The organism is Duganella sp. CT11-25 (genome assembly GCF_047302815.1).
Taxonomy (GTDB): Bacteria; Pseudomonadota; Gammaproteobacteria; order Burkholderiales; family Burkholderiaceae_D; genus Rugamonas.
Genome location: NZ_JBKBFD010000001.1, coordinates 1 through 57,671, shown reverse-complemented (window position 1 = coordinate 57,671; position 57,671 = coordinate 1). Strand labels below are relative to the sequence as shown.

At 66.3% G+C, this 57,671-nt stretch carries 30 protein-coding genes; 11 read left to right on the top strand and 19 right to left on the bottom strand.

Going from position 1 to position 57,671, the window contains the following annotated elements:
* Positions 1-23 precede the first annotated feature (23 nt).
* Together ACEN9F_RS00150 and ACEN9F_RS00145 are read left to right on the top strand one after the other, a co-directional pair.
* Positions 24-623, top strand: a complete 600-nt coding sequence (locus tag ACEN9F_RS00150) for an SCO family protein (protein WP_413416604.1) — start codon at positions 24-26, stop codon at positions 621-623.
* A complete protein-coding gene (locus ACEN9F_RS00145) occupies positions 620-1,057 on the top strand; it encodes a copper chaperone PCu(A)C (protein ID WP_413416602.1) in 438 nt (145 codons plus the stop codon). Before ACEN9F_RS00150 ends, ACEN9F_RS00145 begins: the two co-directional genes overlap by 4 nt.
* On the opposite strand, the gene ACEN9F_RS00140 is transcribed toward ACEN9F_RS00145, so the two are convergent.
* Positions 1,032-1,592 (bottom strand): hypothetical protein, encoded by a 561-nt coding sequence (locus ACEN9F_RS00140; protein ID WP_413416600.1) that lies wholly within the window; start codon positions 1,590-1,592, stop codon positions 1,032-1,034. The genes ACEN9F_RS00145 and ACEN9F_RS00140 overlap by 26 nt on opposite strands.
* Here ACEN9F_RS00140 and ACEN9F_RS00135 point away from each other — a divergent pair.
* Positions 1,591-2,607 carry a PilZ domain-containing protein gene (locus ACEN9F_RS00135; RefSeq protein WP_413416598.1) on the top strand — a complete coding sequence of 339 codons (1,017 nt, stop codon included), beginning with the start codon at positions 1,591-1,593 and terminating at the stop codon, positions 2,605-2,607. The genes ACEN9F_RS00140 and ACEN9F_RS00135 overlap by 2 nt on opposite strands.
* Before the next feature lie 52 nt (positions 2,608-2,659).
* Here the strand turns inward: ACEN9F_RS00135 and ACEN9F_RS00130 are convergent, their stop codons facing one another.
* Positions 2,660-4,555 carry an alpha/beta hydrolase family protein gene (locus ACEN9F_RS00130; RefSeq protein ID WP_413416596.1) on the bottom strand — a complete coding sequence of 632 codons (1,896 nt, stop codon included), beginning with the start codon at positions 4,553-4,555 and terminating at the stop codon, positions 2,660-2,662.
* Between the two features lie 254 nt (positions 4,556-4,809).
* Between ACEN9F_RS00130 and ACEN9F_RS00125 the strand changes: the two genes are divergently transcribed.
* Entirely contained in the window at positions 4,810-6,180 is a 1,371-nt protein-coding gene (locus ACEN9F_RS00125; RefSeq protein ID WP_413416594.1) for an MFS transporter, read from the top strand.
* On the opposite strand, the gene ACEN9F_RS00120 is transcribed toward ACEN9F_RS00125, so the two are convergent.
* From ACEN9F_RS00120 to ACEN9F_RS00110, 3 genes are all read right to left on the bottom strand, one after another.
* Positions 6,177-7,094, bottom strand: coding sequence for a hypothetical protein (locus tag ACEN9F_RS00120; protein ID WP_413416592.1), 918 nt, complete (start codon positions 7,092-7,094; stop codon positions 6,177-6,179). The two genes, ACEN9F_RS00125 and ACEN9F_RS00120, sit on opposite strands and share 4 nt — an antisense overlap.
* Before the next feature lie 15 nt (positions 7,095-7,109).
* Positions 7,110-9,191, bottom strand: coding sequence for a carbohydrate-binding protein (locus ACEN9F_RS00115; RefSeq protein ID WP_413416590.1), 2,082 nt, complete (start codon positions 9,189-9,191; stop codon positions 7,110-7,112).
* A 146-nt stretch (positions 9,192-9,337) separates the two neighbouring features.
* Complete coding sequence (locus ACEN9F_RS00110; RefSeq protein WP_413416588.1) at positions 9,338-9,898, bottom strand: thymidine kinase; 561 nt, start codon at positions 9,896-9,898, stop codon at positions 9,338-9,340.
* A 159-nt stretch (positions 9,899-10,057) separates the two neighbouring features.
* On the opposite strand from ACEN9F_RS00110, the gene ACEN9F_RS00105 reads away from it, so the two are divergent.
* From ACEN9F_RS00105 to ACEN9F_RS00090, 4 genes are all read left to right on the top strand, one after another.
* Positions 10,058-10,369: a DUF4148 domain-containing protein gene (locus ACEN9F_RS00105; protein ID WP_413416586.1), complete on the top strand. Its 312-nt coding sequence runs from the start codon at positions 10,058-10,060 to the stop codon at positions 10,367-10,369.
* 62 nt (positions 10,370-10,431) lie between these two features.
* On the top strand, positions 10,432-11,799 hold the full coding sequence (locus ACEN9F_RS00100; RefSeq protein ID WP_413416584.1) for a pyridoxal-phosphate dependent enzyme: 1,368 nt from the start codon (positions 10,432-10,434) through the stop codon (positions 11,797-11,799).
* On the top strand, positions 11,796-12,977 hold the full coding sequence (locus ACEN9F_RS00095) for a trans-sulfuration enzyme family protein (RefSeq protein ID WP_413416582.1): 1,182 nt from the start codon (positions 11,796-11,798) through the stop codon (positions 12,975-12,977). The genes ACEN9F_RS00100 and ACEN9F_RS00095 overlap by 4 nt, the downstream gene beginning before the upstream one ends.
* Before the next feature lie 40 nt (positions 12,978-13,017).
* Positions 13,018-13,392, top strand: a complete 375-nt coding sequence (locus tag ACEN9F_RS00090; RefSeq protein ID WP_413416580.1) for a hypothetical protein — start codon at positions 13,018-13,020, stop codon at positions 13,390-13,392.
* A 15-nt stretch (positions 13,393-13,407) separates the two neighbouring features.
* Here the strand turns inward: ACEN9F_RS00090 and ACEN9F_RS00085 are convergent, their stop codons facing one another.
* The 3 genes from ACEN9F_RS00085 to ACEN9F_RS00075 are packed head-to-tail and all read right to left on the bottom strand — an operon-like array spanning position 13,408 to position 17,442.
* Positions 13,408-14,331: an alpha/beta hydrolase gene (locus tag ACEN9F_RS00085; protein WP_413416578.1), complete on the bottom strand. Its 924-nt coding sequence runs from the start codon at positions 14,329-14,331 to the stop codon at positions 13,408-13,410.
* A gap of 39 nt (positions 14,332-14,370) precedes the next feature.
* Positions 14,371-16,590, bottom strand: a complete 2,220-nt coding sequence (locus tag ACEN9F_RS00080) for an acylase (protein WP_413416576.1) — start codon at positions 16,588-16,590, stop codon at positions 14,371-14,373.
* Positions 16,591-16,617: 27 nt separating this feature from the next.
* Entirely contained in the window at positions 16,618-17,442 is an 825-nt protein-coding gene (locus tag ACEN9F_RS00075; protein ID WP_413416574.1) for a hypothetical protein, read from the bottom strand.
* 287 nt (positions 17,443-17,729) lie between these two features.
* On the opposite strand from ACEN9F_RS00075, the gene ACEN9F_RS00070 reads away from it, so the two are divergent.
* Entirely contained in the window at positions 17,730-18,020 is a 291-nt protein-coding gene (locus ACEN9F_RS00070) for a hypothetical protein (RefSeq protein ID WP_413416572.1), read from the top strand.
* A gap of 309 nt (positions 18,021-18,329) precedes the next feature.
* Complete coding sequence (locus tag ACEN9F_RS00065; RefSeq protein ID WP_413416570.1) at positions 18,330-18,821, top strand: FxDxF family PEP-CTERM protein; 492 nt, start codon at positions 18,330-18,332, stop codon at positions 18,819-18,821.
* Between the two features lie 279 nt (positions 18,822-19,100).
* Here ACEN9F_RS00065 and ACEN9F_RS00060 read toward each other — a convergent pair whose 3' ends face one another.
* On the bottom strand, positions 19,101-19,580 hold the full coding sequence (locus tag ACEN9F_RS00060; RefSeq protein ID WP_413416568.1) for a Dps family protein: 480 nt from the start codon (positions 19,578-19,580) through the stop codon (positions 19,101-19,103).
* Between the two features lie 470 nt (positions 19,581-20,050).
* Here ACEN9F_RS00060 and ACEN9F_RS00055 point away from each other — a divergent pair, with 470 nt between their 5' ends.
* A complete protein-coding gene (locus ACEN9F_RS00055; protein WP_413416566.1) occupies positions 20,051-21,457 on the top strand; it encodes a Dyp-type peroxidase in 1,407 nt (468 codons plus the stop codon).
* 23 nt (positions 21,458-21,480) lie between these two features.
* Here ACEN9F_RS00055 and ACEN9F_RS00050 read toward each other — a convergent pair whose 3' ends face one another.
* The 10 genes from ACEN9F_RS00050 to ACEN9F_RS00005 all read right to left on the bottom strand — a co-directional run.
* Positions 21,481-22,866: a dienelactone hydrolase family protein gene (locus ACEN9F_RS00050; RefSeq protein WP_413416564.1), complete on the bottom strand. Its 1,386-nt coding sequence runs from the start codon at positions 22,864-22,866 to the stop codon at positions 21,481-21,483.
* Between the two features lie 266 nt (positions 22,867-23,132).
* On the bottom strand, positions 23,133-23,927 hold the full coding sequence (locus tag ACEN9F_RS00045; RefSeq protein ID WP_413416562.1) for a hypothetical protein: 795 nt from the start codon (positions 23,925-23,927) through the stop codon (positions 23,133-23,135).
* A gap of 54 nt (positions 23,928-23,981) precedes the next feature.
* The gene (locus ACEN9F_RS00040) at positions 23,982-24,740 is read right to left on the bottom strand and encodes a class II aldolase/adducin family protein (RefSeq protein ID WP_413416560.1); all 759 of its coding nucleotides are present in this window, start codon (positions 24,738-24,740) and stop codon (positions 23,982-23,984) included.
* A gap of 63 nt (positions 24,741-24,803) precedes the next feature.
* A complete protein-coding gene (ectB, locus tag ACEN9F_RS00035) occupies positions 24,804-26,084 on the bottom strand; it encodes a diaminobutyrate--2-oxoglutarate transaminase (RefSeq protein ID WP_413416558.1) in 1,281 nt (426 codons plus the stop codon).
* 61 nt (positions 26,085-26,145) lie between these two features.
* On the bottom strand, positions 26,146-27,111 hold the full coding sequence (locus ACEN9F_RS00030; protein ID WP_413416556.1) for a TauD/TfdA family dioxygenase: 966 nt from the start codon (positions 27,109-27,111) through the stop codon (positions 26,146-26,148).
* A 30-nt stretch (positions 27,112-27,141) separates the two neighbouring features.
* Entirely contained in the window at positions 27,142-28,776 is a 1,635-nt protein-coding gene (locus ACEN9F_RS00025; RefSeq protein WP_413416554.1) for a cyclic peptide export ABC transporter, read from the bottom strand.
* A gap of 57 nt (positions 28,777-28,833) precedes the next feature.
* Positions 28,834-37,056 (bottom strand): amino acid adenylation domain-containing protein, encoded by an 8,223-nt coding sequence (locus ACEN9F_RS00020; protein WP_413416552.1) that lies wholly within the window; start codon positions 37,054-37,056, stop codon positions 28,834-28,836.
* On the bottom strand, positions 37,049-43,675 hold the full coding sequence (locus ACEN9F_RS00015) for an amino acid adenylation domain-containing protein (protein WP_413416550.1): 6,627 nt from the start codon (positions 43,673-43,675) through the stop codon (positions 37,049-37,051). The genes ACEN9F_RS00020 and ACEN9F_RS00015 overlap by 8 nt, the downstream gene beginning before the upstream one ends.
* A 20-nt stretch (positions 43,676-43,695) precedes the next feature.
* Positions 43,696-53,559, bottom strand: coding sequence for an amino acid adenylation domain-containing protein (locus ACEN9F_RS00010; RefSeq protein ID WP_413416548.1), 9,864 nt, complete (start codon positions 53,557-53,559; stop codon positions 43,696-43,698).
* Positions 53,552-57,671: amino acid adenylation domain-containing protein (locus ACEN9F_RS00005; RefSeq protein ID WP_413416546.1), on the bottom strand; the 4,120-nt coding region annotated here is incomplete at its 5' end. The genes ACEN9F_RS00010 and ACEN9F_RS00005, both read right to left, overlap by 8 nt.

The window sequence follows — 57,671 nt, the reverse complement described above, 5'->3', positions numbered from 1 at the left end:
CTCATCCGATAAGCAGGATATCCATGCAACGACGTTTATTCATCACATCGCTGGCCGCGCTGCCGCTGGCCGCGCAAGCCGCCTTCACCGGCATCGACATCACCGGCAGCAGCATCGGCCCGGACTACAAACTGTTCTACGGCGATGGCAAGCCCGCCTCGCTGCGCGACTTCAAGGGCAAGTATGTGCTGCTGTTCTTCGGCTTCACGCAATGCCCGGATGTCTGCCCGACCGCCTTGTCGCGCGCGGTGGAAATCAAGCGCCTGCTGGGCGCCGACGGCGACAAGATCCAGGTCGTGTTCGTCACCATCGACCCGGAGCGCGACACCGCGCCGCTGCTGGCCGAATACATGCGCGCCTTCGACCCGACCTTTGTCGCCGTACGGGGCAACGCCGAGCAGACCGCCAAGGCTGCGGCCGACTTCAAGATCTTCTACCGCAAGGTGCCGAGCGGCAGTTCGTACTCGATGGACCACACCGCCCTCACCTACGTGTTCGACGCCAGCGGCAAGATCCGCCTGGCGCTCAAGCATGAGCAAACCGCCCAGCAGTGCGTCGCCGACCTGCGCCAGCTGATGAACCCTAAAAAAGAAACCGGCTTCCTGAAAGGCCTCTTCCAATGAAAAAACTACTCTCCCTGCTGCTTCTCGCAGCCCTGCCCGCGCTGGCCCAAGTAACGGTCGGCGAACCATGGGTGCGCGCCACCGTCGCCCAGCAGAAAGCCACCGGCGCCTTCATGACGCTGACCTCGACGCAAGGCGCCAGCCTGGTCGGCGCCAGTTCGCCGGCCGCCGGCGTGGTCGAAGTGCACGAAATGAAGATGGTCGACGACGTCATGCGCATGCGCCAGATCGCCGTGCTGGAACTGCCGGCCGGCAAACCGGTCGCGCTCAGTCCGGGCGGCTATCACCTGATGCTGCTGGAGCTGAAGCAGCCGCTGAAGGATGGCGACAAAGTGCCGCTGACGCTGGAGATCGAAGACGCGCAGAAGGTGCGCAGCAAGATCGTGGTCGAGGCGCCGGTCAAGCCGCTCAATGCGGCAGCCATGCACCACTAGTCAATCCCGCGACGCCGGCCGCCCACCAGCCGGCGCCGCCGATCAGCAGATACGGCCAGGACCGCAGCGAGATTTTCCAGTCGACGGTGGATGGCCAGAAGGCCAGGAACTGCGGCGCCACGGCAAACGCCAGCGCCACGTCGATCCACTGGAATTGCAGACCGCTGCGGGTGCGCCACCACGCCACCGCGAACGGCAGCAGCACCACCACAAACGGCGCCAGCGCGGACGGCGCCGCGTTGTACCAGCGCACCCGCGTCAGGCGCACCGAGCCCAATTCCCAGCCCTGTCCTATCCGGCGCGGTATCACCGTGAACGCGGCGGGACGGGCGCCAGTCAGCAGGCCGGCGACGAAATGCGCCAGCTCGTGGCAGATGGTGCCGGCCAGCGTGAACAGAAAAAAGAAGGGATGCCGCGCAGACAAGGCGCGGATCAGCAGCGCCAGCAACAGGGACGGCGCCAGGTAGATCAAAAGGTCGCGATGGTGGCACAGCCACGCGGGCGCGAGCGCACTACATTCAAACAGGCTGCTCATGGCCGCATCGTCGCACGGCGGCCGAAGCGCGTCAATTTCTCCCGTTTCGGGAGACGGCGCTACGCCCTTTTCGCAGCATCGGCTTTGTTTTGTCAATCGTTCAGCAGCGAATGGCTCCGGCCCTTCCATTTTCAAATACTCAAAAGACATTGCCTTTCGGCAATTCATGACCTATGATGAATTTACAAACAGGCCCAAACCGCGCCTGTGGTTGCATTTACAACAGCCAAACAATATGCTGCTCACCGAACACACCGCCGCCCCGATCCCGATCCGTAAAGGACCGCCACGGCCCCAAGATGCAATAACGCCGATCCCGGCCGCCGCCACCTCCCATGAGATGACGAGCGAAGACGAAATCGGCGATACGCTGACCCTTTTGGCCGCGAACGGCGACGCGATCTCGATGTACGTGACCGGCAGCCGTGAGGCGGTGCTTGGACGCATTCTATCGGTCGACCCCGAGTTGCCGCATTTCGTGATGGAACTAAACGAAGGCGCAACCCTACCGCCCGGCAAGGTCACCTTTGTCGCCGTGCTGCGCACCGCGAAACTGCAATTTCACCTGTCCAACCCGGAATGGAGCTCGGTGCCCGGCAAGCCCCAGCTGATCCCGATGATATTCCCGGAAACCTGCGCGGTGCTGGACCGGCGTTCCTCGGAGCGCGTGGAAACGCCGCTGGGCGCCAACCTCATGGCCGCGATGGAGATCCTCGGCACCCCTCATGAGTGGTCGATATACGATGTCTCGCTGGGCGGGATCGGCCTGCGCTGCTCAAAAATCGAGGCGAAGGGCCTGCTCAAGGGCCGCAAACTGCCGGATGTGCGGCTGGAACTGGAGGAGGAAACCCTCCTCGTCACGGAACTGGAAGTCCGCTTCACGCGCGCCTTCCGTTCCTTCCTGCTGGGCGAGCAGATCCATATCGGCTGCAAGTTCAGCAATCTGACACCGGAGACCGAAAGCCAGATCCGGAGCCTGATGGATGAGATGAACAATGTCCCGCCGCAGCGGTGAAGATGGCCGAGTCGCTGACGGCTAACCTTCAACTAGTCAGCGGGGTTGAACTTTAATGCTTGTCGCTTTGGCTCGTTTTGCCCGCATCGCCTGGGCCGATATAGCGGTCAAGGAACGCCAGCAACTTACTGTAGTAGATAAGTTCATTACGGATGTAGAAGATACCGTGCCCTTCGTCTTCAAACGTCAACCACTCTACTTTCTTGCCCAGCTTCCCTAGAGACGCCTTCATCTTTTCGGCGTGTGAGATCGGGACGCGCCGATCCAGTTCCCCATGAATCAAGAGAACAGGCGCACGAATTTTGTCTGCGTGTTTCAGCGGAGACACGTCGTCAAATCTGCCGGGTTCTGAGCGAACGTCGCCGATACGGCTCAACATCCACTCTCTCGTCTCCTTGCTTTTGACTCTGTCTGAACCATCATGGAACATGTATTCGATATCGGACACGCCTGCGAAGCTGACGGCGCACTGGTACAACTCCGGGGTCTTGACCAAGCCCCACAAAGCCGCGTAGCCGCCGAAACTGGAGCCGACAATGCAGATACGTGCGGGATCGGCGATCCCTTGCGCGATCAGTTGCTGGACGCCGGCGGTGATGTCATCCTGCATGGCCCGGCCCCACTGGCCAAATCCAGCCTCTTCGAAACGGCGGCCAAAACCCGTCGAACCACGAAACTGCGGCTGAAACACCGCATAACCGTGGGCGGAGAGAATTTGCACTTCTTCATTCCAGCCCCAATAGTCACGTGCCTGGGGCCCACCATGAATCAGTACCACCAACGGCGTAGGTCCGGCTGCCTCAGCGGGCCGAGTCAGAAATGCGGGCACTTTGAAACCGTCCGGCGCGGTGTAGGTGTATGACTTCATCGGCCGCAGTTCGGCGGCGGCCACCGAGGGCTTGCTGCGAGCGACAAGTCGCATTGAACCGTCGACCATATCCACCAAATACCAGCTGCCAGGCTCACTGTCGCTACGCGTATAGACCAGCACTTTGCCTTTCGGATCACCGCTGATGCGGTTGATACTGTTGGGCAAAGCCTTGTCCACGGACTGTTGCACACTTCCCCATTGGGCATCGAACCAAATTTCTTGTGGCACCATGCCACCGGTGGTGACGCGATCGAACGCGCTTTGCTCCAAGCCGTCCACGCGCAGGATGTCCTGTGTGGGGTGGCCAGCCAGCATGTCCGTCATTGTTTTTTGTTTGGTGTCGTAGTTAAATATGGCGTAGGTATCGCGTTCAAGGCGGCTAACGACAACCAATTGATCGACTTCGTCCGGCACATACATCGGCGTCCAGTATTCGTCGGTGATCTTGAACTCGACCAGCTTTTCCCATTCGGCGTCCGCCGATTTTTTGTACCAATTCGAAATAATGGACACATCTTTCCAGAACGCCGAATTGACCATGGTCACCGCGCGCAGTTGGCCACGCCGGTCAAAGGCACGCCGTATGGCCTTACCCCGGGGAAGGTCGAATTTGGTCTTGGCGCCCGTACGGGCATTGATCAGCGCGATGTCGCCGTCCTCGACATCGGTGTACACCAAAAGATTGGGGGATAGCGGCATGCCGGGTTCAGCATGGCCAATGACCTCCTCCCCCAAGTCGCGTCCTTTCTTGCCATTGAGATCGATGGTTTCGGCTACCAGCCCATAATTCACAGCCAGCAAATCGTTGCCCGCCCATGTTACTTCGCGCGGCGCTTTGGTGTAGCTGTAAAAACCTTCCATCGCACGTGCGCCGGCCTTCAGCAGGCGCGGCGTCAATGTGTCGGTATCGTACAAGACCAATCCGTAGTTGGTGCCATTGAAAATGATGCTGACAATGTGCTTGCCATCGGGAGATATGCTCGCGTAGCGGGTTCCCCGCGAATCGACCGCCTGGTCAATCTCCAACTGTGCCGCATGTCCCAACGACAAATTCAGCAATGCCCATGCAGCTAGCATTAAAAGTCGCATCGTTCCTCACAAAAAATCTGGTTACTTTCACAGCATACCAGTTCAATTTGCGAAAAATATATCGAATTCTCTCCAGGCAATATTTTACCATTGTCATCATACAACCGTGATGCGCATACCCTTGAGCACATCTGTATAAAAATCAAACAGTTAAACGTTTACATACTCAAGTCACTGAGTTATTTAGTTGTATGATGTCTGATATCTGAGCTATGATCGTCGCATCAAAGCAAGGAGACCGTATGACTACGCAACAAGCTGCCCCCACCAAAGTCCGCTGGATGATCCTGGCGATCCTGTTCGCCGTCACCACCATCAACTACGCCGACCGCGCCACCATCGCGATCGCCGGCCCCGAGCTGAAAAAGCTGCTGGGCCTGTCCCCGGTCCAAATGGGCTTCGTGTTTTCCGCCTTCGCCTGGTCCTACGTGCTGGCGCAACTGCCGGGCGGCTGGCTGCTGGACCGCTTCGGCTCCAAGATCACGTATTTCTTCAGCATCTTCCTGTGGTCGCTGTTCACCATGCTGATGGGCACCGTCGGCTTCTTCACCGGTGCCGCCGCCGTCACCGCGCTGTTCACGCTGCGCCTGCTGATCGGCGCCGCCGAGGCGCCCTCCTTCCCCGGCAACAGCCGCATCGCCTCGTCGTGGTTCCCGACCGCCGAACGCGGCACGGCCGCCGCCATCTTCAACTCGGCGCAATACTTCGCCACCGTGCTGTTCGCGCCGCTGATGGGCTGGCTGGTGCACAGCTTCGGCTGGGAAAGCGTGTTCTTCGTCATGGGCGGCCTCGGCATCGTGATGGCCTTCATCTGGCTGAAGATGGTCTACGGCCCCAAGGACCATGCGCGCATCAACGCCGCCGAACTGGAATACATCGCCGCCGGCGGCGCGCTGGTCGACCTGGAAAGCAAGGACAAAGCCGCCGCGACCAGCAAGCTCGACACCTGGTCCTGCATCCGCCAGTTGCTGGGCAACCGCATGCTGCTGGGTGTCTACATCGGCCAGTACTGCATCAACACGCTGACCTATTTCTTCCTGACCTGGTTCCCGGTCTACCTGGTGACCGAACGCCACATGACCATCCTGAAGGCCGGCTTCATCGCCGCGCTGCCGGCCGTGGCGGGCTTCCTCGGCGGCGTGCTGGGCGGCGTGATCTCGGACCGCCTGATCAAGTCGGGCAAGTCGCTGTCGGTGGCGCGCAAGACCCCCATCGTGTGCGGCATGATGCTGTCGATGTCGATGATCATCTGCAATTACGTCGAGGCCGACTGGATCGTGATCCTGGTGATGTCGCTGGCCTTCTTCGGCAAGGGCATCGGCGCGCTGGGCTGGGCGGTGGTGGCCGACACCTCGCCGAAGGAAGCCGGCGGCATGAGCGGCGCGCTGTTCAACACCTTCGGCAACACGGCCGGCATCACCACCCCGATCGTGATCGGCTACATCCTGCAGCAGACCGGCTCGTTCGCCGGCGCGCTGGTGTTCGTCGGCGCCAACGCGCTGGTGACCGTGCTGTGCTACCTGCTGATGGTCGGCGAGATCAAGCGCTTCGAGTTCAAGACGCCGGTGATGCGCAAGATCGAGCCGGCGCCCGGCGCGACCCAGACGGTTTAAGGTTGAGCGCCCCCCCGGGCCACCGCGGCGGCGCTGCTTGCGTAGGAAAATCCATGCTGCTGGAGAATCGCAATCAACTCCTGCGGGTCGCCGCCCAGCTTGAGGTTTTCCGCCACCCAGCCCAGCCAGTCGGGCGTCACCTCCATCCCCTCCTCCTCCATCGCGATGCCGGCGATCAGCCGCGCCAGCAGCGCGTTGATGCGCTTGGTGTCGATCAGGTGCTGGACCACCGGGTGGCCCGAATACGGATAAGGATAGAGCGTGCAATTGCCCAGCGCGGCCAGCCGGTGCGCGTGCATCGCGTCCAGGTTGACCGACTCGGTGGCGTTGGGCTGATCCGGCTTGGTGCCGAAGAGGATGTGCAGCGCGGTCCGCCCGCGCGGCAGCCCGGCCAGGTCGTAGTAACCGGAGGCCGGCGGATTCTGCGCCAGGTCGCGCATCACGGCCAGCCAGCGGCGCTCGTGATACAGCAAGGCCTGCCGCACGTCGAGGAAGGACAACGGCCCGAAGGCGATCACGCTGTCCGCCCCGAGCAGCAGCCCGTACATGACGGCGGCATATGCGCCCATCGACTGGCCGATGGTGATGACCTTGCTCGGCGCGATCTCCGCGATCAGCGCGCGCAGCGTCGCCACCGTTTCGTCGGGATGCCCGCCGAGGCCGGCGATCTTGCGGTGATACCAGGCGTTGCCGGAGTCGCGCACCAGCACCTTGTTGATGTGGAGGCCGCTGGTCTGTTCCAGCTTTTTCAGGCGCCCGTAGAAATCGAAGTTCGGCCGCGCTTCCCATGAAACGAAGCCGAACGAGATCACCAGTATTTCCCCCGCCACCACGCGATCGACCAGCACGTCCTCCGTGCTGGTCTGGACGCGCCGGTTATCCAGCGCGGGAAGGTCGGTAATCGAAAATGCCATGCATACAAGCGTACCCTACTGCGCCGTCACCGTCCACCAGTTGATGTTCCAGCCGCCGGCCCGGGCGAAGATCGCCAGGTCCTGCTGCCCCGCCGTCAGGTAGACGGTGCCGGTGATGGTGGTCCAGTTCTGCCAGCCGCCAGTGTTGGGCACCGCCAGCGCGGCCAGGTCGGTGGCGTTCTTGCTCAGCACCAGCTGGCCGCCGTTATTCGGGCTGGCGACGCGGAACTGCAGGTTGTACCAGCCCGTCTTCGGCACGTTGATCGGATAGCTCATCCAATCGTTGGTGTCGACATTGCCGACGTTGAAGCCGCCGCCGGCGTCGGTGGTGGTTTCCATGCGCATGCCGCTGTGGTTGCTGAACATCTCGGCCTCGATGCGCTGCCCGGCCTCCGCCTTCCAGTTCATCCAGTAGGCGATGCTCTCGTTGCGCACCAGCGGCTGCGTGCCGAAGCCGCGGAAGTAGTTCTCGATGGCGGCGTTGGTGGCGCTGCCGACATCCAGCGCGCCGAAGCCGCCGCCGTTATTGCTGTTGGTGACCATGCCCCAGCCCCACGAATTGGTGTCGCCGTTGGAGCCACCGTAGCTGACGGTCTTGTAGGCCCAGTTGGTCGCGGCCCAGCCGTACATATTGTAGATGTCGTAGGTCTTGCGCGTGACCTGGCCGCCGTAGCTGCCGGTCAGCGTCCACGGCTGGAATTCGCCGATCAGGAACGGCGTGTTCAGCGCGGTCAGCTTGTTGTTCCAGTCGCAGCTCTCGCCGGTGCCGCTGGCGTTGCAGTGCAGCCAGGTCGCGTGCATATTGGCCTGCGCCTGCGCGCCCTGCACTTCGTTCCATCCCCACAGCCCCGGATAGAAGTGCATCCAGAACGCCACGTTGGTCAGGCCGCGCGTGTTCGGGTTGCCGTAGGCGTCGATGCCGCTGTTGTGGCCGGGCAGCAGGATCACGTGGCTCGGATCCTTGGCGCGCACCACGTTGAACAGCTCGTAGGCGAAGGTGGCCAGCGTGTTGGCGTCGGTGCCCCACGGCTCGTTGAGCAGGTCATAGGCCGCCACCGAGGTGCGGTTCTTGTAGCGGCTGGCGATCATGTCCCACAGCCACTTGGTGCGGTCGCGGTAGGTGGTGTTGGTCCACATCTGCGCCGCGCCGACGCAGCCGTCGTGCTGCTCGCTGGCGGCCGCCTGGCCGCCGACCGCGCCGTGCAGGTCGAGGATCACGTACATGCCGCGCTTCTCGGCCTCGTTGATCGCGAAGTCCAGGTATTTCCAGGCGTCGGCGCGCAGCGTGTACGGCGTGGCCTCGTTCTCGATCAGGCTGTACAGGAAAGGCACGCGCACCACGTTCATGCCCATGCCCTTCATCAGGTCGAAGTCGCGGCTGGTGATCCAGCTGTCGCGGAACACCGACATCAGGCGCTCCTTCTCGGCCGCGCCGAAGCGGCCGCTCAGCGCCGTCTCCAGCTGGCACTGGGCGCCGATGCCGGCGCCGTTGTTGGACAGGTTGGAGTTCATCATCCACATCTCCAGCGCCAGCCAGTTGCCCAGGTTGACGCCGCGCAGGTTGACGCGGTTGCCGCTGGCGTCCACCCAGTACTTGCCGTTCTGGCGTATCGCCGGCAGGCTGACGCCGGTGGTCTCGGGCGTGAAGTTGATCCAGTTCAGGTTGAAGCCGCCGGCCTTGGCCTGCACGGTCAGGTTCTGCAGCCCCGCCGCCAGGTAGACGTGCGAATTGACCGTGGTCCAGGCCTGCCAGCCGCCGGTGTTCGGCAGCGCGGTGGTCTCGCCGATGGTCTTGCCGTTCTGCGCCAGCACCACCTGGCCGCCGCCGCTGGCCGAGGCCACGCGGTATTGCACGGTGTACCAGCCGGCGCTGGACGGATTGACCGAATACGTCATCGTGTCGTTGGCATCGATCCAGCCGACGTCGTTGCCGCCGCCGGTGTCGGTGGTCGCTTCGAGCGCCACGCCGACCATGCTGGTGTAGCTTTCCGCCTCCAGTTTGCCCGGCAAGGCGGTTTGCGCGTAGCCCGCGCCGGCTGCCGCCAGCCCGGCAAGGGCCAGCATCCATTTGATGCGGTGCTGCAGTGTCGTCTTCATGTAGTCTCCAGTTTTTTTAGTGATGAAGAACCGCTGTACAAACTGTGGAAGCGCTTCCACAATAGAATGGAAACGTTACCAAATTTGTATGAAAACTATACCACGATTGTTCTGCGCGTCAATCGCGACGCGCAGCGCTGTGTTGTTTAGTGGGAGTCGGTGTAGAAGCAGCGGCCGCAGGCCTGGCGATAGTTCTCATTGCCGCCGATGCTGATCTGCTCGCCGTCCTTGAGACGCTTGCCGTTTTCGTCGACGCGGATATTCATGGTCGCCTTCTTGCCGCAGCTGCAGATGTTTTTCAGCTCTTCGATATCGTCGGCCAGCGCCAGCAGATAAGCCGAACCGGGGAACGGGTCGCCGCGGAAGTCCGTGCGCAGGCCATAGGTGATCACCGGGACGCCCCTCACCTGCGCCAGCTGGTGCAGCTGCTGCACTTGCGCCGTGGTCAGGAACTGCGCCTCGTCGATCAGCAGGCAGGCGATCTTCTGGTCGATCTTGTCCAGGAAGTTGGTGTCGGCGTCGAACACCTCGGTCTCGCGCTGCGGTCCCAGGCGCGACGTCACCTTGCCGACGCCGTAGCGGTTGTCGATCGCGGCCGTGAACAGCCGCACGCGCTGGCCCTGCTCTTCGTAGTTGTGCGCCACCTGCAGCATCGCCGTGGATTTGCCTGCGTTCATCGCAGAGTATCGGAAATAGAGTTTTGCCACTGCAGCCTTCAAAAAAGTGCCTTCTAAAGTGCGGAATTATAAACCGTCGCACTCTCCGATTGCGCCTGCCTATTGCCGCAATAGAAAACATTTGTTTGCTACTTAATCGGATCCGCTTTAATATCACACCATCGACTGACCACTTTAAGGAGCAACACCATGAAAACCATCACCATCGTCCTCGCCGCCGCCCTGTTCGCCTCCACCGCCGTTTCGAGCGCCGTCTCGGCCCAGGAAACGTCGACCGAGACCTATTCCGGCTATACCGGCTTCGTCTCGACCAAGACCCGCGACCAGGTCAAGGCCGAGTTGCGCCTGGCCCAGCAACGGGGCGAAGTCGTCTCCGGCGAACAGTATCCCGGCGCCCTGCTCGACGCCGCGCCACAGGGCAAGACCCGCGCCGAAGTCCGCGCCGAAGCATTGGCGCACGCCAAGACCAAGGGCGGCGCATCGGTGGAGAACAGCCTGTAATCGTCGGAGCAGCATCGGCCGAAAAAGCGCATACTTGCTTTTAATGCAGCAAGGAGACCGTTATGCGCACACCCGCGTTGTTCACCCTGATCGGCAAGACGCCGCTGGTCGAGATTACCCGTCTCGACACCGGTCCTTGCCGGCTGTTCCTCAAACTGGAATCGCAAAACCCCGGCGGCTCGATCAAGGACCGCATCGGCCTGGCGATGATCGCGGCGGCCGAGAGCGACGGCCGGCTCAAGCCCGGCGGCACCATCATCGAAGCCACGGCCGGCAACACGGGCCTGGGCCTGGCGCTGGTCGGACGGCTGAAAGGCTACCGCGTGCTGCTGGTCGTGCCGGACAAGATGTCGACCGAAAAAGTGCTGCACCTGAAGGCGCTTGGCGCCGAGGTCCGCACCACCCGCTCCGACGTCGGCAAGGGCCATCCCGAGTACTACCAGGACTACGCCGCGCGGCTGGCCGCCGAGACGCCGGGCGCCTGGTTCGCCGACCAGTTCAACAACCCCGCCAATCCGCTGGCGCATGAAACCACCACCGGCCCCGAGATCTGGGAGCAGATGGCGCACCAGGTCGACGCCATCGTGGTCGGCGTCGGCTCGTCCGGCACGCTGACCGGGCTGACGCGCTACTTCCGCAACGTCGCCCCGCACGTCGAATTCATCCTGGCCGATCCCAAGGGCTCGATCCTGGCCGAGTACGTCGCCACCGGCCACGTCTCGGAAACCAGCGGCTCCTGGGCGGTGGAAGGCATAGGCGAAGACTTCATCCCCGCCATCGCCGACATGAGCGCGGTGACCAAGGCCTACACCATCGCCGACCAGCAAAGCTTCGACACCGCGCGCCAGCTGCTGCGCGAGGAAGGCATACCGGGCGGCTCGTCCACCGGCACGCTGCTGGCGGCGGCGCTGCAGTACTGCCGCGAACAGACCACGCCCAAGCGCGTGGTCAGCTTCGTCTGCGACACCGGCACGCGCTACCTGTCCAAGGTCTACAACGACGGCTGGATGCGCGACCAGGGCCTGCTGCCGCGCAAGCCGCACCACGACCTGCGCGACCTGATCGGCCGCCGTTTCGACGCCGGCGAAGTCATCAGCGTCATGCCGGACGACACGCTGATGATCGCCTTCAACCGCATGCGCGCCGCCGACGTGGCTCAGCTGCCAGTGCTCTCAAGCGGCCGCCTGGTCGGCATCATCGACGAATCCGACCTGCTGATGACGGTCGAGAACCAGCCCGAGCGCTTCAACAGCCCGGTCGGCGCGACCATGACGCGGCGGCTGGAGATCCTGCCGCCGTCGGCCGACCTGCACGCGCTGCGCGCCACGCTGGAGCGCGGCCTGACCGCCGTGGTGGCCGAAGGCGACACCTTCTACGGACTGATTACCCGCTACGACCTGCTCAACCATCTGCGAAGGACGCTATCTTGAACCAAGCAGCCGCGAAAAAAGCCGCGCTCGCCACCCGCGTCATCCACGCCGGCCAGTCGCCCGACCCATCGACCGGCGCCATCATGCCGCCGATCTACGCCACCTCCACCTTTGTCCAGGAAAGCCCCGGCGTGCACAAGGGGCTGGACTACGGCCGCTCGCACAACCCGACCCGCTGGGCGCTGGAACGCTGCGTGGCCGACCTGGAAAGCGGCGCCCAAGGGTTCGCCTTCGCCTCCGGCCTGGCCGCGATTTCAACGGTACTGGAACTGGCCGACGCCGGCTCGCACATAGTCGCCGGCGACGACATGTATGGCGGCACCTACCGTTTGTTCGAGCGCGTGCGCCGCCGCAGCGCCGGCCACGACTTCACCTACGTCGACCTGACCAAACCGGAAAACCTGCTGGCCGCGATCAAGCCCGAAACCAGGATGGTGTGGGTCGAAACGCCGACCAATCCCATGCTCAAGCTGGCCGACCTGCAGGCCATCGCCCGGATCTGCCGCGAGCGCGGCATCATCGCCGTGGCCGACAACACCTTCGCCAGCCCGCTGGTGCAACGCCCACTGGAACACGGCTTCGACATCGTGGTGCACTCGACCACCAAGTATCTGAACGGCCACTCCGACATCATCGGCGGCATCGCGGTGGTCGGCGGCGAGCCGCACCAGCAGGCCTGGCGCGAGCAGCTGGCGTTCCTGCAGAACTCCGTCGGCGCCATCGCCGGCCCGTTCGACAGCTTCCTCGCGCTGCGCGGCGTCAAGACGCTGGCGATCCGCATGGAGCGCCACTGTCAAAGCGCGCTGGAACTGGCGGGCTGGATGGAATCGCAGCCGGAAATCCGCAAGGTTTACTACCCTGGCCTGGCCTCGCACCCGCAGCACGCGCTGGCCAAGCGGCAGATGGAAGGTTACGGCGGCATCATCTCGATCGACCTGAACACCGACCTGCCCGGCGCGCGCCGCTTCCTGGAACGCTGCGAAGTGTTCGCCCTGGCCGAAAGCCTGGGCGGGGTCGAAAGCCTGATCGAACATCCGGCGCTGATGACCCACGCCACCATCCCACCGGCGCAGCGCGCGGCGTTGGGAATTGGCGACGGCCTGATACGGCTGTCGGTCGGAATTGAAGATATAGAGGATTTAAGGGCCGATATTCGCAGCTCGCTTGACGCTATTTAGATGCTAAGATCGCGCCATTCAGTATCCGGCACGAGACAGCATGGAATATATCCTCATCATCATCGGCATCCTGGCGCTCGGCTTTGCCTACTCGGTCGTCGTGGCCAGCGCCAAGCCTATCCCGGGCAGCAATTTCTACAAGGTGTCGAAGGACGGCCGCGTGCTGGCCGCCGCCGGGCAAAAGGTCAAGGCCCTGCGGCCCAAGGCCTCGGCGGAGGGCTTGAAGGTCAAGCTGCTCGGCGGCGACCGCCTGGGCGAATTCTTCATCCACGACCTGGTGGCCGAAGCCCACCTGCCCAATCCACGCGGCCTGCCCAAGGTGCGCCACAAAGACGGCAACGTCCGCAACAACAAGGTCGAGAACCTCGCCTGGAGCAAGGCCGAGGAAACCCCGGCCGAGGAGGAAACGAAGTAATCATTGGATCCAGGCTTACAGGATCCCGATTTCCTTGAGCCAGCTTTCAACGAGCGATGGCCACGACGACACCGGATGTTCCTTATCCCTGAGGCCGAAAGCGTGTCCGCCCTTGGCAAACAGATGGACCTCCGCCGGCACGCCTGCGCGATCAAGCGCCCCCGCATAGAGTGTACTGTTGCAGATCGGATCGACGGGGTCGTCCCAAGCTTGCAGCAGAAATGTCGGCGGCGTTTTCCCGGTGACGCGAATGCCGGGATCGAGTTTGCCACCAGCGCGGCACAGGTGGCCCGGATACAGCGCAACGGCAAAATCGGGGCGGCTGCTGAGCTTGTCAACCGCGTCGACCGGCTTGTAGGTCAGCGTGAACATATTGCTGGTCTGCGCAACCAGATAGCCGCCCGCCGAGAAGCCGATCACCCCGATTTTATTGGGATCGAGGTTCAATTCCTTGGCCCTGGACCGGACCAGCTTGATGGTCCTTTGCGCGTCCTGCAGCGCGCGCGGAACCTTCGGCGTGATGTGGCATTGGCATTTTTCATCCCAATGATGGTTACCACTGGGAACACGGTACTTGAGCAGCACGCAGGTGATGCCGCGTGCCGTCAGCCAGTCGCAGATTTCCGTGCCCTCCAAATCCATGGCCAGGACCTTGAAACCGCCACCGGGAAATACCACCACCGCCGCCCCGGTGTTCCGGCCCTTGGGTGCATACACCGTCATGGTCGGCTGGCTGACATCACTGGCCCGGATCCAGCCGCCGTGTCCATCCTCGGGGCCGACGGACTCCGCCTTCGGGGCGGCTATCGCATCGGGTGCCGCGCCTGGCCAGATCGGAACCTGCACCTGTCCCGGCGATGGTTGCCAAGTCTCAGCTTGCGCCGGAAGATTGCCGAACAATAGAACCAACACTAACGAGAAGATGATGAATTTGCGCATGCAGGGGCTCCGAAGTACGCCAGTCTGGGTTAATACGGTTTATTCCCCCGGGTGGTAGCGCCGCTCCAGATGCTTCTCGACGTCGGCCTTGTAGAACAGCACATCCTTGAATTCGCCGCGCGCGTACATCTCGGCCTGGTCGTAGAAATGCGGCGAGGCCGGATTGCCGCTCTGCCCTCCCGCCAGGATGCTGCGCGCCTTGATGCGCGGCCCGAACTCCACCGCCGCCACGAAGCTGTTGCCGCGCTCGCCGTAGATCCGTTTGGTCTTGGTCTTGGACGTCATGCCGTAGGCCGCCAGCGATCCCCAGTTGGCCGACGCGAACGCCACCGGCAAACTCGGCTTGCTGTCGTCGAAAGGCTGCACCACGTCGCCGGTCAGGCGCTGGAAGCGGTTGATCTCGCCCCAGGGCGTTTGCCAGTTGCCGAAATCGGCGACCAGCTTGGCCGAGGCGCGCTCCAGCGCTTCCAAGCGCTGCTGCGGCGTGATCGCGGCCTGGATGTAGTCGAGCACCGGCACTTCGCGCGCCTTGGCCGCCGGCGTGTAGGCGGCGCTCAGGTCCTGCGCCCAGAAGATCGCCAGCGAGGTCGGCGTCGACGTCAGCGAATAGCGCATGTCCCAGCCGCGCAGCGCGGCGATCTGCGGCGCCAGGCGCGCCTTGAGGTCGTCGCCGGCCGGCAGCTCGTCCCAGGCCGCGAACAGCTGCGGCAGCAGCGACTCGAAGGCCGGCAGCTGCGTGTCGTAGGCCGCCGCGATCATGCTGTCGATCGTGAAGCCTGTTTTGTTTTCCAGCACGCGCACCGCGTGGATGCCGCGCGGGTTTTCCGGATTCATCGACATATAGGCCGGATAGTCCTTGGCCTTCGGGCTATACGGACCGGCCGCCGTGTAGGGCCAGTTGTTGGTGTTCTGGATCCAGCCGTTCTTCGGGTTGAACAGCGTGATGGTGTCCTTGACCTCGTGCAGGCCCTGCCACTCGGTGGCCGGATCGCTGCCGTCGACCGGATGCTTCCAATCGAATTTCGGATCGCGCTTCGGAATGAAGTTCCCATGGAAGTAAGCGATATTGCCGTCGGCATCCGCATACACGGTGTTGTTGGACGAGTTGGTGCGCAACTGCATCGCCTGGTAGAAGGCCTTGTAGTTGCGGGCCTTGGTGCGGATGTACGATTGCGTCAACGCCTTCAATGGCTCGTTCATCAGGCGCACGGCGATCCACTTGCCGTCCTTGGCGCGCACGATCGGGCCGTGGTGGCTGTAATAGACCTTGACCGTCTTGCCGGACATGCCGCTCGCGGTTTTATACGGCAGCTCGATGTCGACCGCCTTCAGCGGGCGCACCTCGTTGCCGTACTTGTAGAAGAACTGGCCGTCCTTTTCGCTGATGGTTTCCAGGTACTCGTCGATGACGTCGCCGCCGCCGGAGGTGTGCATCCAGCCTAGGCGGTCGTTGAAGCCCTGGTAGACGAAGAACTGGCCCCAGGTCACGGCGCCATAGGCGTTCAGGCCTTCTTCGCTGTGGACCTGCACTTCGGGACGGAAGTAGAACGAGGTATGCGGATTAATCAGCAGCAGCGCGCGCCCATTCCTGGTCAGCGACGGCGCGATGGCGAAGCCGTTGGAGCCGCCCGGCTCCTTGTCCGGATCGACGCCGTCGCCGGACGACATCAATACCGGCGGCATCAGCGGCAGCCTGGCGCCCTTGGCGTACAGCTCTTCCAGCTGCTTGATGTCCACCGTTTCGATATCGCCGCCGATGCTGCCCTCGCTGAAGCTGAGCGCCATCCACGGTTCGAAATGCGTGATCAGCGCCGGCTTCACGTCCGGGTGCGTGGCCAGGTAGTAGTTCAAGCCGTCGGCAAACGACACCATCAGCTTCTTCAGCCACGCCGGGCTGGCGGCGTACTGGCGCTTCAGCTCATCGGGATTGATGAACAGCTTCATGCGCAGGTCGCGATACAGCTCGGCCTCGCCCTGCACTTCGGCCAGGCGGCCCATCGCGTTGATGTAATTGAGTTCGACCCGCTGGAAGTCATCCTCGGCCTGCGCGTACATCAGGCCGAACACCGCGTCGGCGTCGGTCTTGCCGTAGACGTGGGGAATGCCCCATTTATCGCGCAGGATGGTGACGCGCTGCGCGGCCGCCTTCAGGCGCGCAGGCTCCGCCGCAGCCTTGTCGGCCACGGCAGGCGCAGCCACCGCCGCCGCACTCATTGAAACAAAACACATCAAGGCAAACGGGGTGTGCATACGCTGCATGGGCGAGGCTCCGGGTGGAAGGTTGAATCAGCTGGCGTCGACCAGTTCCGAAATGCGCAGTTGCAGCGCGGTGATTTCCGCCCGCAGCGCGGCGTTCTTTTCCTTGAGCGCGGCGTTTTCGGAACGCAGCTCCTCCACCTCGGTCAGCGGACGGCCGTATTCGCCCTCCTTCGGCTCCTTGGCCGGACGCGCGGCGGCGCGCAGTTCGCGCACTTCCTTGGCGGCCTTCTGCAGTTCCTTCTTGCCGCCGGCGACCGCCGCCACCTGGTCAGCTTCCGGCAGCGACGCCACCGTGGCCGCGGCGTTGATCGAAATCGTCCCGGCGCGCACCGCCTCCACCAGTTCCGGCGTCGCGGTCTTCTGGATCTTCTCGATCTGGCCGATGGTCGCGCTGCTCAGGCGCGCGGCGCGGGCGATGTCCTCGCGCGAGGCCAGCGGCATGGCGGCCGGCTTGGACTTGGCTTGCTCGCCTTCCGGCGGCGCGATGGCGGCATCCTCGGCGGCGGCCTGCGTGGCCAGCTCGACGGCGCGGGCAGCCATGATTTCCTTCTTGCGCAGCGCCAGCACGCCGCGCTGGAAGTCCGAAATGCTGCGGCGGCCCAGGTTGTTATCGATCATCCACAGCTTGACGTCGTCAAGGCTGCGGAAACTGGTGTTTTCCGTGACCTTGAACGGAATGCCGTGCTGCTGGCAGATTTGATAGCGGTTATGGCCATCCACCAGCACGTCTTCCCACAACACCAGGGCGTCGCGGCAGCCTTCCACCAGGATGCTGCGCTCCAATGCCTGATACTCGCTCTCGGTCAGCGGTTCGATGTAGGCGCGCAACACGTCGTTAATTTTGATTTGCATATCTATCCTTGAAATACCGGCGGGGCCCTGCCCGAACGCCGTCCAGCATGCTACACCATCCGGCGGCCGGACCAAAGCATCAACTTGAAAGTTAGTCACTAAGGCAATTTTAAGAAACCAGCATTATCATGGCAACCAGTCAAACGTGCTTTCTCCGCCAACTGACTTGAAGCCCCGACTGGTTTGCCGCCTGTTCGGGGCTTTGCTTTTGGCATTGCCCTATGAAAAAACGCGCTACGGCGCGTTTTTTTATGCCATGATGCGCTGTCTAATTTTGAGGGTTTGTCATGGTTAATTACATCATCCGCGTTTCCTACACCGAAGCCAAAAGCGACACCTACGATCGCTTGAACGTGGAGTTGGCGAAATACAATGTCGCCGGCGCCATCAAGGCCGATGACGACAAGGGCTATTACCTGCCGCTTGGCGAATACTGCTACAGCGGCAAGGAGCCGATCAACGAAGTGCGCGACGCCATCCACCGCCTGGTCTCCGCCGTGCAGCCGGATCCATCCGTGCTGGTGATGGAAGTCAACACCCTGGCGTGGAGCGGCTTCAAGCTGGTTGACGCCGAGTAAGCATTTTTGCCCCGCCCCCAGGCCCGCAGCAGCGGGCTTTTTTTACGTCTATCGGTTTCCACTATATGGATAGAAAAATTTAATGCCGCTGAGTCGAGCACAATATAATTAAGACAACTAAATTAGGATTATTACAATGCTATTCTGGCTTGTCTTCGGCTCAGCTCGTTTGACCGGCACCAGGGTAATGCCGGTGGGCCGAAGAGACCTGTGGACCATCGCCTTGCGGCCATCATAGCGAATAGCAAGGCATTAAAAATCATACCGGAGGTAATTGAAATGCTTAAACGACTTGCCGCAACAACCCTCATGCTATGCGCCGCTGGCGGCGCGCTGGCAGATGATCAAACCTGGGATATAGGCGCAGTCCCTGCGGCCCCCAATAGCTACTACGCGGTGGTCACCCACGCGTTCGGCAGCTTTATTGATACGATTACGTTCACCGTTCCCGACGGATCGCTGGGCGTGGCCGCCAATATCCTGCCGGTGCCGGATGCGACCGATGGCGTCGGCTTCTCCGGGCACATCTCCAGCCTGACCTACGCGATCTGGGACCTCAATAACGTCAGCCAGGGCAGCTATGCGGGTGGCCTGAGCGTGTCGCATACCACGCTGACGGCGGGCAGCTACACGCTGACCGTCTCGGGCGATGCGGACGGCAACTTCGGCGGAACCTACGGCCTGAACGTGGCGGTCACGCCGGTACCGGAACCTGCCACCTACGGCATGCTGCTGGTCGGCCTCGGCCTGCTGGGCTTTGCCACCAAACGCCGCGACGCCAGCAACGACAAGTTCATGTAGGCGGCTGGCCTTGCCACCGGCTGGGTTCTGTTGTGGACGGAATTCGGCCTTTTTCGTTGCAGCGTTATATCAGTGGCTGGCCAAGGTTTTAAGGAACACCACCACATAGCCCGCGACAGACAGCGCGACAGCGACGGCGGCGACAACGATAAAGACCTTGACTGCTTTTTGCGATGCCATGAACGAGCCCTGATGATGTATGAGGCGGCAATCATAGCATGCAGGTCCAGGGAGCCGAATGGCGATTCCCCGGGCCGTCACGGGACAACAATAAACGCCTTATTCCTCCAGCAGGCTGCGCAGCATCCACGCGGTTTTCTCGTGCACGTCGAGGCGCTGGGCCAGCAGGTCGGCGGTCGGCTGGTCGTCGGCGTCATCCACCAGCGGCAGCAATTTGCGCGCGGTACGGGCGGTCGCTTCCTGCGCGCTGACCAGATGGCGCACCATGTCCAGCGCCTTCGGCACGCCTTCGACTTCCTTGATGGTCGCCAGCTTCACGAACTCGGCATAGGTGCCCGGCGCCGGGTAGCCCAGCGCGCGGATGCGTTCGGCGATCAGGTCCAGCGCGGTCCATTGCTCGGTGTACTGGGTCATGAACATCAGGTGCAGGCTGTTGAACATCGGACCCTTGACGTTCCAGTGAAAATTGTGGGTCATCAAATACAGGGTGTAGCTATCGGCGAGCAGGCCGGACAGGCCGGCGGCGATGTTGGCGCGGCTTTCATCGGACAGGCCGATATCGATCTTGGGGGCGTCCATTGTTCTTCCACTCCTTCGGTAAAGACTTGGAGTTCAATTGTAGCCGCATACGCCCGGACTCGCCGGCACCGCTCGCGCGGCGCGCGCCTCACTGCCCGCGTGCCGCCAACGCCTTGAAATAGTTGCGATCGGGGGGCGCCTCATACAGGGTGAACGTGCGCTGGTATTCCGAAATGAGCGCGTGACCCGGCGGCCGGGGAAGCGCTTCCCGCAAACCGAAAGTTTGCAAAAGGAATTACTAATTCACACCGAAAAATTACCAAAATTTACACACATTGTCACATTCGCATTTTTACGTCAGCTTAGCGGTTGCAAGCCGCTGGCCCCTGAGAGTGACGGCCCGTGCCCGGTGACAATTGGCGACTTTCCCGCCCGATATTTATCCTAGACTGATTTTCGTTGCAAAAATAATATCGACGCTCGATCGATACCAACCAGGCTGTTACACCAATCACTCTAGGGGAAACATCATGACGTTGAATCTGGACCAGACACTTGCATGGACAAAATCGCTCGCCGCCCACACGCCCGACGCCGCCGCTGAATTGGCCATGCTCAATGATTTGCAGGGCAATATCCTGAAAGGACATGGGCGGGGGCACACCATCAACTTCTTCCTCGCCTTCGACAAAGCGCAGCACCCGGCCGCGCGCCGCTTCATCAGCGAGCTCGGGGCCGACGTCACGACGGCGCTCGACCAGTTGACCGGCGCCCAGGTCTTCAAGGCCACCGGCAAGTCCGCCTCGCCCTTCATGACCCTGCTGCTCACTGCGGACGGCTACCGGGCGCTCGGCATCGAAGACGTCATGCCGCCGGGCCAGGCATTCGCCGACGGCATGCAGAACCGGCAGCTCAACGACCCGCCGCAGGCGCAATGGGATCCCGGCCTGTCCGGCGACATCCACGCGCTGCTGATCATCGGCGCCTCGTCGGCGCAGGATCAGTCGGCGCTGCAAGCCGAGTTCACGCAGCGCTTCGCGGCCAGCGGCGGCGCCGTGCGGCTGCTGACCGTCGAATTGGGCAAGTCGCTCTGCAACCGCGACAAAAACGGCATCGAGCATTTCGGCTATGTCGATGGCCGCAGCCAGCCGTTGGCCCTGCAAGAGGATGTGGATCTCGAAGCGCGCAACGGCGGCATCGACCAGTGGGACCCGGCGATACCGCTCAGCCAGTTGCTGGTCAAATGCCCCGGGGGCCAGCTCGACGTCAGCTGCGGCAGCTACTTTGTCTTCCGCAAGCTGGAGCAAAATGTACAGGGCTTCAAGCGGCGCGAGATCGAGCTGGCGGAAATCCTGCCGGGCGCCGGCGAGCGGGCCGGCGCGTCGGTCGTCGGCCGCTTCGAGAACGGCACGCCGGTATCGGCAAGCGCCACCGAGATTCCCGTCGCCAAACCTGGGCCGGCGGGCGTGCCGAACAATTTCAACTTCAGCGATGACGCCGCCGGCCTCAAATGTCCGTTCGCGGGCCACGTCCGCAAAACCAATCCGCGCACGGATACCGGCGACTCCAAGGATCACCTGATGGCCAGGCGCGGCATCCCGTATGGCGACCGGACCGACGATCCGAATGACGGCATCCTCGCCAACAAGCCCACCGGCGGTGTCGGCCTGCTGTTCATGGCTTACCAGCGCGACCTGGAAAACCAGTTCGAATTCACCCAGCGCTTCTGGGTCGACAACAAGGATTTTCGCAATCCGGGCGCCGGTATCGACCCCATCCTCGGCCAGCCGCCAGGCGCGGGACCGCAACGCTATCCGAAGGTCTATGGCGTATCGCTCAGCGAGTCGTTTGATTTTTCGGGCTTCGTTACCATGCGCGGCGGCGCCTACTTCTTCGCGCCATCGGTATCGTTCTTCAAGCGGCTTGGAGCGCGCTGAGTCGGGCGTCGGCTCCCCCAGGCCTATTTCGAAGACGCCGGCGGGGGAGCCGCGGCAGGCTCGTTGACCGTTGCGTCGAGCGATTTCAGGCGCGCGACGGCATTGGCGCTCCCGGGATGGAGCGCCAGCGCGCGGCGGTAGCTTTGAATCGCCTCTTCGCGCCGGCCGCCCTTTGCCAGCGCCTCGCCTAAGCTGTCGAACAAGTTGGCGTCCGTGGGGAGTATCCGCGTCCCGAAACTGAAGATGCCGATCGCTTCGCTCACCATGCCGCTGCGCAGAAGTTCATACCCCCAGCTGTTGATGTCGTTCGAATCGAAGGCGAAGTTGGCCCCGTTCGCCTTCATTTCCTCGTAGATGGCGGCGGCCTGGTCGAAACCGCGCGCGGCCAGCGACCTGGCGAAGGCTTCGCGCGTCGGCGGCACGCCGCTGCCGCGCCGCATGTCCACCGCGACCATATGCGCGGGAACCCCGTTGCGCACCGGCTTGTTGGCGACAAAGTCGCGTGCCGCCGTATCATCCTTCAGGTAGGCGTCGAGAAAGCGATGAACGTACTGTGCCATCCAGCCGTAGGCGGTGGCGACCTCCGCCCTGGTGTACTCGTCGAAATCGCTATCGGGCGCCAACCTCAAGCCATCGGCGGCGAAATCGGTATGCGCCATCGGCTGCATGGTCACCACCAGCACATCGGCGTACGTCATCCTGTTCAACAGGCTGAAGCTGGTGCCGTTGCCCTTCCGGTTCAGCTCCTCGACGGAGGATGGACGGCGCGACACGTACAGCATCGGCACCGGCAGCTGCGCGGCGTTCACGTGGCGGGCGGCGTCCTTGCCGCCGTCGACCAGCTCGGGAAAATACCGCACCGAGCCATCCAGGCTGATCAAGGCCTTGATCCGGTCGTCCCTGGTGGCCGCGAACACGTTCGCCAATCCGCCCCAGCTGAATCCAGCCACGGCTATTTTATCCATGTCGGCTTGCGCCAGCGAGGCGGCGTAGGAGATCAGGTAGCCGATGTCCGCCGCCTGTGTCTCCAGGCCGTCCAGATCGATCGTCATCGCCCGGGTACGGGCGCCCTGCGAGGGACTGGCGATGACGAGATAGCCCTGGCTGGCCAGGTATTCGCACAGGTCGGGGTTCTCGGCCGCCGGCGCGCTGGCGCCGGGCGCATAGATCACCACCGGGTAGCGGCCTTGCCGCGCCGGCGCGTCCCTCACCGCCCACATCGGCTGGGCCACCACCCGCGCCGCCTGCGGCATCTGCTCGATCCGGTCCGCGATGAACTCGTCGGTGATACGCCGCACCTGTTCCGGCGTGCGCGTGAAGTCCGCCTCGCTGGCCGCCAGCGACAGGTAGTCGCGGAAGGTGACGGCCTCGCCGCTTTTTTGCGCCGGATACCAGACCAGTATCTGCAAGGGCCTCGCCCTTTCCCCGGCGGCCGGCTGGCCCGTGATGACCGAGACCCGGGTCTTGTAGACGCGCGCGCGATCGTACTGCTGGTGCACGCGCAGGCCGACCGCATATGGGCCTGGCGGGTTTGAAAATGTGAACGTATCCGCCGCGTGGGCGGCCGTGGCGCAGCAAAGAATCATGGCGGTGAGCAGGCGAAGCGTGCGGAAGCCCGGAAAACGGAAAACAGGAATATCAATCAAATGATGCGACACGGTCTCTCCAATGCTGGCTAGGTCCAGTACACGTACTCGCCTTCCGGCGTCAAGGTCAGAAAGCAATTCACCACCACCCGGCGCGACGGGCTCGGCGTGACCGCGTGCACGTAGCGCCCGTTGATCACGGCCAGGTCGCCGGTCTCCACCGCCAGCTCCACATAGGATTTGCCTTGCAATAAATCGAGCGGATAGGGATAGCCGCTGCCCTGCAGATTCAGCTCGTCCCGGGTGGCGGCATCGGGAACGTAGTCGTAGATGCGCAGGCAGCCGGCGCCGGCCGAGGAGCTGGCGTAGAAATTGATCGCCGTGATGTTGCGGGCATGGCGCAGCTCCCAGTGTTCGTTCCTGTCGCAGTTCACTTGCGAGTAGTCTTCATGCGGAAGCAAGAGGAAGTCGTCCGGCATCGACGTTTTGGGCAGCCACTCGACTATCCGCGCATGCAAGGCTTGCTGGTCGCCGAAGCGCGAGGGGCGCACCGGGCGCCGCGCCGCCTGTGCGATGGCCTCGTGCACCATGCGCATGGGATCGGGCGCGTCCTCGAAGAACTGCGCCACCGCGCCCCTCGAACTGCCGCATTGCCGGAAATAGTCGTCGGGAGACTTGCCGTAGTGCGTCGCCCCCAGGATATAACCGGGAACGCTGTCCGGCCGCTTGCGCCGGTCGCTGGAATTGAAAAAATGATGTTCGATCAAAGCGCAATCCTCGGCGGGCATGACCTGCTTGATCAACGCCACGTCCAGGTCGTTGTGGGAAATCATGGAGATCGCCTCGCCGATATGCTGCGCGCCTTCGTATTTTTTGAATTTCACTTGTATGCCTTCACGTCAATTGGATACTGCAACATCCGCCGGAAAAACGCGCCGTCAGGCGCTCTTCAGCATCGCCGGCGAGCCGCCCGGCCGGCCGCCGGCCCCATGGCGCTGCAGCATGCGGCCCAGCGCCGTCCACAAACGCGTTCCCTTGGGCAGCATGCCGGTGATTTCATACTGCTTCGCGGTGCGTTCGCAGACTTCCGGCGGCGGTATCGTCAACGGCCGGTTGCACGCCAGCGCCTGCAGCTGTATCTTGCACGCCTGTTCCAGGTAGTACAGGCGTTCAAACGCGGCCGGCACGCTGGCGCCGGTGACGATCACGCCATGGTTGCGCAATATCATGGCGTTGTTGTTGCCAAGATCGCGCGCCAGGCTTGCGCGTTCGGCCAGATCCACCGCCAATCCCTCGTATTCGTGATACGAAATGCGTCCGTAGAATTCCATGGCGGCCTGGCTCAACGGCAGCAAGCCGTCGGCCAGCGCGGACACGGCCACGCCCGCCGCCGAATGGGAATGGATCACGCAGGCGACATCCTTGCGCTGGCTGTAGATCGCCGAGTGAATCACGAAGCCGGCCGCGTTGGGGGGATGGGGGGAGGCGCGCAGCACGCGGCCATTGCTGTCCATGTTGAGCAGGTCGTCGGCGCCGATCTCGTCAAACAGCAAGCCGAAAGGCGTCATCAGAAACCCGTCTTCCGCGTCGCCCAGGCGAGCGCTGGCATGCGCGTAGATCGTGTCGCTCATGCCGAAATAATCCATCAGGCGGTGGCATTGCGCCAGGTCGCGCGAAATTTGTTCGTCTTTTATCATCGGTGATGTCCTCCGTCCGCCGCTAGCAGCGGCAGGCTATCCTCATGCTCGGTAAATGGTTGTTCACAGCACCGCCGATTCCAGGGCCGGCGCCGGCATCGCGCTGGCGTAGCGGCCGACCGCCGCGGCCAGGATCTCCAGGCCGCGCCGCAGGCTGTGGGAATCGATGGTCAGGGCCGGGAACACCTTGATGACCTGGTCCAGCGAACCGCAGCGCTCGATGATCAACTGGTGGGCAAAGCAGTCCTCGGCCACGGCGGCGGCCGCCTCCGGCTGGTGAAACTCGATGCCATAGAATAGTCCGCGTCCACGCACCTCCTTGATCAGCGCGCCGTGCTTGCTCTTCAAGGCGGACAGGATGTGCACGACCGATTGCTCCGCTTCCGCGATGTGCTGCAGCAGGCGCTGGTCGGCCCAGAATTCGCGCAGCGCGGCGGTGGCCGTCACGAAGGCCATCGTATTGCCGCGGAAGGTGCCGTTGTCTTCCGCCGGCAACCACTGGTCGCTGGCGGGCGCGATCAGCAGCAGCGACATCGGCAAGCCGTAGCCGCTCAGCGACTTCGACAGGCACACCATATCCGGCACGATGTCCGCAAACTCAAAGCTGAAGAACTGGCCGCTGCGTCCGCAGCCGGCCTGAATGTCGTCGACTATGAGCAAGACCTTGAATTCATCGGAAATCCTGCGCAAGCGCTGGAGCCATGCGCGCGAGGCAAGGTTGACGCCGCCCTCTCCCTGTATGGTCTCGACGATGATCGCGGCCGGCAAGTCGATGCCGGAGCTGGTGTCGGACAGCAGCTTCTCCAGCAGGTCCAGGCTGTCGATGCCGGCCCCCAGGTAACCGTCGTAGGGGATGCGCGTGACATGGGCGTCCTGCCCCCGCTGGCGATGATAGCGATTGCCCGTCAAGCCCAGCGCTGTCCCCGACATGCCGTGGAACGCATTCGTGAACGCGATCACGTTCTGGCGGCCGGTCAGCTTGCGCGCCAGCTTGACCGCGGACTCGACGGTACTGGTGCCGGTCGGGCTGGTGAATTGCAGGCGATAGTCCAACTGGCGCGGAGCCAGGATCAGCTCGCGAAATGCGCCGATGAAGTCCCGCTTGGCCCGGGTATGCAGGTCGAGCGCGGCCTGGATGCCGTCGGCCAGGATGTAGTCGCACAACGCGCGCTTCAGCTGCGGGTGGTTGTGCCCGTAGTTGACCGCGCCCGCGCACGACAGGAAATCGAGGTACGGGGTGTCATCCTCGTCGTAGATGACGCTGCCGACGGCACGCGAGAATACCTTGGGAAAACGCCGGCAGTAGGACCGCGCCGAGGATTCCAGTTCCGTAAATATGTTCATGCTGTTCCGCTCCATCGCTTGTCTTCCTTCTCATGTCTGGTTATCAGGGAAAAACATCGTCTTAGCTGGCGTCGCCCATGGCGACGATGATCTTGCGCGGCCCCTCGAACGGCATCCTGCCGTGGGCGCACAGGCGGTTGTCCAGCATCAGGAAATCACCGGCCTGCCACGAAAACAGCACCTTCTCGGCCGCATAGGCCGCCCGGATCAGCTCCAGCGCCTCGGCCGGCAGCGGCGCGCCGTCGCCAAAGAAGGCGTTCATCGGCAGGCCGGCCTGGCCCCGGCCGCCCATGGCCTTGGCCAGCGGCGAGTTGGTGTAGTGCCACAGATTGACCTGGTTGAACCAGACCGGCTCGCCGGTGACGGGATGGCGGCAGATCGCCGGCCGGATTTCGCGCGTGCGCAGCTGGTCCTTGCCGGTCCACTCGAACTGGATGTCGGCGGCGCGGCAATGCTGCTCCACCACCGCCGGGTCGTCCGTTTCGAAGGCCTTGGACCAGGGGTTGTACGGCGAGTCGCGGCCGAACAGATTGCGCTCATACATCACGCCGCGCCGCTCGAACTGCGCCACCAGCGCATCGGGCAGGCGCTCCAGCACGCGGCGGCAATCGGCGATCGGGGTCTGTCCGGCGCTGGCCGGCGCGACGACGCAGGCGAAGAAGATAAACTCGGGCGCCCGGTGGCTGTACGACATCTCGTTGTGCAGGGAGATCTCCAGTTGATGCGGGTACTCGGTGGAGGTATACACGCCATCCTCCAGCCGGGTTCGCGGCGAGGTGCCGCCGCGGTAGGCGGCCAGGCCGGGCACGATGTCCCCGGTCGCCCTGGCGAACGCCTCCGGGTTGTCGATGCCGAAACCGCGGAACAGCAGCGCGCCGCGCCGGCGCGCCTGGTCGATGATGGCGGCCGGCGCCAGCGGCAACGGCGCCCCGCCCGCCGCCGGCGGCGCCGCCGCTTGTATCAGTTCGGGAAGCGACCCCGTTCCGCGCTGCGCCGCGGACAGGAAAGGAGTGGCGAGATCAGACATAGTTTCCTCCGAGAATGAGTGATGCCCGCCTCATGCGGCGGCGTGCAGCGCGGACGCCGAAATGGTCACCAGCTTGCCGGCCTCCAGCTTGACCACCCGGTCCGCGCAGGAAAAGTAGGCGTCGTCGTGGGTGATGATGACCACCGTCTTGCCGCGCCGCTTCAGGTCCGGCAGCAGCACCGTATAGAACACGCGCTTGAAGACCGGGTCCTGGTCGGCCGCCCACTCGTCGAACACATAGATGGAGCGGTCCTCCAGGTAGGCCACGACCAGGGCCAGCCGCTTGCGCTGGCCGGTGGACAGCGCCGTGGTCGAGAACGCGCCATCGACGATCTCCACCTTGCCATCCATTTCCAGCAGGCGCAGATAATGCCGCGCGCGCTCCTCCTGGTCGGCGTCGATGGTCAGCAACTGCTCGAACAAATAGAAGTCGGCGAAGACGGCGGAGAACAGCGCGCGGTAGTCGGCCGCGTTGTGCGCACCAACCGGCACGCCATTCCAGCTGATCTGTCCCTGGTCCGGTTCGTACAGGCCGAGCAGCAGCATGGCCAGCGTGGTCTTGCCGCTGCCGTTGCCGCCGACGATGAACACGATCTCGCCGGCCTCGAGGCTGAGGTCCATCGGCCCGAGCTGGAAGCTGCGTTCCGATTCATTGAGGTAGCGGTGCTGCAGCTGCGACAGCGTGATCTGCCAGTTCGCCGGCGTCGGCGCCGGCACCAGGTTGACCGCCGGTGCCGTTTCCGGCGCCTGCAGGTCGGCGTCGAGCTGGCGGATGCGGCGCAGCGCAATATTGCCCTGGCGCGCGCTGGGCAGCAGCATCATGATGTCGCTGATGGGACGAATCAGGAACAGCAGCATCATCGTCACCTTGGTCAGCGTCTCGTTCGCCTCCCTGCTCCATAGCGGGACGACGAACAGCACCACGCCGATCACGGCGTAGAACAGGATGTTGCCGATGTTGAGCACCCAGACATAGCCGGACATGCTGCGCACATAGGTGTCGCGGAACTTGTCCGCGCCGGGCCGGATGACCTTGCCGATAAACATCTCGCCGCGCTGGCGGTTCATCTGCAGCTCCCGGCTGCCCTCGATGAGGTCGCGGAAATAGCCGTACATGGTGTCGATTTGCTCCCGCAGGCTTACCAGGTCGCGCAGCGGCTTGCGTTCGGCGGCGCTGAAGGCCAGCATGCCGATCACCAGCGTGACGACAAAGGTCAGGAACACCGTCCAGGAGAGCCAGGCGATGTAGGCCAGGCAGGTCAGCAGCACAATGGCGTTGCCGAACAAGATGGGCACGTTTTGCAGGGCCTGGATGAAATTATCGACGTCGCGCGTGGCGATCGCCAGCAGACCCGGCTTGCCCAACTCCTGCAAGCGCCGTTGCGGCGTGGCCAGCAGCTTCTCGCTGACCGTCACGCGCAGCCGGGCGATCGCCCGCTGCGCCAGCTTCAGCATCAGGATCTCCGACAGCGACTTGCTACTCACCTGTAGCAGGCAGGTCAGGAAAAACACGCCGGCCAGCAACGCCGTCTTGGGCTCGCCGCTGACGGTCCGGCTGATCAGCATGGCCAGGAAGGTGCCGCAGAGGCCGCAAATCAGGCCGACCGCGGTCGCGGAAAACAGCAGGCCGCGGGAATGCTGGTAAAGATACTTCATCATGTTCATGGCTGTCCTTCATCCAAAAAATGTCAATACGTCGGAGCGAATAGTGGCGTCGTCGTGCTATAGCAGTGGTTTAATCCAGTCGACCACGGCGTCGATGTGCGGCGAGGTCAGCAGCGTGTTGTGGTTGCCGCCGCCGGCACGATGGAACAGCGTGTCGGCCTGCGCGCGCCACCCTTCGATGGCCGCCGCGTCGTCGGCGACCGAGGCCGGGTCGCCGCTGTCGCATACCGTGGCCAGGTGCACCGCGCCGGGATACGGCGCCGTGGGCTGGTAGGCGCAATCGAGGTTGGCGGAAAACACGCGCAGGATCGCCTCCAGTACGCCGGGCGGCGTACGGGCGGGCAGCAACTGATGGGCGACCAGGCGTTCCAGCAGCAGCGTGACCTGGGCCGGCGCATCGCGCCGCTCGAAATCGGCGGCCTCGATCCCCAGGCCGCCTTGCGGCAGCGACAGCGCGAACAGGCCGACCAGCTTCATCAGCATCCCGACCCGCGTGTAGCGCTGGTGCGGCCGCTGCGCGGAATGCGGCGCTTCGGAATCGAGCAACAGCAGCAGTTCCACCTCGGCCCCGGCGGACCGCAGTTGCGAGGCCATCTCAAACGCCACCCAGCCGCCGAACGAATGTCCCGCCAGGCGGTAAGGCCCGGCCGGGTCGATCTTGCGCAACGCCGCGACATAGGCGCGCGCCGCGCTCGGCACGTCGGCGTGCGGCGCCATCGTGCCGCAATAGCCGCGCGGCTGGAAGCCGTACACCGGCATGTCCGGCAGCACCTGGGCCAGCGGCGCGAAGGCCGTCACGGCGGCGCCGGCGCCCGGGACGCAGAACACCGGCCTGCGCCCGCCGCGCCCCGCCTGGATCGTGATGCAGGGGTTGTAGCCCAGTTCGGGCTGCGCGGCCGCGCCGGCGTCCGCCTGGTCCAACAGGCGGCCCAGGGTCCGGCCGACCTGCTCCACATGCGGGCTGGACATCATCGACAGGTGATCGCCGTCCACCGGCCAAAGCCGCAGCCGCCGGCCCGCGAGGGCGTTCCAGCCGCGTGTGATGTCGCGTTCGCCATCGCCCCTGGCGGCGATCAGGTGCAGCGGCAGCGACAGGCCGGCCGGCACATAGGCGCGCAGCGCCTGCACCAGCCGGCGCGAGAAGCCCAGGTAGTTGCGCACCAGCGCCCCCTCCAGGAAGGCCGGCAACAGGCCATGCGCCTGGCAGCACGCCAGCACCTCGTCCAGCGTGCCGGTGCCGGCCAGGTCGCGCAGCTGTCGCAGCAAGTCGGGCGGCAGCTGCGCCTGTCCGGCCAGCAGCTCGACCACGTCGGCGGCCGCCACCTCCTCCTGCGTTTCCGCCAGGGCCGACGGCGCCGGGAACTGGCTCAGTCCCGCATACCCGGACAGGCTGTCCAGCACCGCCAGCAGTTCGACCCTTTCATCCACGCCCACCAACTGCTGCGCCATCTCGTAGGCGATGGTGCCGCCGGCCGAATAGCCCGCCAGCCGGTAAGGCCCGGTCGGCTGCACGCTACGCATCTGGCGCACGTAGCGCGCCGCCACGTCCTGGATGCTGTCGAAGGCGCCGGCCTCCGCCAGCGCCAGGCCGGCGGTGAAGCCATACACCGGACGCCCCTCCGGCAGCCACGGCAACAGTTGGCGGGCGTAGGCCAGCTCGCCGCTGCCGTCGTGGATGAAGAACAGCGGCGCCTGTTCGCCGTGGCCGCGCATGCACTCCAGGTTCGGGGTGGCGCGCGCCCGCTCCGGCTGCAGCAGGCCGGCGATGCCGGCCGGCGTAGGCGCGGCGATCACGTCCGACAAGGAAAGCTGGGCGTTCAGTTCCGCGTGCACGCGGGCGACGAATTGCACCGCCAGCAGCGAGTGGCCGCCCAGCTCGAAGAAGTTGTCGTCGCGGCCCACGCGCTCGACCGCCAGCAACCGCCGCCAGAGCGCCGCGATCGCCTCTTCCAGCGGTCCTTGCGGCGCCGCATAACTGCGCGTGACCATGGCCTCCAGGCCGGGCGCCGGCAAGGCGTTGCGGTCGACCTTGCCGTTCGGCGTCAGCGGGAACGAGGTCAGCGCCACAAAGGCGCTCGGCAGCATGTATTCAGCCAGCTGTTGCGCCAGCGCCGCGCGCACCGCGTCGGGCGCCGGACGCGCGTCCGCCTCGACCAGCAGATAGGCCACCAGGCGCCGCACGCCGTGTTCTTCGCGCACCATCACCACCGCGTCCCGCACGCCAGGGTAGGCGCTCAGACGGGCTTCGACTTCGCCCAGCTCGATGCGGAAGCCGCGCAACTTGACCTGGAAATCGTTGCGGCCCAAGAACTCCACCGTCCCATCCGGCAGCCAGCGCCCCAGGTCGCCGGTCCGGTACAGCCGCGCCTCGGGCGCGTCGCTGAACGGATCGGCCAGGTAGCGCTCGGCTGTCAGGTCGGGCCGGTTCCAGTAGCCGCTGCCGACCGCCTTGCCGCCGATATGGATTTCGCCGCGCACGCCCACCGGCACCGTGCCGCCGAAGCGGTCCAGGATATGGATTTGCGTGTTGGAGATCGGCCGGCCGAGCGGAACGCTGCGGCCCGCCCCGGCCGCCGCGTCCAGCTCGTGCGTCAGCACCACGAAGGTCGCTTCCGTCGGACCATAGACATTCAGCAGGTGCCGCGGCGCCTGGCCGCTGCCCAGCAGGCGCGCCGCCACGTTCGGATCGAGCTTGTCGCCGCCGACCAGCAGGTAGCGCATGCGCGCGAACGCCGGCCTGAGCGCCTCGGCGAACTCGGCGAACAGCCCGGTCGGCAAGGCGATGTGGCTGACCTCTTCCGCCAGCAGGGCCGCCAGCAGCGCGTCCGGCTTCAGCACCACCGACGGCGGCAGGACCAAGACCCGTCCGCCGTGCAGCAGCGGCCCGAAAATCTCCCATATGCAGGTATCGAATGCCGCGTTGGCGACATGCGCCACGCAATCCTCCTCGCCGATGGGGCAATAGGTGTTGTTCACCAGCAGATTGAGCACGTTGCCGTGCTCGACCATCGCGCCCTTCGGCTGGCCGGTCGAGCCCGAGGTGTACATCACATAGGCCGGCAGCTTGCCGGCGGCATCGCGCGCCGCCGGCGCCGGGTTATGCCCGGCCTCCTCCGCCAGTTCATCCGCCAGGGTCTCCAGCGTCAGCACCGGCAGCCCCGACGCGGCGCAGGCCGCATGCCGGCCGGCTTCGCTGACCACCAGGGCCGGCGTGCAGTCCGCCAGCATGTAGGCGATCCGCTCGTCCGGGCTGGCGGCGTCGATCGGCACGAAAGCCGCGCCGGCCTTGAGCACGCCCAGCACGGCGACGATCCGCTCCAGGTTGCGCCCGGAGCAGATGGCGACGCGGGCGCCGGCGCCGATGCCGAGCCGGTGCAGCCGGTGCGCCAGCTGGTTGGCGCGCCGGTTCAACTCGCCGTAGCTCATGCGCCGGCCGTCGAAGACCAGCGCCGTCGCCGCCGGCTTGCGCGCGCTCTGTTCCTCGAACAGCGCATGCACCAGGCCGTCGTCGCGCGTATCGCGCGCGGTCGCGTTGAAGCCGGCCTGGATCTGCGCGAATTCCGCCTGCGGCAGAATGTTCAGCGCCAGCGCGGACGGCGCCGATTCCGCGTCCGCCAGCGCGGCGGCCAGGCTGGCCAGGGCGGTGTCAAGGAAGCCGGCCGCGCGCCGCGCATCGAAGCCTCGGCTTTGCACGACGTAGGAGAACTGCGAACCCGCATCGTCGATCGACACTTCCAGCCGATACACCGGTGCCTGGCGCGTCTGCAACTGGCGGATCCCGCTCCACCCCTGCGCCTGCTGGCCGATACCGGTCGCGGCGGCGTCCTCCCGGTGCCGCACGTTCAGCAGCGTGGAGAACAAGTTGCTGCCCGGCGGCAGCGATGCGCACGCCTTGACGGCGCTGAGCGAGGTCTGCTCATGCACCAGCAGCGCCGCCAGCTGGGCCTGGGCCGCGTCCAGCAATTGGCGCGGCGTCATGCCGTCCAGGTTGACGCGCAGCGGCAAGGTATTGAGGAACATGCCGACCTTGCGGTCGGCCCCCGTCCCGGCGCGCGAACGACCGGACAGCACCGAACCGAACACCACGTCCGGCCCGTCGCTGCACTTGGCCAGCACCAGCGCCCATGCGGCATGGAACACCGCCGCCACGCTGACGCCGGCCATCCGCGCGGCCGCGCGGATGGCCGCGCCCAACTCCGGCGCCAGCTCGCGCACGCACACCAGTTGCGCGGCCGGCGCCGCCGGCTCGGCGCCGAACAGGTCGCTCGGCACGTCCAGGTCCCGCAGCAACTGCCGGAAATAGTCGATGCTGGCGTCCGCGGGCTCGCGCTCCAGCGCGGCGATGAAATCGCTGTAATGGTCGACCGCCGGCAAGCTGTCGCCGCGCCCGGCCAGGCGGGCGCCGATCTCCTGCATGATCTGGCCCATGCCGATATGGTCGACCACGATATGGTGCTGCGCCAGGCAGGCATACCACTGCCTGCCGTCCGCGTGCGGCGCCAGGTAGAGGTGTAGCAGCGGCCCCTGGCCCAGGTCCATCGCCCCATGCTCGCCCGTGGTCCGCGCCGCCAGTGCGGCCAGCGGATCGGCGCCGGCCTCCGGCATCAGGGTTTCGACCGGCAGCACGGCATGGCGCCGCACCAGTTGCAGCGGACGCGGCATGCCGTCCCAGTGGATGGACGTGCGCAGGATGTCGTAGCGTTCGATGGTGGCCTGAATCGCGCCGACCAGCGCGTCCACATGGCCGCGGCTGTCGAGCTGCAAGGTGGTGCGGGTCAGGAACGGGTCGTGGTGCTGGTCCAGCATGTGGTGGAACAGCATGCCCTCCTGCAAGGGGGACAGCGGGTAGATGTTCTCCACATTGGCCGCCCCGCCCGGCACGCCGGCGGCCAGCATGTCGATCTGCGCTTGGCTCAGCTGCACCAGCGGCAACAGCGCCGGCGTGATCGCCGCCGTGCCGGCCGGTATGCCGCGCGCCACCGCCGGCGCCTGCTCCCGGTCGGCGGCGGCGGCCAGCGCGGCCAGGCCGCGCACCGTCGGCGTGCCGAACACCGCGCCCATTTCCACCAGCATGCCCACCGCCCGCATCTGCTCGATCAGCAGCAGTATCAGCATCGAATGGCCGCCCAGCTCGAAGAAATTGTCGTCGCGGCCAACCTGGCTGACGCCCAGCAGTTCCCGCCAGATGGCGGCGATCGCCTGCTCCATCTCGCCCTCCGGCGCCGCGTAGGCGCCGTGCGCGGCGGCCTGCTCGTCCGGCGCCGGCAGCGCGCGCCGGTCCAGCTTGCCGTTCGCCGTCAGAGGGAACGCGTCCAGCACCACGAACGCGCCCGGCAGCATGTACTCGGTCAGCCGCCGCGCCAGCGCCTCGCGCAGCGCGCGCGCCGCAGGCGCCTGCGCCCCCCGCGCCGTGACGTAGGCCACCAGCCGCCGGTCGCCCGGGCTGTCCTCGCGCACCACCACCACCGCGTCGGCCACGCCGTCGCAGGCGCGCAGCGCCGCCTCGATTTCGCCCAGCTCGATGCGGAAGCCGCGCAGCTTGACCTGGAAATCGTTGCGCCCCAGGTAGGCGATGGTGCCGTCCTCGCGCCAGCGCCCCAGGTCGCCCGACTTGTACATCCGCGCCCCCTCCCGGCCGGCGAACGGATCGCGCACGAAACGCTCGGCGTCCAGCTCCGGACGGTTCAGGTAGCCGCGCGCCACGCCCATCCCTCCCAGGTACAGTTCGCCCGCCATGCCCACCGGCACCGGCTGCCCCTGCGGATCGAGGATGTAGACGCGCGCATTGCCCAGCGGCTTGCCGATGTGCGGCGTGGCGCCGGCGCCGTTGACCAGCCCCAGCGTGACGTCGACCGTGCATTCGGTCGGCCCATACATGTTGTAGAAGCGCGTGACCGGACTGGCGCGCAAGACCTGCCACGTCGTCTCGCCCAGCGCCTCGCCGCCGATCAGCACGCTGGCCGGCCGGTAGTCCTGCCGCGCCAGCAGCCCGGCCGCCAGCAGCACCTCCAGCTGCGACGGCGTGCAGTCGAAGGCGTCGATGCGGTGCTCGGCCAGGAACGCCACCATCGCCGCGCCGTCGGCGCGGATCTCCTGCGGCACGATGTGCAGGCAGTGGCCCGACAACAGCTGCAGGATGCCCTTGAGCGACATGTCGAACGCGAACGACGCGTTCAGCGCCACCCGCGCGCCTGCCGGGCAGGCGCTGTGCGTGCTGCGCCGCGTCTCTTCCCAGAAGTTGAGCGCCGAACGGTGCGCCACCATCACGCCCTTGGCCGTGCCGGTCGAGCCCGAGGTGTAGATCACATACGCCAGGTGCTCGTCGTGCAGCCCCAGCGCCCGGGCGTCGGGATCGTGCGCGGGCTGGCCGCGCAGCGCCTCGCCGTCCTGGTCCAGGTACAGCACCGGACACCGCGCGCCGTGCCAGCGCGCGGCCTGCGTCCAGCCGCTTGCCGCCAGCACGGCCGCCGGCGCGCAATCGCCGACGATGTAGTCCAGCCGCTCGGGCGGATAGGCCGGGTCGAGCGGCACGTAGGCCGCGCCCGCCTTGAGGATGCCCAGCAAGCCGACGATCATTTCTTCCCCGCGCGGCGTGCACAGCCCGACCAGCTGGTCCGGCTGCACGCCCCGCGCCAGCAACGCGTGGGCGACCCGGTTGGCTTGCCGGTTCAATTCGCCGTAGCTCCACACCCGGCCTTGCCAGGCCAGCGCAGGCGCCTGCGGCGTGCGCGCCGCCTGCGCCTCGAACACCCCGTGTATCGTGCGTCCCGGCGTGAACGGCGCTTCGCTCGCGTTGAACCGCTCCAGCACCAGCGCCCGCTCGCCTTCGCCCAGCAGGTTCAAGCGGCTCACCGGCTGCGCCGCATCGGCAACCATGCTCCACAGTACCTGCTCGAACCGCCGTCCCAGCCGTGTGATCGTATCCTCGTCGAACAGAGCGCTCGCATACACCAGGGAGACCGACAGCGTGCCGTCCATGTCCGTCAGATACATCTGCAGATCGATGTGGGTGGTTTCGGTGCCCAGGTCCAGGCCTTCGATCGTCAGGTCGGGCAAGCCCAACGTCTCGCTGCGGCTGACATTGTTCATCGTCAGCATCACCTGGAAGATGGGATGATGGCCGGCGCGTCGTTCGGGACGCACGGCTTCCACCACCTGCTCGAACGGTATGTCCTGATGCTTGTGGCTGTCCAGTACGGTATCCCGTACCTGGCGCAAGGCCTCCTCGACCGTCGGATCACCGTCGAACCGCACCCTCAGCGCCAGGCTATTGACGAAAAAGCCCAGCATCGATTCGATCTGCTGCTGCGAGCGGTTCGCCACGGACGTACCGACGACCAGGTCTTGCGCCCCGCTCCAACGCGACAGTACCATGGAAAAGGCCGCCAATGCCGTCATGAACGTCGTGGCGCCGAACCTGCGGTTGAACTGCTGAATCGCCGTACACAGCGGCGCCGGCAAAGTCACTTCATGGCAGCGCCCGGCCCAGCTCTGCGAGGGGCCGCGCGCACGGTCGGTCGGCAAGTCGAGCACCGCAGGCGCGCCTTGCAAATGGCTGCTCCAGTAGTCGCGTTGGCGCTGCAGGGCGGCAGCGGAAACCTGCGTGCGCTGCCACGTCGCGAAGTCCGCGTACTGCAGGCGCAGTGGCGGCAGGCCGTGCGGCACGCCGGCGCGCGCGGCGGCATACAGTGCGCCCAGCTCACGGGTCAGGATGCCCTTCGACCAGTCGTCGGTGATGATATGGTGCTGGGTGAGCACCAGCCAATGCTCATCCCCCCCCATCCGTAGCAAGAGACCGCGCGTGAGCGGTCCGGTTGCCAGCGCAAAGGGCTCGCGCGCCATTTCCGCCATGCGCGCCAGGGCCGCATCTTGCCTCGTCCCGTCGGGCAGCGCGCTCACATCGTCCTCGCGCAAATCAAAGCCGCAATCGGCGGGGCCGATCTCTTGAACCGGTCCCGCTTCCGCCGCCACAAACCGCGTGCGCAGGATTTCGTGACGCGCCACCAGGCCGTCCAGCGCGGCACGCAAGGCATCGACATCAAGCCGGCCGCGCAGCCGCATCGCTGAGGATGCGCGGTACGCCGCGCCGGCGGCCATATCGATTTGCTCAAGGAGCCACAGGCGCTGCTGCCCCCACGACAACGGCAGTGCGGCATCGCGCGCGACGGCAGCGATGGCGCCTTCCCTGTCGCCGCGCGTGCGCAGCGCGAGCAACTTCGCCGCCCGCGAGATCAGGACTTCCTGCTTTAATTGCTCGGTTTTCGTGAGCGGACTATTCATTACCAAGACCTTCCTTTTCTCGGGTTAAGATTGCTTCTAGTTCACTATCATCCAGCGCATCGAGGTCGCGTGTCAGCTCGGCGAGCTCCTCCTCGCTCAGCGCGGCCAACTGCTGCACGGTGATTTCCTGGGCCAATGCGGCCAGCGTCGGCGTCTGGAACAAGCTCCTGAGTTCCAGCTCGACGCCGGCCTGCTCGCGCACGCGCCCCAGCAATTGAATCGCCAGCAGCGAATGGCCGCCCAGGGCAAAGAAATCGTCGTGCCGGCCGACCTGTGACACGCCCAGCAATTGCCGCCAGATGTCCGCCAGCAGTGTTTCCATTTCCCCCTGCGGCGGTTCGGCCGGCGCCGCCCGGTGCGCATCGTCGTCCGGCGCCGGCAAGGCCTTGCGGTCCAATTTGCCGTTCGGCGTCAACGGGAAAGCCGGCAGCACGACGATGGCGCCGGGCACCATATATTCGGCCAGGCGCGTCAGCAGCAGCGGGCGCAGCGTGGCGGTGGATAAAGTCGCGCCGTCGGTCACGACCACGTAGGCCACCAGGCGCTTGCCGCCGTCGGCCTCCGGCCGCGCCACGACGACGGCGTCGCGCACGCCTTCGCAGCGCAGCAGCGCCGATTCAATCTCCTCCAGCTCGATGCGGAAGCCGCGCACCTTGACCTGGAAATCGTTACGTCCCTGGAAATACACGGCGCCGTCGTCGCCCCAGCGCCCCAGGTCGCCCGTGCGGTACAGGCGGGCGCCGGGCCCGGCGCTGAACGGATCGGCGATGAAGCGGCTCGCGTTCAAGTCGTCGCGATTGAGATAGCCGCGCGCGATGCCCAGCCCGCCGATGCAGATCTCGCCGGTCGCCCCGGCAGGCAGCAGGCGCTGCCTGCCATCCAGAATGTAGATCCGGGCATTCAGCATCGGCGTGCCGATCGAGGTCATCGAGCGCGCGTCGTCCGCCGCCACATAGGTGGCGGTGCAGGACACCGTGGCCTCGGTCGGCCCGTAGGTGTTGACCAGCCTGACGCCGGCCGGACGGATGGTGTCCCAGTCGAGTATCTTTTGCGGCGACAGCACGTCGCCGGTGACGTTGATCAGCCGCACCCCGTGCAATTGCTGCAAGGCCAGGTGTGGCGCCGCCAGCCAATGGCCCACCAGGTTGTGCCAATGGGCCGACGTCAGGTGCACCACGCTCGGCCGCATGCCATCGTCCAGCGCCAGGTTGGCGCCGAACAGGCCCTCGGTCGGCATGACGGCCGCGCCGCTGGCCAGCGCCGGGAAGATTTCCTCCACCGACAAGTCGAAGTTCAGGGTGTTCTGATGCAGGACGGTGTCGCCGGCATGCGAGGCGAACAACGCCACGGCGCCGGCGCTGTAGTTGCACAGGTTGCCGTGCTCGACCATCACGCCCTTCGGCAGCCCGGTCGAGCCCGACGTATAGATCACATAGGCGAGATGGTGCGCGCGCAGCCCCGAGGCCGCCGGATCGGGATTGTGCGGCGCGCAGGCCGCGATGCGCTGCGCATCGGCATCGACCAGCACCACGGCGCCGTCTTGCGGCGCCAGCCTGGACGCCAGTTCTTGCCGCGTCAGCACGGCCACCGGCGCGCTGTCGCCCAGCATATGCGCCAGCCGCTCCGGCGGGAAATTGGGGTCGAGCGGCACATAGGCGCCGCCGGCCTTCAGGATCGCCAGCATGCCGACGATGCTGGCGACGCCGCGTTCCAGCGCCAGGCCGACCCGGCTGTCCGGCCCCACGCCGAGCCCGATCAGATAGTGGGCCAGCCGGTTGGCCCGGATGTTGAGTTCGGCGTAACTGAGCACTTCCTGCCGCGTCCGCACGGCCGGCGCGTCCGGCTGGCGCGCCGCCTGGCGCTCGAACAACTGATGCGCCAGCAGGTCCGGCGACGCCGGCGTCACGGGATAGGCGTCGAGCAAGGCGTCGCGCTCATCGGGCGGCAGGATATGCAAGGCCTGCAACGGCGTGTCAGGCGCCGCTTCCAGCGCGTCCAGCAGCTGGCAGAGCGTGGTGTGCAGATAGCCGATGATGCGCTGCGGGGCGATCCGCACCGTGCACGCTTCGAGGGCGAAGTCGCTCCCCGTATCGTCGATCGACACGTCGATCGGATAATTGGTGCGTTCCTCTGCCGACAATAAGTGGACGCCATCCCATTCCTTAAGGGCTTGCGCGGCCTGCTGCCGGGGGCTGTGCCTGTAATTCAGCAAGGTCGTAAACAACGGGGCGGGCGCGGCGACGCCGCTGCAGCGCTGCGCCAACGCCAACGGCGCCTGTTCATGCGTCAGCAACTCGCCCAGGTCGCGGTAGGTGGCGGCGACGGCGTCCAGCGCGCTGGCGCCGTCGAGCCGGATCCGTATCGGCAGGGTGTTGATGAACATGCCCAGCGTGCCGCCGCTGCCCGCCGTGCCGCGCATGCGGCCCGACAGCACGGTGCCGAACACCACATCGTCGCGTCCGGCGCACCGGCCCAGAACCAGCGCCCAGGCCACGTGGAACAGCACCGCCGGTGTCACGGCGTGGCGCCGCGCGGCCTCCCGCAGGCGCGCACTCATCGCCGTCTCCAATGCCATGCGCGCGATGCGCACGTCCTTGCCGCTGCCTTGCACATCGAGCAGGCCGAACGGTGCCGTCGGTTCCTCCACATCGCCCAGCACGCGCCGGAAATATGCCTCTTGCACGACAGGATCGTCGTTTAGCGTCTGCGCGATGAAATTGCGGTAAGGCAGCGAGGCCGGCAATTGGTCGGCCCGGTCCCGCAGCAACAGGCCTATCTCGGCGATCAGCAGCTCCATCGTCACATGGTCGCTCACCAGGTGATGATTCAGCAGCGACAAATGGTACTTGCCGTTTTCCTCATCGTGCACCGTGTAGGCGCGCAGCAAGGGAGCACGTAGCAGATCCAGGCGCAGTTGGCGCGGATCGGTTTGCGCCATCAACCGTTCAAGCGCATCGGCGCCGCCGTCGAGCCGTTCGACGAGCAGCGGCGCCGCGCGGTGCACCACCTGCACCGGTTGCGGCAAGCCTTGCCAGCGCACGGCGCTGCGCAAGATGTCGTGGCGGTCGATGACCCGCTGCAGCGCGTCCAGGAACGCCTCCATCCGCGCGGCCGTGTCGAAGCTGATCACCGAACGCATCAGATAGGCGTCGCCCTCGCCGCCCAGCAGGTGGTGGAACAAGATGCCCGCCTGCACCGGCGCCAGCGGATAGATGTCCTGGATATTGGCCGCGCCGCCGGGCACGGACGCCGCCACCTGCTCGATCTGCGCCGGCGTCAACGCCACCAGCGGCAGCATCTCCGGCGTGATCACCGTCGCGCCGGCCGGGACGCCGTTGGGCGGCACCTCGAACGCCGCCGCGCCGCCGGCCGTCACCAATCCGGCCGCCAGTTCCGCCAGCGTCGGCGCCCCGAAGACGCTGCGCACATCGCCATGCCAGCCCCGCTGGCGCAGGCGCTCGAGCATGCCGATCACCATCAGCGAATGGCCGCCCAGCTCGAAGAAGTGATCGTGCCGGCCCACCTGCTCCACGCCCAGCAGTTCCTGCCAGATCGCGGCGATGGCCTCTTCCGCCGCCCCTTGCGGCGGCGCATATTCGCGCACCGCCAGCGCCGACGCATCCGGCGCCGACAGCGCCTTGCGATCGAGCTTGCCGTTCGGCGTCAACGGCAACGCCTCCAACATCACGAACGCGCCCGGTATCATGTACTCGGCCACTTGCCGCGCCAGCGCCGCGCGCAGCGCCGCCGCTTCCAGCTGCGCTCCCGTCGCCGGCACCAGATAAGCCACCAGCCGCATGTCGCCGCCCTCGCCGCGCGCCACCACCACCGCCTCGCCCACGCCCTCGCATGCCATCAGGCGCGCTTCGATCTCGCCCAGTTCGATGCGCTGGCCGCGCAGCTTGACCTGGAAGTCGTTGCGGCCCAGGTATTCGATCGCGCCATCCTCGCGCCAGCGGCCCACGTCGCCCGTCTTGTACATGCGCGCCCGCGGCACGCCGCTGAACGGATCGGGCACGAAACGCTCGGCCGTCAATTCATGGCGGTTCAGATAGCCGCGTGCCACCTGCACGCCGCCGATATACAGTTCGCCGGCCACGCCCACCGGCACCGGCTGCCCTTGGCGGTCCAGCACATACATCGCCGTGTTGGCGATCGGACGTCCGATCGGCACGCTGCTTCCCGCCTGCCCCGGCAGGCAATGCCATGCCGTGACATCGACCGCCGCCTCGGTCGGTCCGTACAGATTGTGCAGTTCGACGTCCGGCAGGCTGCGGTGGAAATGCTGCTGCAACGCCGCCGGCAGCGCCTCGCCGCTGCACAGCACGCGCCGCAACGAAGCGCAGCGGCGCGCGTCGGCCTGCGGCAGGAACAGCTGCAGCATCGACGGCACGAAGTGCAGCATTGTGATGCCCGCCGTCTCGATCGCCTCGGCCAGGTATTGCGGGTCCTGATGTCCCTGCGGCCGCGCCATCACCAGTTGCGCCCCGGCCAGCAACGGCAGGAAAAATTCCCAGACCGAGACGTCGAACGCCATCGGCGTCTTTTGCAGAACGCGGTCGCGCGCCGTCAGCTGGTAGGTGTCCTGTGCCCACAGCAAACGGTTGACGACGCCGTCGTGCTGGTTCATCGCGCCTTTCGGCTGCCCGGTGGAGCCGGAGGTGTAGATCACGTAGGCCAGATGGTCCGGGCGCAGCGCGCCACGTTCCGGATTGGTGTCCGGCAGGCCGGCCAGCGCCGCCTCCAAGCCATCGAGTTCGAGCACCGGCACGGCGCCCGCGGCCAGCCGGTCACGCAAGGCGCTGTGCGTCAACAGCGCGCGCGGCGCACTGTCGGCCAGCATGTAGGCCAGGCGCTCGGCCGGATAGTCGGGATCCAGCGGCACGTAGGCCCCGCCCGCCTTCAGGATCGCCAGCAGCCCCACCACCATCTCGACGCTGCGCTCGACGCAGATCGCCACCCGCTCGTCCGGGCCGATGCCCAGCGCGCGCAAGTGATGCGCCAGGCGGTTGGCGCGCTGGTTCAGCTGCGCATAGCTCAGGCGCTCGGCGCCGCACACCAGCGCCGTCGCCGCGCCATCGCGCGCCACCTGTTCCTCGAACAGCTCGTGCACCAGGCGCGACGGATAAGGATGCGCCGTCGCGTTGAAGCCGGCCAGCTGCGCCAGCCCCGCCGGGTCCAGCAGCGGCAGACGGCTCACCACCTGCTGCGCGTCGGCCACCATGCCGGCCAGGATCGTTTCGAAGTACTGGATGAAGCGGGCCACCGTGCTCGCATCGAACAGCGCGCTCGCGTAGGTGAGAGAACCGTGCAGCGATCCCTCGTACTCTTCCAGCACCAGGCTTAGTTCGAACTGCGCGCTGTTGCCGTCCTGCGGCATGCTGTCCAGCGTCAGGTCCGGCAGCGTCAGGCTGCGCGCCGGTGTGTTGTTCAGGCTCAGCATCACCTGGAAGACCGGGCTGTGGCTGGTGCTGCGCGGTGGCTTGAGCGCCTCGACCACCTGCTCGAACGCCACATCCTGGTGGCTGTAAGCCTCCAGCGTACTGGCCTTGACCCGGGCCAGAAGCTGCGCCACCGTGGGATCGTCCTCCAGCGTCACGCGCAGCGCCAGCGTGTTGATGAAGAAGCCGATCAAGTTCGTCACGTCGCCACGCTGGCGATTCGCCACCGGCGTGCCGGTCACCACCTCGCCCTGCCCGCTCAGGCGCGATAGCAGCACCGACCAGCCGGCCAGCAAGGCCATGAACAAGGTCGCGCCTTCCCGTCGCGCCAACTGGCGCAAGCCATCGGCCAACGCGGCCGGCAGGCGCACCGGCAGCGCGCCGCCCGCATAGCTTTGCTGCGCCGGACGCGGCCGGTCTAGCGGCAATTCCAGCAGCGACGGCGCGCCGCCCAGGTGGCCGCGCCAGAACGCCAGTTGGCGCTCCAGCAGCTCGCCCTGCAGCCAGCCGCGCTGCCATTGCGCGTAGTCGGCGTACTGCACGGCCAGCGGCGGCAGCGGATCGGCCTGGCCCTGGCTGAAGGCGGTATATAAAGTCCGTACTTCCTCGACCAGGAGGCCGACCGACCAGCCGTCCGACACGATGTGGTGCTGCGTCAGCAGCAGCACGTGTTCCTCTTCCGCCAGCCGCAGCAACTGGCCGCGGATCAGCGGTCCCCGCGCCAGGTCGAACGGCGCGCTCGCCTCGTCCACGCTGTAGCGCTCGACGGCGCTGGCTTGCTCATGCCCCGCCAAGGCGCGCAGGTCGCTCACCGCCAGCGCGAATGCGGCCGGCGCGTCGATCTGTTGCGCCGGCTGGCCGGCCTGCTCGACGAAACGGGTGCGCAGCACTTCGTGGCGCGCCACGATGCGCGTCAGCGCGGCGCGCAAGGCGTCGGCGTCGAGCCGGCCGCGCAATCGCAGCCGCGCGGGCATGTGGTAGGCGGCGCCGGCCGCCGGGTCCATCCGGTCCAGGAACCACAGGCGCTGCTGCGCCCACGACAACGGCAACGCCGTGTTGCGGTCGGCCAGCGAGATGGGGGCTTCCACAACAGGTATCGCCGTGCGCTCAGCCTGACGCGCCAACTTCAGCATCAACAGCTCGCGCTTCAATTCTTCCAGGGTGCTATGTGTCTTCATGGATTCGAAATCGGTCATGGTTAGTTTGTCGCGGCAAGCCTGCGTTCCTCTTCCAGCAATTGCATGAGTTCCGCCTCCGGCAACTCGTCAATGTCCTTGCTCAGCACCTCGATGTCGGCGGCAGCGAATTGCGCCAGCTGTTTATCGCTGATTACCATACCAATTGCGTCAACGGTGGCCTGATGGAATAGCTCGTGTATGGTCAACTCCACGCCGAATTGGCCGCGCAGCAAACTCAATAACTGGATCGCCAGCAGCGAGTGGCCGCCCAGCTCGAAGAAATTGTCGTGCCGGCCTACCTTTTCCACGCCGAGCAAGTCTTGCCAGATCGCCGCAATCGCCTTTTCCACCACTCCCTGTGGCGGTACATACTCGCGCGCCGCCAGCGCCGACGCATCCGGCGCCGGCAGCGCCTTGCGATCGAGCTTGCCGTTCGGGGTCAGCGGCAACGCCTCCAGCATCACGAACGCGCCCGGTATCATGTACTCGGCCACTTGCCGCGCCAGCGCCGCGCGCAGCGCCGCCGCTTCCAGCTGCGCTCCCGCCGCCGGCACCAGATAGGCCACCAGCCGCATGTCGCCGCCCTCGCCGCGCGCCACCACCACCGCCTCGCCCACGCCCTCGCATGCCATCAGGCGCGCTTCGATCTCGCCCAGTTCGATGCGCTGGCCGCGCAGCTTGACCTGGAAGTCGTTGCGGCCCAGGTATTCGATCGCGCCATCCTCGCGCCAGCGGCCCACGTCGCCCGTCTTGTACATGCGCGCCCGCGGCACGCCGCTGAACGGATCGGGCACGAAACGCTCGGCCGTCAATTCATGGCGGTTCAGATAGCCGCGTGCCACCTGCACGCCGCCGATATACAGTTCGCCGGCCACGCCCACCGGCACCGGCTGCCCTTGGCGGTCCAGCACATACATCGCCGTGTTGGCGATCGGACGTCCGATCGGCACGCTGCTTCCCGCCTGCCCCGGCAGGCAATGCCATGCCGTGACATCGACCGCCGCCTCGGTCGGTCCGTACAGATTGTGCAGTTCGACGTCCGGCAGGCTGCGGTGGAAATGCTGCTGCAACGCCGCCGGCAGCGCCTCGCCGCTGCACAGCACGCGCCGCAACGAAGCGCAGCGGCGCGCGTCGGCCTGCGGCAGGAACAGCTGCAGCATCGACGGCACGAAGTGCAGCATTGTGATGCCCGCCGTCTCGATCGCCTCGGCCAGGTATTGCGGGTCCTGATGTCCCTGCGGCCGCGCCATCACCAGTTGCGCCCCGGCCAGCAACGGCAGGAAAAATTCCCAGACCGAGACGTCGAACGCCATCGGCGTCTTTTGCAGAACGCGGTCGCGCGCCGTCAGCTGGTAGGTGTCCTGTGCCCACAGCAAACGGTTGACGACGCCGTCGTGCTGGTTCATCGCGCCTTTCGGCTGCCCGGTGGAGCCGGAGGTGTAGATCACGTAGGCCAGATGGTCCGGGCGCAGCGCGCCACGTTCCGGATTGGTGTCCGGCAGGCCGGCCAGCGCCGCCTCCAAGCCATCGAGTTCGAGCACCGGCACGGCGCCCGCGGCCAGCCGGTCACGCAAGGCGCTGTGCGTCAACAGCGCGCGCGGCGCACTGTCGGCCAGCATGTAGGCCAGGCGCTCGGCCGGATAGTCGGGATCCAGCGGCACGTAGGCCCCGCCCGCCTTCAGGATCGCCAGCAGGCCCACCACCATCTCGACGCTGCGCTCGACGCAGATCGCCACCCGCTCGTCCGGGCCGATGCCCAGCGCGCGCAAGTGATGCGCCAGGCGGTTGGCGCGCTGGTTCAGCTGCGCATAGCTCAGGCGCTCGGCGCCGCACACCAGCGCCGTCGCCGCGCCATCGCGCGCCACCTGCTGCTCGAACAGCTCGTGCACCAGGCTCGCTGGATACGCGCGCGGCGCGCCCTGGAATTGTTCCAGCAGCTGATGCCGTTCGGCGGCAGGCAGGATGGCAAGGCTGCTCAGTTGCGCCTCGGGCCTCAGCTGCAAGGCCAGGACGAATTGCTCCACGGCGTGCGCCAGCAGGTCCGCGACCCGGGCCGCGCTCACGCCGACGCACTGCGCCGTGATGGCGAACGCCTGCCCCAGGTCGTCCACCGACAGCGTCAGCGGATAGTTGGTCCGCTCCTCGTCAGGCGCGGCCTCGATCCCCGCCCACGCCGATGCCGCTTGCGGATCCTGGGTATTGTCCCCGCTGTGACGATAATTCAGTAAAGACGTAAACAAAGGCACCGGCGCGGCGACACCGCTGCAGCGCTGCGCCAGGGCCAACGGCGCCTGTTCATGCGCCACCAACTCGCTCAATTGGGCGTACACCGCGGCCACGGATTCGCCCACGCCGACGCCTTCGAGCCTGATGCGCACCGGCAGCGTATTGATGAACATGCCCAGCACCCGGTCCGCACCGCTGGTACCCTGCAAGCGGCCCGACAGCACCGTTCCAAACACCGCCTCCCGACGGTCGCTGCACTGCGCCACCACGAGGGCCCAGGCCACATGGAACAGCACTGCCGGCGATACCCTATGCTGGCGCGCCAGTGCCCTGATCGACGATGACATGTTGCCATCGAGACCAATCCGAACTTCATCGACGTGCTGGCCGTCACCGCGTACATCGAACAGTCCGAACGGCGCCGTCGGCTCGTCCACATCACCCAATTGGGCGCGGAAATAGGCTTCGTGCACGGCCGGATCGACGGCCAGCGTCTGCGCCACGAAATTGCGGTAAGGCAGCGCCGACGGCAGTGCCGCGCCTCGCCCGGCCAGCAGCATGCCGATCTCCCCGATGACGACTTCCAGCGTCACGTGGTCGCACACCAGATGGTGGGTCAGCAGCGCCAGATGGCAAACCTCGCTGTCCGGCGCTTGCACGGTCCAGGCGGACAGCAGCGGCGCGCGCTGCAAATCCAGGCGCAGTCGGCGCGGATCTGCTTGCGCCAGTAACTGTTCGCGTGCCGGCGTGTTTCCGTCCGTTGGCAGCCTCGTCACGGGCAGTCGCGCCACGCGGTGCACCACCTGCACCGGCTGCGGCAAGCCTTGCCAGTGCACGGCGCTGCGCAAGATGTCGTGGCGATCGATGACCTGCTGCAGCGCGGCCAGGAACGCGCCCATGCGCGCGGCGGTGTCGAAACTGAGCGTGGAGCGTAGCAGGTAGGCATCGCCCTCGCCGCCCAGCAGGTGATGGAACAAGATGCCCGCCTGCAGTGGCGCCAGCGGATAGATGTCCTGGATATTGGCCGCGCCGCCGGGAACAGACGCCGCCACCTGCTCGATCTGCGCCGGCGTCAACGCCACCAGCGGCAGCATCTCCGGCGTGATCTGCGTCGCGCCAGCCGGAATGCCGTTGGGCGGCACTTCGACCGCCACCGCGCCGCCGGTCGTCACCAACCTGGCCGCCAGCGCCGCCAGCGTCGGCGCCGCGAAAACGCCGCGCACATCGCCATGCCAGCCCTGCTGGCGCAGGCGTTCGAGCATGCTGATCAACATCAGTGAATGGCCGCCCAGCTCGAAGAAGTGATCGTGCCGGCCCACCTGCTCCACGCCCAGCAGTTCCCGCCAGATCGTCGCGATCGCCTTTTCCACCACTCCCTGTGGCGGCACGTACTCGCGCGCCGCCAGCGCCGACGCGTCCGGCGCCGGCAGGGCCTTGCGATCGAGCTTGCCGTTCGGCGTCAGCGGCAACGCCTCCAGCATCACGAACGCGCCCGGTATCATGTATTCGGCCACTTGCCGCGCCAGCGCCGCGCGCAGCGCCGCCGCTTCCAGCTGCGCTCCCGCCGCCGGCACCAGATAGGCCACCAGCCGCATGTCGCCGCCTTCGCCGCGCGCCACCACCACCGCCTCGCCCACGCCGTCGCATGCCACCAGGCGAGCTTCGATCTCGCCCAGTTCGATGCGCTGGCCGCGCAGCTTGACCTGGAAGTCGTTGCGGCCCAGGTATTCGATCGCGCCATCCTCGCGCCAGCGGCCCACGTCGCCCGTCTTGTACATGCGCGCCCGCGGCACGCCGCTGAACGAATCGGGCACGAAACGCTCGGCCGTCAATTCATGGCGGTTCAGATAGCCGCGTGCCACCTGCACGCCGCCGATATACAGTTCGCCGGCCACGCCCACCGGCACCGGCTGGCCCTGGCGGTCCAGCACATACATCGCCGTGTTGGCGATCGGACGTCCGATCGGCACGCTGCTTCCCCCCTGTCCCGGCAAGCAGTGCCATGCCGTGACCTCGACCGCCGCCTCGGTCGGCCCGTACAGATTGTGCAGTTCGACGTCCGGCAGGCTGCGGTGGAAATGCTGCTGCAGCGCCGCCGGCAGCGCCTCGCCGCTGCACAGCACGCGCCGCAACGAAGCGCAGCGGCGCGCGTCGGCCTGCGGCAGGAACAGCTGCAGCATCGACGGCACGAAGTGCATCATCGTGATGCCCGCAGCTTCGATCGCCTCGGCCAGGTATTGCGGATCCAGGTGACCCTGCGGCCGTGCCATCACCAGTTGCGCCCCGGCCAGCAGCGGCAGGAAGAATTCCCAGACCGAGACGTCGAACGCCATCGGCGTCTTTTGCAGCACCCGGTCGCGCGCCGTCAGCTGGTAGGTGTCCTGCCCCCACAACAAGCGGTTGACGACGCCGTCGTGCTGGTTCATCACGCCTTTCGGCTGCCCGGTGGAGCCGGAGGTGTAGATCACATAGGCCAAATGGTCGGGACGCAGCGCGCCACGTTCCGGATTGGTGTCCGGCAGGCCGGCCAGCGCCGCCTCCAGGCGGTCGAGTTCCAGCACCGGCACCGCGCCTGCGTCCAGCCGCTCGCGCAGGGCGCTGTGCGTCAGCAGCGCGCGCGGCGCACTGTCGGCCAACATATAGGCCAGGCGTTCGCCCGGATAGTCCGGGTCCAGCGGCACGTAGGCGCCGCCCGCCTTCAGGATCGCCAGCAGGCCCACCACCATCTCGACGCTGCGCTCGACGCAGATCGCCACCCGCTCGTCCGGGCCGATGCCCAGCGCGCGCAAATGATGCGCCAGGCGGTTGGCGCGCTGGTTCAGCTGCGCATAGCTCAGGCGCTCGGCGCCGCACACCAGCGCCGTCGCCGCGCCGTCGCGCGCCACCTGCTGCTCGAACAGCTCGTGCACCAGGCTCGCTGGATACGCGCGCGGCGCGCCCTGGAATTGTTCCAGCAGCTGATGCCGTTCGGCGGCTGGCAGGATGGCAAGGCTGCTCAGTTGCGCCTCGGGTCTCAGCTGCAAGGCCAGGACGAATTGCTCCACGGCGTGTGCCAGCAGGTCCGCGACCCGGGCCGCGCTCACGCCATCGCACTGCGCCGTGATGGCGAATGCCTGCCCCAGGTCATCCACCGACAGCGTCAGCGGATAGTTGGTCCGCTCCTCGCCGGGCCCGGCCTCGATGCCTACCCAGGCCAGCGCCGCTTGCGGATCCTGGTCATTACTGCGGCTATGGCGGTAGTTCAGTAACGACGTAAACAAAGGCGCCGGTGCGGCGACACCGCTGCAACGCTGCGCCAGAGCCAGCGGCGCCTGCTCATGCTCCAGCAGTTCGCCCAGTTGAGCGTACACCGCAGCCACCACCTCGCCCACGCTGACGCCTTCGAGCTTGATGCGCACCGGCAGCGTATTGATGAACATGCCCAGCACCCGGTCAGCACCGCTGGTGCCCTGCAAGCGGCCCGACAGCACCGTTCCAAACACCGCCTCCCGACGGTCGCTGCACCGCGCCACCACGAGGGCCCAGGCCACATGGAACAGCACTGCCGGCGATACCCTATGCTGGCGCGCCAGTGCCCTGATCGACGATGACACGTTGCCATCGAGACCAATCCGAACTTCATCGACGTGCTGGCCGTCGCCCCGTACATCGAACAGTCCGAACGGCGCCGTCGGCTCGTCCACATCACCCAATTGGGCACGGAAATAGGCTTCGTGCACGGCCGGATCGACGGCCAGCGTCTGCGCCACGAAATTGCGGTAAGGCAGCGCCGGCGGCAGTGCCGCGCCTCGCCCGGCCAGCAGCATGCCGATCTCCCCGATGACCACTTCCAGCGTCACGTGGTCGCACACCAGATGGTGGGTCAGCAGCGCCAAATGGCAAACCTCGCTGTCCGGCGCTTGCACGGCCCAGGCGGACAGCAGCGGCGCGCGCTGCAAATCCAGCCGCAGTTGACGTGTGTCGGTTTGCACCATCAGCCGCTCAAGCGCATCGGCGCCGCCGTCGAGCCGCTCGATGGTCAGCGGCGCCGCGCGGTGCACCACCTGCACCGGTTGCGGCAAGCCTTGCCAGCGCACGGCGCTGCGCAAGATGTCGTGGCGGTCGATGACCCGCTGCAGCGCGTCCAGGAACGCGGCCATGCGCGCGGCCGTGTCGAAGCTGAGCACGGAGCGCATGAGGTAGGCGTCGCCCTCGCCGCCCAGCAGGTGGTGGAACAAGATGCCCGCCTGCAGTGGCGCCAGCGGATAAATGTCCTGGATGTTGGCCACGCCGCCGGGCACGGACGCCGCTACCTGCTCGATCTGCGCCGGCGTCAACGCCACCAGCGACAGCATCTCCGGCGTGATCGCCGTCGCGCCGGCCGGGATGCCGTTGAGCGGCACCTCGAACGCCGCCGCGCCGCCGGCCGTCACCAATCCAGCCGCCAGTTCCGCCAGCGTCGGCGCCCCGAAGACGCCGCGCACATCGCCATGCCAGCCCCGCTGGCGCAGGCGCTCGAGCATGCCGATCACCATCAGCGAATGGCCGCCCAGCTCGAAGAAGTGATCGTGCCGGCCCACCTGCTCCACGCCCAGCAGTTCCTGCCAGATCGCGGCGATGGCCTCTTCCGCCGCCCCTTGCGGCGGCGCATATTCGCGCACCGCCAGCGCCGACGCATCCGGCGCCGGCAGCGCCTTGCGATCGAGCTTGCCGTTCGGCGTCAACGGCAACGCCTCCAACATCACGAACGCGCCCGGTATCATGTACTCGGCCACTTGCCGCGCCAGCGCCGCGCGCAGCGCCGCCGCTTCCAGCTGCGCTCCCGTCGCCGGCACCAGATAAGCCACCAGCCGCATGTCGCCGCCCTCGCCGAGCGCCACCACCACCGCCTCGCCCACGCCGTCGCACGCCGCCAGGCGCGCTTCGATCTCGCCCAGTTCGATGCGCTGGCCGCGCAGCTTGACCTGGAAGTCGTTGCGGCCCAGGTACTCGATGGCGCCATCCTCGCGCCAGCGGCCCACGTCGCCCGTCTTGTACATGCGCGCCCGCGGCACGCCGCTGAACGGATCGGGCACGAAACGCTCGGCCGTCAATTCATGGCGGTTCAGATAGCCGCGTGCCACCTGCACGCCGCCGATATACAGTTCGCCGGCCACGCCCACCGGCACCGGCTGCCCTTGGCGGTCCAGCACATACATCGCCGTGTTGGCGATCGGACGTCCGATCGGCACGCTGCTTCCCGCCTGCCCCGGCAGGCAATGCCATGCCGTGACATCGACCGCCGCCTCGGTCGGTCCGTACAGATTGTGCAGTTCGACGTCCGGCAGGCTGCGGTGGAAATGCTTCTGCAACGCCGCCGGCAGCGCCTCGCCGCTGCACAGCACGCGCCGCAACGAGGCGCAGCGGCGCGCGTCGGCCTGCGGCAGGAACAACTGCAGCATCGACGGCACGAAGTGCAGCATTGTGATGCCCGCCGTCTCGATCGCCTCGGCCAGGTATTGCGGGTCCTGATGTCCCTGCGGCCGCGCCATCACCAGTTGCGCCCCGGCCAGCAACGGCAGCAAAAATTCCCAGACCGAGACGTCGAACGCCATCGGCGTCTTTTGCAGCACCCGGTCGCGCGCCGTCAGCTGGTAGGTGTCCTGCGCCCACAGCAAACGGTTGACGACGCCGTCGTGCTGGTTCATTACGCCCTTGGGCTGCCCGGTGGAGCCGGAGGTGTAGATCACATAGGCCAAATGGTCGGGACGCAGCGCGCCACGTTCCGGATTGACGTCCGGCAGGCCGGCCAGCGCCGCCTCCAGGCGGTCGAGTTCCAGCACCGGCAACGCGCCTGCGTCCAGCCGCTCGCGCAGGGCGCTGTGCGTCAGCAGCGCGCGCGGCGCGCTGTCGGCCAGCATGTAGGCCAGGCGTTCGGCCGGATAGTCGGGATCCAGCGGCACGTAGGCCCCGCCCGCCTTCAGGATCGCCAACAGCCCCACCACCATCTCGACGCTGCGCTCGACGCAGATCGCCACCCGCTCGTCCGGGCCGATGCCCAGCGCGCGCAAATGATGCGCCAGGCGGTTGGCGCGCTGGTTCAGCTGCGCATAGCTCAGGCGCTCGGCGCCGCACACCAGCGCCATCGCCGCGCCGTCGCGCGCCACCTGTTCCTCGAACAGCTCGTGCACCAGGCGCGACGGATAAGGATGCGCCGTCGCGTTGAAGCCGGCCAGCTGCGCCAGCCCCGCCGGGTCCAGCAGCGGCAGACGGCTCACCGCCTGCTGCGCGTCGGCCACCATGCCGGCCAGGATCGTTTCGAAGTACTGGATGAAGCGGGCCACCGTGCTCGCATCGAACAGCGTGCTCGCGTAGGTGAGCCAGCCATGCAGCGAGCCGTCCTGTTCTTCCAACGCCAGGTTCAACTCAAACTGCGCGCTGCCGCGCTGCTGCGCCAATATATCCAGTGTCAGGCCCGGCAGCGTCAGGCTGCGATCAGGCGTATTGTTCAGGCTCAGCATCACCTGGAAGACCGGGCTGTGGCTGGTGCTGCGCGGCGGCTTGAGCGCCTCGACCACCTGCTCGAACGGCACATCCTGGTGGCTGTAGGCCTCCAGCGTGTCGGCCTTGACCCGGGCCAGCAGCTGCGCCACCGTGGGATCGTCCTCCAGCGTCACGCGCAGCGCCAGCGTGTTGACGAAGAAGCCGATCAAGTTCGCGACGTCGCCACGCTGGCGGTTCGCCACCGGCGTGCCGGTCACCACCTCGCCCTGCCCGCTCAAGCGCGACAGCAGCACCGACCAGCCGGCCAGCAAGGTCATGAACAAAGTCGTCCCTTCCCGCCGCGCCAACTGGCGCAAGCCATCGGCCAACGCGGCCGGCAGGCGCACCGGCAGCGCCCCCCCCGCATAGCTTTGCTGCGCAGGGCGCGGCCGGTCCAGCGGCAATTCCAGCAGCGACGGCGCGCCGCCCAGGTGGCCGCGCCAGAACGCCAGTTGGCGCTCCAGCAGCTCGCCCTGCAGCCAGCCGCGCTGCCATTGCGCGTAGTCGGCGTACTGCACGGCCAGCGGCGGCAGCGGATCGGCCTGGCCCTGGCTGAAGGCGGTATATAAAGTCCGTACTTCCTCGACCAGCAAGCCGACCGACCAGCCGTCCGACACGATGTGGTGCTGCGTCAGCAGCAGCACGTGTTCCTCTTCCGCCAGTCGCAGCAACTGGCCGCGGATCAGCGGTCCCCGCGCCAGGTCGAACGGCGCGCTCGCCTCGTCCACGCTGTAGCGTTCGACGGCGCTGGCTTGTTCGTGCCCCGCCAAGGCGCGCAGGTCGCTCACCGCCAGTGCGAATGCGGCCGGCGCGTCGATCTGCTGCGCCGGCAGGCCTGCCTGCTCGACGAAACGGGTGCGCAGCACCTCATGGCGCGCCACGATGCGCGTCAGCGCAGCGCGCAAGGCGCCAGCGTCGAGGTGGCCGCGCAGCCGCAGCCGCGCGGGCATGTGGTAGGCGGCGCCGGCCGCCGGGTCCAGCCGGTCCAGGAGCCACAGACGCTGCTGTCCCCACGACAACGGCAGTGCGGCATCGCGCGCGACGGGAGCGATGGCGTCTTCCCTGTCGCCGCGCGTGCGCAGCGCGAGCAACTTCGCCGCCCGCGAGATCAGGACTTTTTGCTTTAATTGTTCGGCTCTCGTCAGCGGACTATTCATTACCAAAACCTTCCTGTTCTCGGGTTAAGATTGCCTCTAGTTCGCTTTCGTCCAGGGCATCCAGGTCGCGCGTCAGCTCGGCGAGCTCCTCCTCGCTCAGCGCCGCCAGCTGCAAGGCACTGACTTCCTCTGCCAGCGCCGACAGCGAGGACGCCTGGAACAAGGTCCTGAGCTCCAGTTCGATGCCGACCTGTTCGCGCACACACGCCAGCAATTGAATCGCCAGCAGCGAATGGCCGCCCAGGGCAAAGAAATCGTCGTGCCGGCCGACCTGTGACACGCCCAGCAATTGCCGCCAGATGTCCGCCAGCAGTGTTTCCATTTCCCCCTGCGGCGGTTCGGCCGGCGCCGCCTGGTGCGGATCGTCGTCCGGCGCCGGCAAGGCCTTGCGGTCCAATTTGCCGTTCGGCGTCAACGGGAAAGCCGGCAGCACGACGATGGCGCCGGGCACCATGTATTCGGCCAGGCGCGTCAGCAGCAACGGGCGTAGCGTGGCCGCCGACAGCGCCGCGCCGTCGGTCGCGACCACGTAGGCCACCAGGCGCTTGCCGCCGTCGGCCTCCGGCCGCGCCACGACGACGGCGTCGCGCACGCCTTCGCAGCGCAGCAGCGCCGATTCAATCTCCTCCAGCTCGATGCGGAAGCCGCGCACCTTGACCTGGAAATCGTTACGCCCCTGAAAATACACGGCGCCGTCGTCGCCCCAGCGCCCCAGGTCGCCCGTGCGGTACAGGCGGGCGCCGGGCCCGGCGCTGAACGGATCGGCGACAAAGCGGCTCGCGTTCAAGTCGTCGCGATTGAGATAGCCGCGCGCGATGCCCAGCCCGCCGATGCAGATCTCGCCGGTCGCCCCGGCAGGCAGCAGGCGCTGCCTGCCATCCAGAATGTAGATCCGGGCATTCAGCATCGGCGTGCCGATCGAGGTCATCGAGCGCGCGTCGTCCGCCGCCACATAGGTGGCGGTGCAGGACACCGTGGCCTCGGTCGGCCCGTAGGTGTTGACCAGCCTGACGCCGGCCGGACGGATGGTTTCCCAGTCGAGTATCTTTTGCGGCGACAGCACGTCGCCGGTGACGTTGATCAGCCGCACCCCGTGCAATTGCTGCAAGGCCAGGTGCGGCGCCGCCAGCCAATGGCCCACCAGGTTGTGCCAATGGGCCGACGTCAGGTGCACCACGCTCGGCCGCATGCCATCGTCCAGCGCCAGGTTGGCGCCGAACAGGCCCTCGGTCGGCATGACGGCCGCGCCGCTGGCCAGCGCCGGGAAGATTTCCTCCACCGACAGGTCGAAGTTCAGGGTGTTCTGATGCAGGACGGTGTCGCCGGCATGCGAGGCGAACAACGCCACGGCGCCGGCACTGTAGTTGCACAAGTTGCCGTGCTCGACCATCACGCCCTTCGGCAGCCCGGTCGAGCCCGACGTATAGATCACATAGGCGAGATGGTGCGCGCGCAGCCCCGAGGCCGCCGGATCGGGATTGTGCGGCGCGCAGGCCGCGATGCGCTGCGCATCGGCATCGACCAGCACCACGGCGCCGTCTTGCGGCGCCAGCCTGGACGCCAGTTCTTGCCGCGTCAGCACGGCCACCGGCGCGCTGTCGCCCAGCATATGCGCCAGCCGCTCCGGCGGGAAATTGGGGTCGAGCGGCACATAGGCGCCGCCGGCCTTCAAGATCGCCAGCATGCCGACGATGCTGGCGACGCCGCGTTCCAGCGCCAGGCCGACCCGGCTGTCCGGCCCCACGCCGAGCCCGATCAGATAGTGGGCCAGCCGGTTGGCCCGGATGTTGAGTTCGGCGTAACTGAGCACTTCCTGCCGCGTCCGCACGGCCGGCGCGTCCGGCTGGCGCGCCGCCTGGCGCTCGAACAACTGATGCGCCAGCAGGTCCGGCGACGCCGGCGTCACGGGATAGGCGTCGAGCAAGGCGTCGCGCTCATCGGGCGGCAGGATATGCAAGGCCTGCAACGGCGTGTCAGGCGCCGCTTCCAGCGCGTCCAGCAGCTGGCCGAGCGCGGTGTGCAGATAGCCGATGATGCGCTGCGGGGCGATCCGCACCGTGCACGCTTCGAGGGCGAAGTCGCTCCCCGTATCGTCGATCGACACGTCGATCGGATAGTTGGTGCGCTCCTCGGAAGACATTGCTTCAATGCCTTCCCACTCGGCGAGCACATGGTCCGCCGCCAACTGCGGGCTATGTCTGTAGTTCAACAGCGTCGTAAACAACGGGGCGGGAGCGACGACGCCACTGCAGCGCTGCGCCAATGCCAGCGGCGCCTGTTCGTGCGTCAGCAACTCGCCCAGGTCGCGGTAGGTGGCGGCGACGGCGTCCAGCGCGCTGGCGCCGTCGAGCCGGATCCGTATCGGCAGGGTGTTGATGAACATGCCCAGCGTGCCGCCGCTGCCCGCCGTACCGCGCATGCGGCCCGACAGCACGGTGCCGAACACCACATCGTCGCGTCCGACGCAGCGGCCCAGCACCAACGCCCAGGCCACGTGGAACAGCACCGCCGGCGTCATCGCGTGGCGCCGCGCGGCCTCGCGCAGCCGCGCGCTCATCGCCTTCTCCAATGTCACGCGCGCGATGCGCACGTCCTTGCCGCTGCCTTGCACATCGAGCAGGCCGAACGGCGCCGTCGGTTCCTCCACATCGCCCAGCACACGCCGGAAATATGCCTCTTGCACGGCAGGATCGTCGTTTAGCGTCTGCGCGATGAAATTGCGGTAAGGCAGCGAGGCCGGCAATTGGTCGGACCGGTCCCGCAGCAACAGGCCTATCTCGGCGATCAACAAGTCTTTCGTCACGTGGTCGCTCACCAGGTGATGGCTTAACAGCGACAGGTGCTGCTTGCCACTTGCATCGTCATAAGCGGTATAGGCGCGTAGCAAAGGAGCATGCTGCAGGTCCATGCGGGTCCGGCGCGGATCGGTTTGCGCCATCAACCGCTCAAGCGCATCGGCGCCGCCGTCGAGCCGTTCGATGGCCAGCGGCGCCGCGCGGTGCACCACCTGCACCGGCTGCGGCAAGCCTTGCCAGCGCACGGCGCTGCGCAAGATGTCGTGGCGGTCGATGACCCGCTGCAGCGCGTCCAGGAACGCCTCCATCCGCGCGGCCGTGTCGAAGCTGATCACCGAACGCATCAGATAGGCGTCGCCCTCCCCCCCCAGCAGGTGATGGAACAGGATGCCCGCCTGCACCGGCGCCAGCGGATAGATGTCCTGGATATTGGCCGCGCCGCCGGGCACGGACGCCGCCACCTGCTCGATCTGCGCCGGCGTCAACGCCACCAGCGGCAGCATCTCCGGCGTGATCACCGTCGCGCCGGCCGGGATGCTGTTGGGCGGCACCTCGAACGCCGCCGCGCCGCCGGCCGTCACCAATCCGGCCGCCAGTTCCGCCAGCGTCGGCGCCCCGAAGACGCCGCGCACATCGCCATGCCAGCCCCGCTGGCGCAGGCGCTCGAGCATGCCGATCACCATCAGCGAATGGCCGCCCAGCTCGAAGAAGTGATCGTGCCGGCCCACCTGCTCCACGCCCAGCAGTTCCTGCCAGATCGCGGCGATGGCCTCTTCCGCCGCGCCTTGCGGCGGCGCATATTCGCGCACCGCCAGCGCCGACGCATCCGGCGCCGGCAGCGCCTTGCGATCGAGCTTGCCGTTCGGCGTCAGCGGCAACGCCTCCAGCATCACGAACGCGCCCGGTATCATGTACTCGGCCACTTGCCGCGCCAGCGCCGCGCGCAGCGCCGCCGCTTCCAGCTGCGCGCCAACCGCCGGCACCAGATAGGCCACCAGCCGCATGTCGCCGCCTTCGCCGAGCGCCACCACCACCGCCTCGCCCACGCCCTCGCATGCCACCAGGCGCGCCTCGATCTCGCCCAGTTCGATGCGATAGCCGCGCAGCTTGACCTGCGCATCGAGGCGCCCCAGATAATCGAGCCGGCCATCCGGCAGCAGGCGCGCGCGGTCGCCCGATTTATACAGGCGCCGATAGGGCGCGCCCGGGACGCGATGCTCGATGAAGCGCTCGGCCGTCAGCTCGGGACGGTTCAGATAACCGCGCGCCACGCCCGCGCCCCCGACATACAGCTCGCCCGCCACGCCGATCGGCACC

Coding starts and splice junctions, on each gene's coding strand:
- ectB (WP_413416558.1), bottom strand. CDS start 26,084: ATGAACATATTTACGGAACTGGAATCCTCGGCGCGGTCCTACTGCCGG.
- ACEN9F_RS00030 (WP_413416556.1), bottom strand. CDS start 27,111: ATGTCTGATCTCGCCACTCCTTTCCTGTCCGCGGCGCAGCGCGGAACG.
- ACEN9F_RS00060 (WP_413416568.1), bottom strand. CDS start 19,580: ATGGACGCCCCCAAGATCGATATCGGCCTGTCCGATGAAAGCCGCGCC.
- ACEN9F_RS00065 (WP_413416570.1), top strand. CDS start 18,330: ATGCTATGCGCCGCTGGCGGCGCGCTGGCAGATGATCAAACCTGGGAT.
- ACEN9F_RS00115 (WP_413416590.1), bottom strand. CDS start 9,191: ATGAAGACGACACTGCAGCACCGCATCAAATGGATGCTGGCCCTTGCC.
- ACEN9F_RS00135 (WP_413416598.1), top strand. CDS start 1,591: ATGGCCGCATCGTCGCACGGCGGCCGAAGCGCGTCAATTTCTCCCGTT.
- ACEN9F_RS00125 (WP_413416594.1), top strand. CDS start 4,810: ATGACTACGCAACAAGCTGCCCCCACCAAAGTCCGCTGGATGATCCTG.
- ACEN9F_RS00145 (WP_413416602.1), top strand. CDS start 620: ATGAAAAAACTACTCTCCCTGCTGCTTCTCGCAGCCCTGCCCGCGCTG.
- ACEN9F_RS00015 (WP_413416550.1), bottom strand. CDS start 43,675: ATGAAGACACATAGCACCCTGGAAGAATTGAAGCGCGAGCTGTTGATG.
- ACEN9F_RS00075 (WP_413416574.1), bottom strand. CDS start 17,442: ATGCAAATCAAAATTAACGACGTGTTGCGCGCCTACATCGAACCGCTG.
- ACEN9F_RS00085 (WP_413416578.1), bottom strand. CDS start 14,331: ATGCGCAAATTCATCATCTTCTCGTTAGTGTTGGTTCTATTGTTCGGC.
- ACEN9F_RS00090 (WP_413416580.1), top strand. CDS start 13,018: ATGGAATATATCCTCATCATCATCGGCATCCTGGCGCTCGGCTTTGCC.
- ACEN9F_RS00025 (WP_413416554.1), bottom strand. CDS start 28,776: ATGAACATGATGAAGTATCTTTACCAGCATTCCCGCGGCCTGCTGTTT.
- ACEN9F_RS00105 (WP_413416586.1), top strand. CDS start 10,058: ATGAAAACCATCACCATCGTCCTCGCCGCCGCCCTGTTCGCCTCCACC.
- ACEN9F_RS00100 (WP_413416584.1), top strand. CDS start 10,432: ATGCGCACACCCGCGTTGTTCACCCTGATCGGCAAGACGCCGCTGGTC.
- ACEN9F_RS00020 (WP_413416552.1), bottom strand. CDS start 37,056: ATGAATAGTCCGCTCACGAAAACCGAGCAATTAAAGCAGGAAGTCCTG.
- ACEN9F_RS00120 (WP_413416592.1), bottom strand. CDS start 7,094: ATGGCATTTTCGATTACCGACCTTCCCGCGCTGGATAACCGGCGCGTC.
- ACEN9F_RS00040 (WP_413416560.1), bottom strand. CDS start 24,740: ATGATAAAAGACGAACAAATTTCGCGCGACCTGGCGCAATGCCACCGC.
- ACEN9F_RS00055 (WP_413416566.1), top strand. CDS start 20,051: ATGACGTTGAATCTGGACCAGACACTTGCATGGACAAAATCGCTCGCC.
- ACEN9F_RS00130 (WP_413416596.1), bottom strand. CDS start 4,555: ATGCTAGCTGCATGGGCATTGCTGAATTTGTCGTTGGGACATGCGGCA.
- ACEN9F_RS00150 (WP_413416604.1), top strand. CDS start 24: ATGCAACGACGTTTATTCATCACATCGCTGGCCGCGCTGCCGCTGGCC.
- ACEN9F_RS00140 (WP_413416600.1), bottom strand. CDS start 1,592: ATGAGCAGCCTGTTTGAATGTAGTGCGCTCGCGCCCGCGTGGCTGTGC.
- ACEN9F_RS00010 (WP_413416548.1), bottom strand. CDS start 53,559: ATGAATAGTCCGCTGACGAGAGCCGAACAATTAAAGCAAAAAGTCCTG.
- ACEN9F_RS00070 (WP_413416572.1), top strand. CDS start 17,730: ATGGTTAATTACATCATCCGCGTTTCCTACACCGAAGCCAAAAGCGAC.
- ACEN9F_RS00080 (WP_413416576.1), bottom strand. CDS start 16,590: ATGCAGCGTATGCACACCCCGTTTGCCTTGATGTGTTTTGTTTCAATG.